Source organism: Actinomadura sp. NPDC048021 (genome assembly GCF_040653135.1).
GTDB classification, from domain to species: domain Bacteria; phylum Actinomycetota; class Actinomycetes; order Streptosporangiales; family Streptosporangiaceae; genus Spirillospora; species Spirillospora verrucosospora.
Map to the genome: position 1 here is coordinate 55,078 of NZ_JBEZJQ010000027.1, position 54,896 is coordinate 109,973.

A 54,896-nucleotide genomic window follows, 5' to 3' on the forward strand; every position below is an offset into this window, starting at 1 on the left:
CGGCGCAGGGGGACGGCGATGGAGTGCGCGCCCGCATCGACGTCGTTGGCCACGTAGCAGTAGCCGTCCTCGCGGATCCGGTCGAGCGTCTCCTCGTCCACCGAGCCACCCGCCGCCTCGATCGCCGCTCGTCCGCGCGCGCTTTCGTCCGGAGGCAGGAAGGCGAGAAGGACCTTGCCCAGCGAGGAGACTGCCGCAGGCGTCCGGTAGCCGATCCCGCTTCCCACCTGGATCAGGCGGTTGGGTACGGAACGGGCGACCATCACCGCGTCCGCCTCGTCGAGGACCGCGACCGAGCACGCCTCCTGCAGCCGAGCACAGATGCGGTCGCAGACGGGCTGCATGACGGCGCTGGTCATGTTGGACGTCAGGTAGCCGGACGCGAGCCGCAGGATTCGGGGTGTGAGCTCGTAGGCTCGGCCGTCGGCCGCCAGAAAGCCCAGGTGCTCGAGGGTGAGAACGGCCCGCCGCACCGTCGCACGGGAGAGGCCCAGCTCGCGGGCCAGGTCGGCCTGGGTCAGCCGCCGATTCTCGGCGGAGAAGGCCGACAGCACCGCCAGCCCGCGCGCCAACGCCTCGGAGAAGTCCGCCGCATTGGGTGCGTTGGCGATCCGCCGCTGCCGTCGTGCCTCACTGTCGCGTTCCGCCAAGCGTCCCATCGTGCCATTCCGTTCCGTAGTCAGATCCCCACCGTAGCGCGCGAACACTTGTGCGGCAATCGGACACCATGAGCACCGTTTCGTCACCCACACCGACAGCGAAGGGCACACGAGCATGCCTGACCTGACCTTCGTCGCGATCTCCGGGAGCCTCCGGCGCCGATCGCACAACACCGGCCTGCTCCGGGCTCTCCGGGAACTGGCCCCGCCTGGTGTCACCCTCGACATCGTCGAGTCTCTGGGATCCCTACCCCACTTCGACCAGGACCTGGAGGACGGCCCTGCACCAGCACCCATCGCGGACCTGCGCCAGCGCGTGCGGCAAGCGGACGGGGTCGTCATCGCCACCCCCGAATACAACTCCTCGATCCCGGGCGCCCTGATGAACGCCCTCGACTGGCTCTCCCGCCCAGCCAACGACCCGTCGCTGCGCGGCAAGCCCGTCGCTGTGCTCGGGGCCTCCCCGTCACAGTTCGGCACTGCCCGCGCTCAGCTCGTCCTGCGCCAGATCCTCCACCGCATCCAGGCTCCCGTCGTCGCCCACCCTGAGGTGACGCTCTTCCGATCCCATGAGCGTTTCGACGCCGGGGGCGCCATGACCGGAGACGAGATCACCGAGGGCCTTCTGCGGGAGTTGCTCGCCGGCCTCATCGACCTGGCCGAGCGCACGTCCAAGGCGTCAAAGGGCACCGCGCCGGTCTGAGGGGCGGGAACCATTCGTCCGAAAACCAGCCCGCCCAAGGGCCTGCTCCGTACCCGTCACCAAGCAAGAAGGACACGTCATGACATCGAGTCCCAGCACCCTGGTTGAGCGCAGCATCCCCTTTCTCTCCGAGGTCAGGAACCGCACTGCGGGCCCTGACCTGGAATCCTGGCTCAACACGACCTACGGTCCGGGTTCTCCCCTGTGGGACGACCTGGCCGGAATGGTGACCGACGGCGTAGTGGCCGGCTGGGCTGCGAACATCGAAGTTGACGGCCCCGATTACCGGCGCAGCCGGATCGCCGAGCCGAGTGAGGAACTCCACTACTTCAGCATCACCGCCGTCTACATGAACAGCGTCCCGCCCTATCGCGGCCAGTACCACCAGCACCCCTACGGAGAACTCAACCTCGTAGTACCCCTCGACGCCAGCGCCCGCCTGGCGGGTCCGCGCGGCTGGTCGGGCGCGGGGTGGACCGCACCGGCCCCGGGCAGTCACCACTATCCCGAGGTGAAGGGCGGCGCTCTGATCGCGCTCTTCTACCTGCCGGCAGGACGCATCTCCTACGACATCACCCCGCCCGCAGATGCATGAGAACGGTTCCGGACGGAACGACGATCCCGTGATGCCCAGGCCGCTCGCCCCCTCCCGAACGCGAGCCGCGGTAACCGTTGAAGAGGCGCTTCGCACGCGCCGGTCCGTGCGGGCTTTCCGCCAGGTTCCGGTGTCTCGGGAGGAGGTCGAACGGCTGCTCGCACTCGCATCGATGTCAGCGAGCAACTCCAACAGCCAGCCCTGGCGAGTCCACATTCTGATGGGGGCGGCCAAGCACAGGTTGACAAGCGCGCTGCTCGAAGCATTCGAAAATGGTCGGCGGCTTCTGGAAGCCGATCTGGAATACCCGTACCAGCCCGCCCCCGATGCCTGGCCGGAGCCCTTCCGCACGCGACGGCATAGCTTCGGAGAATGGCTGTACGGAGACCTTCTGGGGATCAGCCGGGCCGACAAGGTGCTGCGAGACGCCTACCACGCCCGCAACTACACCTTCTTCGGAGCCCCGGTGGGCCTGGTCGTCACGGTCAGCCGGCACCTACTCGCCGGTGCGCTCATTGACGCAGGGCTGTTCCTGCAAGCCCTGATGCTTGCCGCTCGCGGGGCCGGGCTGGACACATGCCCTCAGGCATCGCTGCTCCATTTCCATCCCGTTCTACGCGACCGGCTGTCGATCCCCGACGACCAGACCATCGTGTGTGGCCTCGCGCTCGGATATGCCGATCCCGAGCACGTGCTATGCACCCAGCGCACGACCCGCGAGCCGGTGGAGAACTTCGCGGTCTTCCACAGCGAAGACAAGTGGTCGCCTTTGGCCCGAGACACGGCACACTGACGGAAGGGAACCAAGTTGCCGAGCTCTGAAGCGCTCGTCTTCGACGTGTACGGAACCCTTGTCGATCCCATCGGGGTCGCGAGGGACTTGGAAGAATGGATGCCACCCGCCGACGCGGCCGAAGTCGCCAGGATCTGGCGCCAGAAGCAACTCGACATCAGTTTCCGTCTTACCGCCATGGGCCGGTACGAGGACTTCGGCTGGTGCACGCGCAAAGCGCTGGACCACGCGCTCGCCGTGCTGGACAAGAAGGTGGAGAACAGTGACAAGGAATCGCTGATCGCGCGCTATAACGACCTTGAACCGTTTCCTGACGCCGCCCCGGCACTGCAAGCGCTGCTCGACCGGGGACACGTCCTGGCCATCCTGTCGAACGGCGCGCCGTCGATGCTCGACGCGATCCTAGACGCCACCGGACTGCGACGGTACTTCGCCGAGGTCATCAGCGTTGACGAGGTCCGTGCGTTCAAACCGTCCCCGCGCCCGTACCATCATGCGGCCATACGTCTCAACCGGACACCATCGCGGGTGCGCCTGGTGTCGTGCAACTCTTTCGACATCATCGGCGCAGAGTCGGCCGGGCTCCGCGCGGCCTGGATTGACCGCTCAGGCGGCGCGTTCGAACCGGACGGCAGCCCACCGGAGATCGTGATCCGCTCCCTCACCGACCTCCTCACCGCGCTCACCCCAAAGAGCTGACGCCCAGCCCACGGACCCCGTAGCGGCCCGCCTATCGGTGCTGGACCGCTTCCTGCCGGTGTGAATCGGCGCGGCCATGGTGCTCGGCCTGCTCGCCGGCCGCGCCGTCCCGTCCTGGACGATGCGTTGGAGTCGGTGAAGGTCGACGGCCCTGCCGATCGCGCTCGGCCTGCTGGTGATGATGTACCCGGTTCTGGCAAGGTGCTCGACGTTCTAGAACTGTGTTTCTTGGTTGGGTGTGGTTGAGGCTGAGGGCATGGGAACGGCGGGGAGGCATTTGCCTCCCCGCCGCGGTTCATGTGGGGATCACCGTTTCGTGATCTGGATACGGTCCGCCACCGGTTGCAGCACCGAGGTGAGCAGGGTGGCGGCTTCGGTGTTGCCGCGCTGGACCAGCGGCCACAGTACGGCCGCCACCTCCAGCCAGTGGCTGTCGGCCGTGCCGGAGGCCGGTGCCTCCGGCTGCCGAGCCCCGGTGACCGCCAAGGACGATCGCCGGGCATCAGTCGGCGTTGGCACGCCACCGACCATGTTGGCGGGCACGGTGCCCACCGCCGCGGGGACGGCCGCACCTCCCGAAGGAATCGCGGCCTCGGCGGCGAGGTGATGTCCGTGCGGCAGCCCGCCGGACCGCATGGCGAACAGCCGCCGGACCAGCGGCCTGTCCAGTTCAGTGGTGTTGGCCGCGATGGCCACCGCGAGGATCACCACTCCGGTGGCCACGAACCAGCCGGGGACTTCCCCCAGCAGCAGCAGCCCGACCGGCAGGCCCATGATCGGCTCACCGGCGGCCAGCACACCGAACTTCTCCTTGCCGAGGTAGCCGATGGCCCGTGCCTCCAGTACCGGAGCAACGGCCACCGTGAGCATGCCGGTGAGTACGGCCAGCCCGATGATGCGGGGCTGGAACCATTCCAGGCCCCCCGAGATCACCAGCCAGCTGGCCGCGCCCGGGATGGTCAGCAGACCGGCCAGGGCCAGGCCGACCGTTTCGGTGCCCCGCTCCTCCAGCTTCTCCATCGCGCTGATGTTGACGGCGAAACACGCCGCGGCCGCGGCGGCGAAGGCGTAACCGAGCCAGTCGGTGTGCGCCTCCTCCTGCAGCGACATGATCCACAGGCCCGCGCCGGCGAGCACCGGCCAGAGCACCGCGGCGTAGCGGGACTCGCGCACCGAGCCCCACACCGCCACCAGCAGCGGGCCGCAGAACGCGATCGCGATCACCGTGGCGAAACTACCCACCCGCTGAGTCGCAGCGACCAGCAGCGGCAGATAGAACACGTTCGCCACCGCCACGCACCCGATCGGCCACCGGGCCGACCGTGCCGAGGCACGCTCCCGGCGGAACACTTCGGCGACCGCGCCGTTGGTGCGGAACGGCCGCACCTCCAGACCGAACCTGAGCGCGGCGTATCCCGCGAGGAACAGTCCACCGAAGATCGCGCCGAGCGCGCCCGGCGCGAAGGGGAACTGCTTCTCATCTTCGGCGCCAAGGGCGGAGAACGCGTCCCCCGCCACACAGAACAGCAACCCCAGCAGGCCGATGACGACCCCCCGCAGCGTGCCGTTCCCAGGCAATCGCACCTTGGACATGAGCAAGCCTCTCTTGTTTGTCTTGTCTCCCCGGCGCAGAGCCGGGCGGCGGGCAGCCTCTGCCCACAACGAGTACAGTCCAGGACGAGCCAATAATGACAACCGTTATCAATCTCACGGTTTGTCGGCCACCGCTACCAGGTCCGTACCGTCCCGATCCGGTGCCGGCCCGCGCCGCGCTGCTCAAGCGTCACCCCTGGCAACGGCACCTGATGTCGGCGGGGCTACGTGGCCTGAGTGTTGGTGGCGGGTGACAGCACTGCGGTCTCTGGCCGGACGGGAAACTGCCAGGTTGTCCTCCTGTGGCCCGAACTGGCTCGCTATCGCCGTTGGACGTTGCACGTCACACGTGCGCACAGCACGGTCAACTTCGGCATGGGGGGCGGTACGGGATGCCGGGGAAGTGGGAGCGCCATGTGGGTTCGGCGATGCGCGGTGGGCCGAGGGGACAGAGGGAGGCGGCCGCGGTGTCGGTGGTCCACAGGCGGGCGGTGTAGTCGGCGCCGCCGGTCGCCAGGTACGGCATGCCGGGTGAGAAGGCGACCGCGTAGACCGTCCCGCGATGTCCGGTGAGCAGCGCAGACCGGACGGGTTCCGTCCCGAGCGTCCACAGCGCGGTGGCCCCGTCGGAGCCGGCCGTTGCGAGGAGCCGGCCGTCAGGGCTGAAGGCCACCGAGTAGACGGCGTCGGAGCCCGTGCTCAGGCGGTGGACCTCGTGCGGCCGGCGGGCGTCGGTGACGTCCCAGAGGACCGTCGTGCGGTCGGCGGCGCCGCTGGCGAGGAGCCGGCCGTCCAGGGAAAAGGCAACGGCGTTCACGCCGTTGGCGTGGCCCTTCAGGGTCGCGGTCCTGGAGTTGCCCTGGGTGTCCCAGAGCTGGACGGTATGATCGGCGCCGGCCGTGGCGAGGAGTCGGCCGTTCGGTGAGTAGGCGAGCGCCTGGACGCCAGAGGTGTGGCCGCGCAGCACGGCGGGCGGGCTCTGTGGCGCGTCGGAGGCCCAGACGGTGACGTCGGGATCCTCTCCGGCTATGGCCAGATGCCGTCCATCGGGCGCGAACGCTACGGCGAACACGTTGCCGCGGTCCGGACGGAGTGTGATGGCGAGCCGGGGACGGGCCGGAGCGGCCACGTCGTAGACGCCGACCGTCCCGTCGAGGTCACCGGCCGCTAGCCGCCGGGAGTCGGGGCTGAAGGCGACCGACTGCACATGGTCGCCGAGGCCGCCGACCGACGCGACGGCGCGTGGGACGTGCGGATCGGTGACGTCCCAGAGGCGGAACGCCTGGTAGCTGCCGATGGCCAGCAGCCTCCGGTCGGGGCTGAAGGCGAGTGAGTCGACCTCGCCGTTGTTGCCGCCGAGGATCGGGCGGCGCAGGTCCCACAGGCGGATCGTGTCGTCGGCGCCTGCGCTCGCCAGGGTCAGGCCGTCCGGGGAGAAGTCCAGCGAGTAGACGGTGTCGGAAGGGCCCTCCAGAACGACCGGGGCGCTCGGCCGCCGGGGATCCGTCGTGTCCCAGAGGCGGATCGAGTGGTCGTAGGAGCCGGTGGCGAGCGTCCGGCCGGCGAAGGACGCGCCGCTGACGCCGCTCGTGTGGCCCTGCAGGCCGGCGACGTGGTCGAAGCGCGTTCCGGAGACCGCCCACAGGTGGACGAGACCGTCGAAACCGCTGGCCGACAGGACGTCGCCGTCCGGGCTGAACGCGACGCTCAGGATCCGGTCGGAGTTTCCCTTCAGATCGGGCAGGCGGCGCGGCCGGCCGGGCGCCGAGACGTCCCAGACGTGCGCGTTCTTCTCGTAGGCCCCCGCGACGAGGACGCGCGCGTCGGGGCTGAAGGCCAGGGCGCTCACCCCCGCGCCCGCACCGGTCAGCACCGCGAGCGGCTTCGCCCGTGCGGGGTCGGCGACGCTCCACAGCCGGACCGTCCGGTCGTATCCGCCGGACGCGAGGGTGCGGCCGTCAGCGGCGAAGGCGAGCGCCCGGACGCCGTCGGAGTGGCCCCGCAGCGTCACGAGCGGCGCTGGTCGGGCCGGGTCGGCGACGTTCCACAGCCGGACCGTCCGGTCGTCTCCGGTGGTCGCGAGGGTACGGCCGTCCGGGCTGAACACCGCGGCCGTCACCGCTGCGGAGTGGCCGGTCAACACGGTCAGCGGCGCGGGATTGCGCGGGTCCGCGAGGTTCCACAGCCGGACAGTGCCGTCCAGGCTCGCGCTGGCCAGCGTCCTGCCGTCGGGGCTGTACTGGATCTGGTAGACGGCGCCCGTATGGCCGGACATCTGGACCGCGTACGGCGCCGCGTATCCGCTGAGCAGGCTGCCGCGCGCCTCGGTCGTCGGGGCGAGCCGGAACGCCGCGAGAGACAGCTGCGCGGCCAGCGCCGGATCGGCCGCCCGCAGCGACGTCGCCTCATTGGCGACCTTTGCCGACAGCGCGTCGTCACGCTGACGGGACACGGTGCCCGTCGCCCGCAGCGCGACGAGGCTCGTCACGGCGGTCACCAGCACGAGGACGCTCAGGAACGCGACGAGGCGGTAGAGCCGGCGGATCCGGGCGCGTTCACGCCGCGCGCCCGCCACGACGAACTCCCGCACCCGTGACGGCACCGTGCCCGGTGCGGCCCCCTCCACCCACGCCCGCGCCTCCGCCAGGCGCAGGCCCTGGTAGAGGAGCGCGTCGTCGCCGGGCTCGCGTTCCCATTCCTGCGCGGCCTCCGCGAGGCGCTGGCCGAACAGCAGCCGGTCGCGGTCGAGCTCGATCCACTCCGACAGCCGCGGCCAGCAGCGGATCAGCGCCTCATGGGTGATCTGCAGGCCGTCGCGGTCCCGGGTCAGCAGCCGTGCGGCGACGAAGGGGGCCGCGACGTCGGCGAGCCCGTCGACGTCGGCGCTCGGGATCCGGTGCCGGGTCGCCGCCCTGGGACCGGAGATCCGCACGAGCTGGAGGAAGAGCGCCTTGACCAGCTCGCCCTCCGGTCCGTCGAACGTCTCGTACACCGCCTCCGCGGACTTGGCGATCGCGCCATGGATCCCGCCTCCTGCGGTGTAGTCGGCGACGGTGAGCCGCTTGCGGTTGCCGTGCTCCCACGCCGTGCGCAGCGCGTGGGACAGCAACGGGAGCGCACCGGGATCGTGCGCGGCCGCGGTGTCGAGCTCGGCCGGAGCCAAGTCCCGCAGCACCAGCTCGACCAGGCCGTCCTCGACGTCCAGCGCGGCCTCGCGGGCCGGGCCGAGGACCGCGCCTCGCACCTCCGTCTCGTTCATCGGAGTGATCAGGAGCTGCCCCGCGCGCAGCACCTCGGCCAGCGGAGGGCAGGCCAGCGCCTCGCCGTAGAAGTCGGCGCGGAGCGCCACGACGACGACTGACCCGGCGGGTACTCCACCGCCGGTGAGGCCGGCGACGAACGCGTGACGCCCGGCCTCGTCCTCACACTGGGTGAAGACCTCCTCGAACTGGTCGACGACCAGGCAGCACGGATCGTCGAGGCACAGCGCGCGCAGGGCGGCGGCCGGATCCCTGCCAGGTGTCATCCGGACGGGTGGGAGCCGCCGGTCCGAGCTCAGCGCCGCGACGAGTCCCGCGCCGAGCAGCGACGACTTCCCCGAACCCGACGGCCCGACGACGGCCAGCGTCCCGCCGCCCGCGGCGGCCAGGCCAAGGACCCGCTCCAGCAGGTCGCCGGTCAGCCGTTCCCTGCCGTGGAACCAGCGGACGTCGGCCGGCTGGAAGGCTGCCAGACCCGGATAGGGCGCTTCGGCGTTCGCCGCCCGCGGCCCGGGAGCTCGACGGAGCGCGGCAAGAGCGTCCGTCCACGGCTCGGGACCGGTGGCGCCGCAGACGGTCAGGATCGTGCGCAGGTTCTGCTGGGTGGGCAGGTGACGGCCGGAGAAGTAGCCGCCGAGCGTCGCCACCGGGATCGCGGTGGCGCGGGAGACGTCCCGGATGGTGAGCCCGGCGCGCTCGCGGAGCAGCGAGAGCGCCTCGGCGAATTCGGTTCGGTTCCGCGGGACTCGGTCGGGTGGTGGCTCCGTGGGCAAGAACACCGCCTCGGTGGGGGAGTGCGCCGAGATGAGCGTAATCGCGCGAGCACGCATCGATAAGCGGAGTTGCCGGTTGCGGCCGGGAAAGGGCACGTCCGGCCAGGGCGCGGGCCCTCGCCGGACGTGCCCGCCCCGATCACGGGATTCTGCGGAGCTTCACCTCGTCGACCTGGATCCACTCGGCGCCGTTGCCGACTCCCCAGAGCCCGGCGAAGACGGTGGCCTGGGTCTGGGTCGTCGTGCGGAAGACCGATGTGAGCTGGACGTAGTCCTTCTTGATCGGCCCGAAGTGCACCTCGCCGGGCGGCGGCCACGTCCCGGCGAGCCGGGCGCCGAAGAACCCGGTGTTGACCTTGTCGGAGGTGCGGAGCCAGCCGGTGAGCTCGTAGTGGGCGTTGGGGGACACCGGCACCGTCTGCAGGATCGCGTTCCAGTTGGAGGCGGTGGAAAACACGAACGCGTTGTTCCTGCCGGTGAGCATGTTGTTCAGGCCGACGTCGACGCCCTTCCAGTCGGGGCCCTCGGTGAACCAGGGGGAGGAGACCGGCGGACGCGGGTCGCCGTTGAGCGGCCGGTCGAACTCGAAGCCGCCGTTGAACAGGTCCTCGACCTGAAGGTCCCACGTCGGGTAGTTGCCGTCGAAGCGGTGCAGGGGTGCGCCCGACAGGTCGACGCTGGAGACCGTCTGGAATGCGCCGAGGGTGAACGAGCGGGTCACCGCCTGTACGCGGTCCATGTTCCAGTTGTCGAAGACGCCGAACGGGTCGTTGACAACCTCCAGGCGCAGGCCGCTGACTTCGTCGGCGACCACCCCGTGGCTGTCCAGGCAGATCCGGACGGGACTGACCTCGCCGCCGCCCCAGTTCTTGCCGCGGTTGACGTTCTCGATGCGGAACGCCGGTTTGTTCCGCAGCACGACGGTGATCGCCAGGTTGGAGTCGCCGAGCCAGTTGTCGCCGCGCAGGTCGTCGGCGCCGGTCTTGAACGTCAGGAGGATGTCCTGTCTGGCCCCCGGGTCGCAGAAGTGCTCCTCCAAGGCCTCGGCGGCCGCCGACCCGACGCCGAGCAACGACCCGGCCAGAGCCACCGCGCCCACCAAGGCCGCGAGGGCCCTCTTCCTCGTTCTCATGTCTCTCCCATTTCGCTGGTGCCGTCCGGCGCACGGGCGCCGGCCCCGCCATTGCAGCGGCCCATGACCAGCGCGGGAACCCTCACGGGGGATAACCGAACAAGTCCGAACACCCCGTCGGCACAAGCCAGATCGGAGGAGATCTCGGAGACCAGGGGAAACCGTGGGAAGCACCGAGTCGAACGCCTGCCTGGTGGACTGACGCGAGGCATCTCGACACCATCCCGCCCCCACAGGTGCAGCTGCCCTGGGCGGCGGCTGGCGGTTGGCACTGAGAACGATCATGGTTGGCCAGCGCACTGGCGAGCGCCGTCCTCTGGCCGCGCCGGAAGCGTTTCCGCAGGTAGATGCGGCGCGTAAGGAAAACTACCTGGTTTGCGAACTTATGCTAAATGGAACTTCTTCTTGTGGGGTGTCACGTTGAGGGGGTGAGAAAGCGATCCGCGCCCGAGTTCTTCGCCCTGGCGGGCACTGTCGTGCTGTGGGCCTGCGCCTTCCCTGCCATCCGGGTGGGCGTGGCGGGGCTTGGTCTGGCCGCGCTGTCCTTCCTGCGGCTCGCGGTCGCCGCCGTGGCGCTGCTGGCCATGTCCCCGTTCGCGGGTGTGCGCCTGCCGCGCAGGCGGGACCTGCCGCTGATCGCGTTGTGCGGCTTGACCGGCATGACCGCCTATCAGGTCCTTCTCAACTGGGGAGAGGTGCACGTCGCGGCCGGCACGGCCAGTCTTCTGATCGCGATCGCACCCGTGTTCAGCGTGCTTCTGGCCAGTGCGTTCCTGTCCGAGCCCCTTACCCGGAACGTCGTCTTCGGCAGCTTGATCGCCATCGCGGGCACCGCGGTCGTCACCTTGGCCAAGGGGTATGCCGGCTTCAGCGCGGCCTCGCTGGTGGTGCTGGCCGCAGCCGTCGTCCAGGGCGTGTACCACTTCGCCAGCAAGCCGCTGCTCAGGTACTACAGCGGACTGGAGGTGGCCACCTACGCAATGGTCGCGGGCACCGTCTTCGCGCTGCCCCTAGCACCCGAGGCGGCGAAAGCAACTGCCGGCGCCCCGCCAGACGCTCTGTGGTCGGCGGTCTTCCTTGGTCTACTGCCTTCCGCGCTCGGGTTCGTGATCTGGGGGTACGCGGTGGCGCGCCTACCTCTGGCCGCCTCCACCGCGGCCTTGTACCTGGTCCCGCCGGTGGCCCTGGTGGTCTCTTTCGTCTGGCTGGGCGAGAAACCTCTTCCTCTCGAACTGGCGGGAGGCGCGGTCACCGTGGCCGGGGTCGTCCTGATCAACCGCCGTAGGACCAGAAGGCACGGGCCGGCAGCGTATGCGACTGCACGCCCTCCGGCCGCCTCCGCCCACGTCGGCCCCGACCCTCGGACGACACCGCAACGCCACTGAAGAGGTCTCCATGCTTGATGTGCGACGGCTGCGCATGCTGCAGCACCTGGCCGCGTACGGGACGATCGCCGCCACGGCCGACGCGCTGCATCTGACCGGCCCGGCCGTGTCGCAGCAGCTGGCTGTGCTGGAGCGCGAGGCCGGCGTGCCGGTGGTCGAGAAGCGGGGGCGCACGCTGTGCCTGACCCCGGCGGGGGAACTCCTCGTGGCGCACGCCGAGGTGATCCTCGGCGACCTCGCCGCCGCGGAGTCCGACCTGGCCGCCCTGCGGGGCGGGCATCACGGGGTGCTGCGCGTGGCCGCCTTCGCCTCCGCCGCACGCACCCTGCTGCCCCGCGTGTACCGACTACTCGCCCAGCATGAGGACGAGTCGGCGCCCACGCTCACCCTCCGGCTCGACGAGCAGGAACCCGACCAGGCGCTGGAGGGTCTGCAGAAGCACCGCGCCGACGTGGTCCTGGCCCACAGCTACTCGGTGCTGCCCCGTAACTTCCCGCAGAACAGCCGGCAGGACGTTCTCATGGATGACCCTGTGCTGCTGTGCCTGCACCCGGATCGTGCCCGCAGTCTCGGGCTCTCTCCTGGTCAGCCGGCGGACCTCGGTCGGCTTGCCGACGCCCCGTGGCTCACCCCCGGTCCCGAGGCGTCCTGTTACGAGATGATCCAGCGGGCCTGCGGCGCGGCGGGATTCGTCCCGGACATCCGGGTCCGCAGCAGCGACTTCTCGGTGCTGGTGGCCCTCGTCGCCGTGGACGCCGGGGTCGCCCTGGCCCCCCGCCTGGCCATCCCCGAACCTCACGACGGGGTCAGCCTGCATCCCCTGCTCGCGCCGGTCACCCGCACCATCTTCAGCGTCGTCCGCTTCGGCACTGCCCGCAACCCGGCCGTACATCTGTTCCGCACGCTCCTTGAACAGGCGGCTGCCCAGCATGGCCCCGCTCATCAGCCGGATCAGACCTGACCGCGTGGCCGAGGGACAGGCGCCGTCGAACGGCTTGACGAGATGGTCCGGGCACTGTCCCGGCTCAGCGCTGGGCCCGCCGCGAGTACGAGAACCGGGTCGGCACGCTCACACCCTGAACGTGATCGTTCTCAGCTAAGAGCCGGTAGCCCGGGTGTGGTCGGTCATGTCAGTTCCTCTCACTCGTGACCCTGGTTGTCGCTCCGTCCGAGGCGTAGTGCGGAGACGAGGAAGAAGATGCCGCCGAGCAGGGCGTAGCCGGCCACGTTGGCCAGGGAGGCGTCTGCGCTCGACGCCATGAGGAAGAACGACGTGCCGGCCAGCACCGAGATCGCCCCGCTGGCGATCATCGCCCACTGTCCTCCCATGCGGCGCCGTCGGACGGCCACGACGAGCTGCACGATGTCGGCCACGACGGCCCATGCGCCCCAGACTCGCAGGACGGCCGGCACCCCGGAGGTGAGGGCGACGGCGAGCAGGACGGCGGTAAGGGTGCTGATCGCGACGTTGACGTAGAGACCTGGGACGGAGCCGTTCGCGGATCCGCCGCTCGCGTTGACTCGCGCGGAGCGGGCATCGACGACGGCGGCGGCCACGTCGAACGCCAGGTACAGCACGATCAGTACCGCGGTCAGCGGGTTGATGCTCGACGCGGTCGGGAACAGCAGGGCCGCCCAGACGAGGGCGAACCCGAAACGCACGAGGTAGAGCCGCCGGAGTGTCGCTGCGACACCGGTCACAGCCGGGGCGGTGATGGTCATGACGAATTCCCTTCATTCGGGTGGATCAGCGCGGGAAGAACCCGGTCGTCGGCCGACCGGGCTGCGGAGGCCGCGACGGTCGTCCTCGACGAACCCCAGCCCACGGCGTTCCTCCGCGCGGTGGGGCGGCCTGCCGCGAGCTGGACGCGTCGCGGTCCGGCGCGGCACCGTTAGGTAGAAAGACTGTTCTCTCTTGCATGGCCGAGCTTGGCAGACGTCGCCCACGAATGCAAGACCGATCGTTCTTTCTGCTACGGTCGAGACATGGCTACACCGATCCGTCCCGCGCACGACGGCCAGAACAGCGGCACGGGGAGGCAGGGGCGGTCTGAGGCCCGGGAACGGCTGCTGTCCACGGCCAGCGCCCTGTTCTATCGGGAGGGAATCCGAGCGGTCGGGGTCGAGCGGATCCTCGCCGAGGCCCCGGCCACGCGAGCGACGTTCTACCGGCACTTCCCGTCGAAGGAAGACCTCGTACTCGCCTACCTCCGCGGCGTCGACGCCCACATCCGCGCCAACACGCAGGCAGCCATCGAGGCCGCGCCGTCGCCGGCCGACGCGCTGCGCGCGATCGGCGCCGCCGTCGCCGCCGACCTGGCCAGACCAGAGTTCCGCGGATGCGCTTTCCTCAACGCCGCCAACGAGTACCCCGACCCCGACGACCCCGTGCGGCAGGTGGTCCTCGATCACCGGGCCTGGTACGTGACCACCCTTACGGAACTGTTCACGCAGGTCTTCGGGGGCTCACCGCGACGCGGCAAGCCAGAGCACGCCGCAAGGCACTTCGTCATGATGCGCGACGGCGCCATGACCGGCGCCCACCTCGACGGCGTCGAGAGCGTCGGTGGCGCGTTCAAACGCGGCGTTGAGGGTCTCCTCACCATGCTCCACTGAGCACTCGCCCGCCTCGCAGCAACCGAGTTTCGTCCGGTCGCGTGACGCAGGGGGCATCCTGCAGCCTCGGGCCGATACTTCCCGATGCCGCCAGGCGCGAGTCAAGCGCTGATGCTCCGGAGGTGATGGAGGGCGGTCGGCGTGCGCTCCGAGGTTCGCTTGCGGGCCGTGCCAGCGGCTTTCCGCTGGCCAGCCCCACCGCGTGAAATGAATGGTCGCCGCCCGGAACCGAAAGCGGCGATATTTCCCTGTCAGAGTGGTCCAGGGCTCGAGTCCGTGCCACCGGCCCCAAGGCAGCCCCAAGGCAGCTCTGTGTGATGAGCCCAGAAAGCTGACTCTCAGCTGGCGGGCTCTGTGGCCGGGGTCCCGACCACGGTGGCTGCCAGCTGAGAGTCGGTTCGTTCTCAGGCGGCCGGGGTGTAGATCTGGTTGATCACGCCGGTGGTGAAGGTTTCGGATGTGGTCAGGTTCAGCTTGATGGTGTCGAGGCCGTCGAACCAGCGGGCGCCCTTGCCGACGACGATGGGGTGGACGAACAGCTGCAGCTGGTCCAGAAGCCCCGTCTCCAGTAGGGACCTCACGAGGGTGAGGCTGCCGGTGACGGCGATGTCCTTGCCCTCGGAGCTCTTGAGCGCGTGGAGCCCGGCGGCCACGTCACCACTGATGATCTCGGTGTTGTTCCAGGTGGCTTCGGTGAGCGTGTTGGTGACCACGTACTTCTTCTGGTCGTTCATGAAGCCGGCGAACTCGTCCTGGCTGGTGGGCCAGTAGGCGGCGAACTCCTCGTACTGGACACGCCCCAGCAGCATCGCGTCACAGCCGGCCATGGCCCCGCCGACTGCGTTGCCCATCTCGTCGTTGAAGTACGGGAAGTGCCAGGTGTCGGGGGCCTCTGCCACGCCGTCCAGCGACACGAACAGGCTACTGATGATCTTGCGCATTGGATTCTCCTGGCCTAGGGGGTGAACCGTACCGTACGGTACTGCCCGGCGGTACGGTACCGTACGGTACTGTTCGGACAGAGTCAATGTTCGTTCTGGCAGAGCAGAACCAGGAGAAGCGACGATGCCGAAAGCCGAACCTCCGCGGGCGGGCGCCGGGGAGGATCTCGCCGCGCAGACGCGGCGCCGGATTATGGATGCGGCGATGGAGGTGTTCCTGCGCGACGGCTACGTCGGCGCGAAGACCGACGAGATCGCTTCGGTGGCTGGAGCGTCGAAGCAGACGATCTACAAGCACTTCGGGCGCAAGGAGAAGCTGTTCGAGCAGATCGTTCTCGATCGCCTGGGCGGCATCGATGAGCTCTTCCAGGCCGCCCTGGGGGAGCTGGCGATCACCGATGACGTCGAGACCACCCTGACGGCGGTCGCGCGCCAGTTCGTCCACGCCATCACGCAACCCTCACACCTGCGCGTGCGTCGCCTGGTCATCGCCGAAGCCGGTCGCTTCCCCGAACTCGGCCGTGCCTACTTCGAGGCAGGCCCCGAGCGAGTGCACGCCGCGCTGGCATCGTCCTTCGAGCAACTGACCCACCGCGGACTGCTGCGGATCGAAGACCCCGTCCTCGCGGCCAACCATTTCACCTGGCTGGTCGTCTCGATCCCGGTCAACAAGGTCATGTTCTGCGGTGAGGGCGTCCATTTCGCGCCAGCCGAACTCGACCACTACGCCGACACCGCCGTTCGCGCCTTCGCCGCCGCCTACCGCGCGTCCTGAGCGGCTGAAACGTCCTCGGGTGTCGGTCTAGCGACGCCCGAGGACTCAGGAAAGCGGCAGGGATTGGCGAGCCACCGGAATCCTCGGCGAAGGGAGCCGCGTGCAGATCGTCTCGGCGGCCGCCGTGAGCTCGCCGAGACGATCCGCCGCTGTCTGGGGGCCGGGGAGTTTCTTGAGGCGGTTACGCACGTATGCGCGCGTACGGCGCCGAGGTCGTAGGAGGGCGAGCGGTCCGGGGACTCTCGCGGGTGTGGGCGTGCGGCGGGTGGTGCGGGATCGGCATCAGGTGCCGAGGGAACGGTGCCGCGGATATCGTCGGCCCATGAGCGAGCCCCTTCTCGGTGAGTCGGTGACGTTGCGTCCGGCGACGATGGACGATGTGCCCGCGCTGGCGGCGATTCGCGCGAGGCCGGAGGTCCGCCGGTGGTGGCGAGGTGGAACCGACCTGGTAGCCGAGGTGGCCCGCGAGCTCGCCGATACCGACACGGGGAAACTGGTCATCGAACACGAAGGCCGGACCGTCGGCCTGATCCAGTGGCACGCCGAGCAGGACCCCGACTACCGCCACGCCGGCATCGACATCTACCTCGACCCGTCAGTGCACGGTCGCGGCCTGGGGCCCGACGCGATCCGCACTCTCGCCAGGCACTTGTTCGAGGACCACGGCCACCACCGGATCACCATCGACCCGGCCGCCTCCAACGCCGCCGCCATCCGCTGCTACGAGAAGGTCGGCTTCCGTCCGGTCGGCGTCATGCGCCAGTACGAACGCGACATCGACGGCACGTGGCACGACGGCCTCCTCATGGACCTCCTGGCCGACGAGTTGGCCGACCGCGTCCAGGCGACGGGTGGCGGGATGAAAGCTCTGCCAGGCGAGTAGCCGCCCCGTGATGGGCCTGCCAAATCCACTGTCCGTTCCGGCGCCCGTCAGACCGGGACGCCGACGACCTCCAGTAGCCGCAGCCGCTCGGCGGTCTCGCTGCCCTCCGCCACGGTGAAGGCCATGATCCGCAGATCGCTGCCGAGCGCCGCGAGGATGTCGCAGTCGAGGGTGAGTTCGCCGACGCTCGCGTGCCGGATCGTCTTGGTCAGGGGCTCGTGCACACCTACCACGCCGGAGTCCCACAGCGCCGCGAAGTCACCGCTCCGGGCACGGAGCTCATCGATCAGTGCGGCCAGTCCGGCATCCTTCGGATAGCGAGCCGCCGCCGCTCTCAGGTCGGAGATGAAGGCGGCGCGGTTACCCGTCTCCCTGCTCATGGCCTGGGGGTATCCGGCCGGCGGTTCCACGAAGGACCACCACACCGCATTTCTCCGGAAGCCGCGCGCCGCGGGCGGGTTGCCGAACAGCGCGGCCCACAACCGGTTCCACGTGATGAGGTTCCATGCGGCGTCGTACACGCTCAGCGGTGTGCCGGTCAGCCGATCCAGCAGGCGCTGCACGCCGGCTGGCACATGGTCGGAAATCTGCCCGGGGCCCGGCACCGCCTGACCGGCGAGCACGAAGAGGTGCTCACGCTCCGCCGTCGTCAGCCGCAACGCCGAGCCAGCGCGGACAGTACTTGGGGGGACGGATTCGTCGACCTGCTCTGTTCGAGCCGCACGATGTAGTCGACGGACAAGCCGGTGAGCAGGGCGAGCTCCTCACGCCGCAGGCCCGGCGCGCGCCGGCGTCCGTCGTCCGGCAGGCCGGCCTCGGCCGGTTTCGTGCGATCCCGCCAGGCGTGCAGGGCCTTGCCAAGATCCGTGGATCCGGTCATCTCCCCAGTATGGGCAGTCGGCCGCGTCCCGTCGTGGTACTCCCGGTCCACTGGCTGCGGCGGGTACTGGTTGATGCCCGCGGGTCCGCGGAAGGTGGATGTACCGGCCGACGGGCGGTGGCCGGCCGGGATCCACTCGCCGGTCGGGACCGAAGGAGCACGTTCATGAAGTATCGCAACCTCGGGCGAACCGGGATCAAGGTCAGCCCCTACGCACTCGGCACGTTGATGTTCGCCAGCCAGATGGGCAACGACCCGGACGAGTCGGTCAGGATCATCCACAAGGCGATGGACGCCGGGATCAACCTCATCGATACCGCCGACCGCTACGCCGACTCCGAGGACATCGTCGGAAAGGCCCTCAAGGGCCGCCGCGACGGGGTGATCCTGGCCACCAAGGTCGGCATGCCCATGGGGGAGGGCGTCAACCAGCAGGGTGCCTCACGCCGCTGGATCACCACCGCCGTCGAGAACTCCCTGCGGCGGCTCGGCACCGACTACATCGACATTTATCAGCTCCAGCGGCCTGACCCGGACACCGACCTGGAGGAGACCCTTGCCGTTCTGACCGACCTCGTCGGGGCCGGCAAGGTGCGCGTGATCGGTTCCTCGACGACGCCCGCCTCGGTGATCGTCCAGGCTCAGTGGGCCGCCGAACGCGCCGGCCTGCAGCGGTTCCGCACCGAGCAGCCGCCGTACTCCATCCTGAACCGCGGCATCGAACGGGAGGTCCTGCCGCTGGCGCAGGAGTACGGCATGGGCGTCATGGCGTGGGGTCCATTCGGCCAGGGCCTGCTGACCGGCAGAGTGCGCAAGGGCGGTGAGAACGACCTCAAACGCGTCCAGTTCTCCCGCCACCTCACCGACGAGCGCCGCATCGACGTCGTCGAACATCTCATCCCGCTCGCCGAGGAGGCCGGCCTGCCCATGACCCACCTGGCCATGGCGTTCGCCATCGCCCACCCGGGCGTCACCGCCGCGCTCCTCGGCCCGCGCACCATGGAACACCTCGACGACCTTCTGGCCGGCGCCGACGTCGAGCTGCCCGACGACATCCTCGACCAGATCGACAAGATCGTCCCGCCGGGTACCGAGGTCAGCGCGCTCGACCAGGAGTACAAGCCCCCGGCATTGCTCGACCCCGCTCTCCGCCGTCGTCCCGCCGGGCTCCGGTCGGCGGCCTGAGCCCGGAGGGCCAGGCGGCGGTCTGCCCCGGGAGGTGGTCCAACACGGTGTACGCGGTGGCGTTCAGCCCGGACGGCCAACGCTTGGCCAGCGCCCCACGCCACCACCTTTCAGTAGGTCTTCAGTGACAGGTCGGCGTCGGGCTCGTCGGACGGCTCGGTGAGCTGGGCGGCCATGGCGTCGAACATCTCTTGCGTGGGCTGGGCGAAGACGTACTGGCTGCCGTGGACGCCGATCTCCTGGTTGCGCGCGACATGCTCGCGCAGGGCCGATTCGTAGGCGGTGAAGGCCGCTTCGTGGTCGCCGTCCGCGGTGGCGAGCTCGCCGGCCAGGACGTACGCACCGATCAGTGCCTGGGAGGTGCCGCGTCCGGAGGTGGGGGCGGCGCAGTGGGCGGCGTCGCCGACGAGCACGATGCGGCCCTTGGACCAGGTCTCCATGCGGATCTGGGTCATGGCGTCGAAGTAGAGGTCACGGGTGGTGTCCAGTTTCTCCAGCAGGGCGGGCGTCTGCCAGCCGAGGTGGGCGGCCCGCTGCCGGAGGATCCTCTTGTGCGCTTCGATGTCGCGCCGGCCGTAGGCCAGGAGCTCGTCGGACTTGAACAGCAGGCCCACCCGAGCGGCCGCGTTGTTCTTGACGCTGAAGATGCTCAGCGCTGCTGTCTCACCATCGCCGGTGGCCATCCCTTCGTGGTCGAGGCCGAGGTGGTTGCCGGTCTCCCAGTAGCCGTAATAGCAGCCCAGGTAGTGGGCGAAGTCCTCCTCGGGACCGAACGCCAGCCGGCGCACCGCCGAGTGAGCGCCGTCCGCGCCGATCACCAGGTCGAAGCGCTCCGGGGGCGCGTGCTCGAAGGTGACGCTCACCCCGTCCTCGTCCGGTTCCAGTGCGGTGATCGAGTCGCCGAAGCGGTACTCGACCCCGGCCTGTACGGCCCTGCCGTACAGGATCTCGATGAGTTCGTCGATGAGGACCTCCAGCTCACCGGCGTACAGGATCGACGGTATGACGGCGTACGGCGTTCCCTCGGCGTCCACGATGGTGCAGTCGCCGATGCCGGTGTCATGTTCCTTCACCTGCTCCAGCAGGCCCATCCGCTCCAGCACGGTCAGCGCGGGGCCGCGGAAGTCGACGGCCTGGCCGCCCTGCCGCAGGGCGGGGGCCTGTTCGACGACGGTCGGGGCGAATCCGTGATGCCGGAGCCAGTAGGCGACCGTCGAGCCCGCGACCCCGCCGCCGGAGATCAGCACCTTGCGGGGACGCAGGCCGGAGAACAGGTCGTCCTCGGGGAGGGAGGTCTCTACGTGGGAGCGGGCCAGGTGGTAGTCCTCGGTGGGCCAGACCTCCCGCTCGACGTCGCGGTCGTGCAGCATGAGGCCGGCGTTCGGGTCGATCTGGGTGGCGTGTGCGAGCAGCGCCCGGTCCCTGACGCCGAAGTACTCCGCGCAAGGCACCTGGGTTGTGAACTGCGGCGCGGGGACGTCAGCGGGGAATTCGGCCAGGACGGCCTGCATGCCCGAATCGATGCCGCGGGCGGTCATCGCGTCGTGCATGGTCTGGAACCAGGCCTTGGACAGGGCGCCGTGGTAGTAGAGCTTGAGCGGCTGCCAGGGCTGCCCGGTGCCGGGAAACCGGTCGGCTTCGCCTGCCGCCTCGAACGCCGCGACGGTCACTTCATGGGTTCTGATGTGGTCGGGGTGCGGATAGCCTCCGGTTTCGTCATAGGTGACGATGACGTGCGGGCGGAACTCGCGGATCAGCGCCACCAGCCGCCCGGCGGCCTCCTGCAGCGGGGCGAGGGCGAAGCAGCCCTCCGGCAGCGGCTCGCCCGCCGCCGGGAGCCCGGAGTCGACGAAGCCGAGGAATCGCTGCCGGACGCCGAGGACCTCCCGGGCGGCCTCCATCTCGGCCCGCCGGATCGCGGCGAGGTTCTCGCGCACCCCGGGCCAGTCCATGGCGGGGTTGAGCACGGTGCCGCGCTCGCCGCCGGTGCAGGTGACCACCAGGACGTCCGCGCCCTCGGCGGCGTATTTGGCGAGGGTCGCGGCGCCCTTGCTCGACTCGTCGTCGGGGTGGGCGTGCACGCTCATCAGGCGCAACGGTTCTCTTCGAGTGACTCGCATGCAGATCTTCCGTTGGTGAAGTCCGCCAGGCGGCGGAGGAATGTGGTCGTGGTCGTGAGGGGGGTTCCGGTCAGCATCGCCAGGTGGAAGACGTGGGGCATGCCTTCGTAGACGTCGAGGGCGGCGTGAGTACCGGCGCTCTCGGCCGCCGCGGCGAAGCGGCGCACGTCGTCGGCCAGCACCTCTCGAGAGCCTGCTACCAGCAGCAGGTCCGGCAGTCCGGCGAGGTCGCCGTGCAGGGGTGACTGCGGCGCCTGATCGGGCCGTGCGCCCGCCAGGTACTGGGCGCAGACCCGTTCCAGGACGGCACGGTTGATCAGGTCCTGCCCGTCATCGGCCCTCGGGGAGAGGCTGGACAGGGTCAGGTCGGTCACCGGCGACACCGCGACGGCCCTGGGCAGCGGCTTCTCCGCGGCCTTGAGCGCCAGCAGGGCCGACAGCACCAGGGTGCCGCCCGCCGACTCGCCGAACAGGACGACCTCCGCCGCTCCGCGGGTGAGCAGGTCGTCGTGCGCGGCCAGCACGTCGTGCAGCGCCGCCGGGTAGGGGTGGGCGGGGGCCAATCGGTAGTCGATCGCGAAGACGGGGCGGCCGGTGGCCTTGGACAGGTGGTAGGCCAGGAGCCGTTCCGCTCGCGGTTCGGTGTGCGCGAAGCCGCCGCCGTGGACGTACAGCACTACTCCCGCGTCGGTGCCGGACCGCCCGGAGACGTTCACCCACTGGCCGGGCAGGCCGCCCGCGCCGGGGAGCGCAGGCGCCTGGTCGGAGTCGGCGGGCAGGTCGGGAACGCCGGCTGTCAGCAGGTCGAAACGGGCCCTGACGGCGGCGATCTCTTCGGTGGTGGCGCGGATGTGCATGGGTGCTTCTCCTCAGCGGCCCTTCCTGCCGCGAGGCGGCAGCGGTTTGCGGAGCAGGGGCCTGGGGTTGGGACGGATGTGCTTGCCGTACGCGAACGGGGCCTTCCTGGACGCCGGCGGTGGGGTGATGCGCAGGTTCATGCGCGCTCCTCTCGTTGAGACGTGAACAAACTTAGGCTGAGCATAAATATGTGTCAAGAATATTTTTGTTGGCGACCCATGGAACACTGGATCGCATGACCGCTGGACTTCGTGAGCTGAAGAAGCAGCAGACCCGGCAGGCGATCTCCGACGCCGCGAGCCTGGCCCGAGCCGTCGCCGACGGTCGCCGGCCGGGAGGGTGTTTGGCCTGCTGGCCGGGTTCAGAAGACCTCGCCGTCTGGGCTTAGGGTGGGGCGCCATGGCGCTGCAACTTGTTCAGGTGAACTTCAAGGCTCGGGATGACTCGGCGCTTGGCCGGTTCTGGGCGGAGGCGCTCGGCTGGGGCACTTCCAGCGAGGGACCCGGCGTGACCAACCTTGAGCCCGTGGGCTTCGACTGGCCCGACCCCACCGCCGTCTGCGTCGACCTCGTCACCGTTCCGGACCCCGAAACGGTGAAGAACCGTGTCCACCTCGATCTCGCCACCACCTCCGAGGCCCATCAGGCGGAGCTGGTCGCGCGCCTGACCGATCTCGGTGCGACGCCCGCGGACGTGGGCCAGGGCGACGTCCCGTGGACGGTCATGGCCGATCCGGAGGGCAACGTGTTCTGCGTCCTGGAGCCTCGGGACGTCTACCGGGACACCGGGCCGATCGCCGCGGTGGTGGTCGACTGCGCGGATCCGCGGGCCATGCTGCGGTTCTGGGGCGAGGCGATCGGCTGGACCGTGCACGAGGAGACCGATGATCGTGTGGTGCTGCGCTCCGCCGAGGGCGTCGGCCCGTATCTGGAGTTCCTCCGCGCGCCCAGTGTGAGGACGTGGTGGAGCCGCGTGCATATCGATCTGCTGCCCGACCCCGCGGAGGCCAAGGACGCGGAGGTCGCCCGCCTGCGGGGTCTCGGCGCCACGGACCTTGACCTCGGCCAGGGCGACGTGCCGTGGACGGTCCTCGCGGACCCGGAGGGCAACGAGTTCTGCGTCCTCGGCCGGGGCTGACGCGGGCCGCGAGGAAAACCGCTTGAGCCCTCCTTCGGGGTGCCGTAGGTTGCGTGCGGCCCTGTCGCAGTGAAGACAAAGGACAGAACCGCGTGACCCCGCCTGCTCTTCAGACCTGACACCTTTTCTCGCTCACCTGTAGCCGACGCTCTCGTCGGCTCCGCCGGGCTGCCGTTGCGCGCCCGGTCGTTCAGCGTTCGAGGCCGCGCGTAATCGGCCTCGTGTCAGGTCTAGAGGGCTCATGTCTTCACAACCTCATATCGTGCTGCCCTGGGTCGTGCACCGCACCAGGCTGCCTCTGCTCTCGCTGCGGTGCGTGGACTGCCTCTCGGAGTCGGCCACCACCGGTGAGGGCAGGTTCCGCGTCAACGCCAACGGCAAGCTGCTGGACGTGTGGCTGCTGGTTCGCTGCGTGTCCTGCGATCGGACGCGCAAGGTCCCCGTGCACGAGCGGGTGCCGGTCAGGTCCATCGATCCGGTCGAGCTCCACGGCTACCGCGTCAACGATCCGGAGCTGGTGGCGTCCAGGCTGCTGGATCCGCTGCTGGCCCGGCGCAACCGCTTCACCCTGGACTGGACGGGAGCCTGGCGGCTGGACGTCCCGTCGCCATGGCAGGACGGGGCGTGGCCGGTCCGGGTGGAGGTCGTCTTCGAGGATCCAGTGCCGGTGCGGCCGGACCGGCTTATCGCGCAGGGGCTCGGCCTCAGCAGGAACGAGGTGCTGCGCCGGATCAAGTGCGACGTTCCGCTACGCCGTCCGAGAACCACCGGGTTCACCTTCACGGTGATGGCCAGGGACTAGCGAGGAAGGACCGGGCGGGCCACCCGGCCCGCCCGGTCCTTGCCCCCGATACCGGCGGCCCTGCGCGAGTCGTCCTGCGCGCTGCGGAGTTCGGTCGGTGGCCGAATCCGCGCTGGTAGCGTCTGCAGGCGTGCGAGACCGGTTCGAGGCGTCGTTGCCGACGCGGTGGAAGGCGCCGCTGGTGGCGGGCGCGCTGGCGGCGCTGTCACCGGTGCTGCTCCTGGCGCCCCGCGGCGTGCCGGCGGAGGCCGGGCGCCCGCTGGTGACGGCGCTCGTCATCGTCCAGGCCGCGGCGCTGTGGTGGCTGGGTTCGCGGCCCGCCGTGGTCACCGCGGTCGCGGTGGTCTCCGGGGCGGCCCTGCAGTGGCTGGTTCCGGCGGCCGGGACGGGGATCGCGCTGGTGGTGCTGAGCACGTTCGCCTGGCTGCGGCCGGCGCGGACGTCGCTGTGGGCGGCGGTGGGAACGGCGGCCGTCCTCGGCGCGGCGGCCGGCGCCGGCGGCCGCGGCGTCGCGGCGATCCTGTGGCCGGTCGCGGCGGTCCTGGCGTGGAGCTGGGGCGCGCTCGGACGGGCGTGGGCGGCGCGGCGGCAGGCCGAGGCGCGCCGGGCGGTGCTGGAGGAGCGGGCTCGCATCGCGCGTGAACTGCACGACGTCCTGGCGCACACGGTGTCGGTGATGGTGGTGCAGGCCGCCGCCGCGGACGACGTGTTCGACACCAGCCCCGAGAAGGCGCGGGAGGCGGTGCGGAGCCTTGAGGCGTCGGGGCGGGAGGCGCTGGTCGAGCTCCGCCGCTTCGTGCGCACGGTGCGGCTGCTGGACGGGGAGACCGCGGCGGTTCCCGACGGCGACGCCCTGGTGCCGCAGCCGACGCTCGCGGATCTGGAGCGGCTCGCCGGGACGGTGGAGGCCGCAGGGCTCCCCGTCCGCGTGGTGCGGGAAGGGCTGGAGGACGCCGACGTCCCGCCGGGCGTGGCCCTGTCGGCGTACCGGATCGTGCAGGAGTCGCTGACCAACGCCCTGCGGCACGCCCGCGCGTCCACCGCGGTCGTCACGGTCCGCGCGCGGGACGGCCGGCTGACCGTGGAGGTCCGCGACGACGGGACGGGCGGCGGCCGGTCGGCGTGGACGGGCGCCGGGCAGGGGGTCGCCGGGATGCGCGAGCGCGCGGCGCTGCTGGGCGGGACGCTGGAGGCCGCGCCGGATCCCGCGGGCGGGTTCCGGGTCCGCGCCCACCTGCCGCTGGAGGAGACCGCCTGACGGCCCGGGGCTCACACTGCCTCGGAGCCCGAGATCGCGCGTCGTCTGACGGTCACCGAGGCGACGGGGAGGACGCGCGTGTCGTCGACTCTGCGCCAACTCGGGGGTTCGCCTACGACCGCGGAGTGGTTCGGGCCCTTCTCTCCGTCTGAAGACGGAGAGAAGGACCAGTCCGCCGCCGGAGGCGCGGAGGCGGGGCCCGTCCCTACCGTCGAGGGATGGTCCCTCCTTCGAACCGGCGGCGGCAGCGGCGCGCCGCTGCGGCGCTGGTGCTCGTCGCGCCCGCCGTCGCCGAGCTCACGCTCGGCTCGGTCCCCGTGAAGATGCTGTGGCTCGTCGTCCTCTATGTGCCGATCTACGGGGCCGGGGTGCTGCTGATCCGCGAGGCGGTCCGCCGGACGGGCGGCGGGGCGGGCGCCCTGCTGCTGATGGGCCTCGCCTACGGCCTGGTCGAGGAGGGGCTGGCGCTGCAGAGCCTCACCAGCCCCCACCTGTACGGCGCCGCCGGGTGGGGGCCCAGGCCGTGGGGGGTCAACGCCCCCTACGCCGAGCTGAACCTTCCCTATCACGCGGTGTTCAGCGTCCTGCTGCCGGTCACGCTCGTCGAGCTGGCGTTCCGCGACCTCGGCCGGACGCCCTACCTGCGCCGCGCGGGGCTGGCCGGCACCGCCGCCGCGGCGCTGCTGGGGGCGGCGCTGCTGCGGGTGTCGGTGCCTCCGGTGGAGGACCCCGGCTACCTGCTGTCGGGCCGCGCCGCCCTGGTGGTCCTCGGGCTGGCGGCCGCGGCGGTGACGGCGGCGCTCGCCGTGCGGTCGGGGCGCGGGGTCCGCGCCCCGGCCCGCGCCGCGGTGCCGGTTCCCGGGCTGTTCCGGCTCGGGGCCGTGTGCGCCGTGGCGGCGTTCGCCTTCTTGGCGCTGCTGTTCCCTTTCGCCGGGGCGCACCATCCGGCGTTCCTGCCCCGCGCGTGGGCGCCGCTGCCGATGGCCGCCGCGGCGGCGGTCGCCGCGGCGACCGGCTTGGCGCTGCGCCGGTGGAGCGGGGCGGACGGGTGGACGGCCCGTCACCGGCTGGCCGCCGCGACCGGAGCGCTCGTCGCCCACACCGTCTTCGGCCTCGTCTCCCACACCCGCGATCCGCTCGACACGGCCGGCCTCGCCGTCATCGGAGCGGCGATGGTCCTGCTGCTTCACCGTCTCGACCTTCGCCTCGCCGCCGGTCCCGCAGCGTCCGAAGGCGCTTGGCCGCGGGCCGGTCGGTGAGCAGGCGCGGGCGTGTGACCGCTCAGGCGGTGGCGGCGCCGAACCATTCGGCCATGGGGCCGCGCAGGCCGTCCTGGTCATCGCCGACCCATGCCACGTGGCCGTCGGGCCGCAGCAGGGCCGCGGGGACGTCCAGTTCCTCGCTGGTGTCGGCGACGTGGTCGACGCGGTCCTCCCAGCCCGCGACCGACAGGCGGCCGGTCTGGTCGAGCAGCAGTCCGCGGCCGTCGTGCATCAGCTCGTAGAGGCGGCCCCGCTTCAGGACGACGTCCCGGAGCCTGCGGCCGACGAGGGGGTGCTCGCCGCCGAGGTCGTAGCGGATCCCGGTCGCGATGATCTTCTCGGTCAGGTGCCGGTTCACCTCGTCGAAGTCCATCAGCTCCGACAGCAGCCGCCGCACGGCCACGGGGCCCGGCTCGGTGGACAGCAGCTCCATCTGCACGCGGGTGTTGTCCAGGACGTCGGCCGCCACGGGGTGCCGTTCGGCGTGGTAGGTGTCCAGCAGTCCCTCCGGCGCCCGGCCGCCGACCTCGGCGGCCAGTTTCCAGCCGAGGTTGAAGGCGTCCTGGATGCCGAGGTTGAGTCCCTGGCCGCCGACGGGCGGGTGGATGTGCGCCGCGTCGCCGGCCAGCAGCACCCGCCCGACCCGGTAGCGCTCGACGAGCCGGGTGGCGTCGCCGAAGCGCGACAGCCAGCGGGGGGAGTGGACGCCGAAGTCGGTGCCGGCGACCGCCCGGAGGCGGCGCTTGAACTCCTCGAGCGTCGGCGGGGCCGAGCGGTCCTCGGCCACTCCCTCGGCGGGCACGATGACGCGGGTGACGCCGTCCCCGAGCGGTCCGATGCCGAACCGCTTCTCGGTCTCGCGGACCTCGGCCGTCACGGCGGCCATCTCCTCGGGCGGCGCGGTGGCCTGCATCTCGCCCAGGAGCGTGTCGACCCGGGTGGGCTCGCCGGGGAAGGCGACGCCGAGCAGCCTGCGGACGGTGCTGCGGCCGCCGTCGCAGCCGACGAGGTAACGCGCTCGCAGCCGCGTGCCGTCGGCCAGTTCGGCGGTCGCCCCGTCCTCGTCCTGGCTCACCCCGACGACCTCGCTGCCGCGCCGGATCTCGGCGCCGAGCTCGGCGGCGCGCTCGGCCAGCAGCCGGTCGGTGACGGGCTGCGGGATGCCGAGGACGTAGGGGTGGGCGGTGTCCAGCCCTTCGGGCGCGGGCTTGCGGATGGCGGCGAAGAAGCCGCCGACCGGGTACGTCTTGCCGTGCGCGAGGAAGCGCTCCAGCAGGCCGCGCTGGTCCATCACCTCGATGCTGCGCGCGTGCAGCCCGAGCGAGCGCACGAACGGCGCCGGCTCCTCGTCCTTCTCCAGGACGAGGACGCCCACCCCGTGCAGCCGCAGCTCGCCGGCCAGCATCATGCCGGTCGGCCCGCCGCCGACCACGATCACGTCGATCATGAAACCCCATTCACGAGAGTGGTTCTCGGCCGTCCCCCGGCGCGGGTCGCGCGCGCCGGTTCCCCGCGGATGCGCCGCACTGGTCGCGTCCCCGTTCACGCAGGTACTGGCCTCGGCCGACGATTCTGCGGCACGACGGGGGCCTTGCCGCAAGCCCCCCGGTCCGCTATAAGTTGAAAATGGAGGGGGCGCGTCGACGTCTTCTCCCTCTCAGTTGCCCCGGCCCGTGCATGTTGAGCACCGCCGCCGCACACCTCTCACCGCGGTGCGCCGCGTCTCCAGTCCGGTTCCGCGCCCACGCTCCGCCAGGTGCCACTTGCTTCATGGTCGACCTCAGCGCCGGCGCCTGTCCTGATTGATAATCTCAACGTTGAGATTGTCGCGGGAGGGCGGGACATGGCGGACGCGGTGGACGCGATCCTGGCGCAGTGGGGCCGCGAGCGTCCCGACCTGGACGTGTCGGCGATGGGCGTCGTCGGGCGGATCTCGCGGGCGCAGTCGCTGCTCGGGCGGGAGCTGAAGGAGTTCTTCGCCGCGCGGGGGCTGGAGAGCTGGGAGTTCGACGTCCTGGCGACGCTGCGGCGGCACGGCGCCCCCTACGAGCTGACCGCGGGTGCGCTGCTGCGGTCGGCGATGGTCACCTCGGGGGCGATCACCAACCGGATCGACCGGATGGAGGCCAAGGGCCTGGTGGAGCGGGTGCGCGACACCGGTGACCGCAGGTCGGTGCGGATCCGGCTGTCGCCGCGCGGCCTGGAGATCGTGGACGAGCTGGTCGGCCTGCACGTCGCCAACGAGGAGCGCCTGCTGGCGGCGCTGTCGCCGGACGAGCGGGGGCGCCTGGCGGCCGCCCTGCGGACGCTGCTGGAGTCGCTCGGCGACACGACCCTCGGCTCTGCGCCCGGCGAGCGCTGAGGTCCCCGGCCGCGCGCACGCGGGCGGTTCACGGCTCGGCGGCGGTCAGGTCGCGGATGGCGCGGGTGGCGCGGTCGGCGATGGCGGCCAGGTGGCCGGCGAGTTCGGGCGGGTCCAGCAGCGTGTAGTCGATGGGCAGCAGGGTGACGCGGTAGGCCAGGAAGCGCATCGAGTCCGACCGGGTGTGCAGGAGGCAGGTGCGGTCGTCGGCGGGTTCCAGGACGCCCTGCCAGGCGGTGACGTGCTCGGCGGCCTCCTCGATGGGGGCGTGCAGAAGCAGCCGCGCGCGGATCGTGCCCGAGCCGCCGGCCAGGGTGTCCATGGCCCAGGAGGCGGCGTCGGCGCCGCCGGGCAGGTGGAGTTCGGGGCCGCGCATGCCGGTGCGGTGCGGGTCGGTGACGCGGTCGGCGCGGAAGGTGCGCCAGGCGGCGCGGTCCTCGTCGTGGGCCACCACGTACCAGCGGCGGCCGGCGGTGACGAGGCGGTGGGGCTGGGCCAGCCGGCGGGTGCCGCGCCCGTCGGCGGCGGTGTAGGTGAAGCGGATCTTCTCGCGGGCGAGGCAGGCGGCGGCGAGCAGCGCCAGGACGGCGGGGTCGGCGGGGGGCGGCGCGCCGTCCTGCGGGGGGAGGGGCACGGCGGCCTCGGTGAGGGCGGCGACGCGGTGCCGGAGCCGGTGGGGAAGGACCTGGTCGAGTTTGGCCAGGGCGCGCAGGGAGGCGTCCTCGATGCCGGTGACGGCCCCGGCGGCGGCGGTGCGCAGGCCTATCGCGATCGCGGTGGCCTCGTCGTCGTCCAGCAGCAGCGGCGGCATCGCGGCGCCGGCGGTGAGCCGGTAGCCGCCGGTGTTGCCGTGGGTGGCGTGGACGGGGTAGCCGAGGTCGCGCAGGCGGTCGATGTCGCGGCGGATGGTGCGGGCGGTGACGCCGAGCCGCGCGGCCAGTTCGGTGCCCGACCATTCGCGGGGCGTCTGCAGGAGGGACAGCAGCTGGAGCAGCCGTCCGGACGGATCACGCATGCCGTCCATCCTGCCGCGCCAATAGGACCTTGGGTGACCTATTGGCCGTCTAGCGTTGCCTGCATCGGGTCGGAACGTCCGGTTCCGATGGATCGGAGGCACGACATGCTGCGGGGATTCGCCACCATCAACTTCTGGGCGGACGACGTGGAGGCGGCCAAGGACTGGTACGCCGAGCTGCTGGGGACGCAGCCGTACTACCGCGTCGCGGGCCCGGACGGCCGTGCCGCCTACTACGAGTTCCGGGTGGGCGACTACGAGCACGAGCTGGGGTTGGTCGACGCCCGGTTCCGTCCCGGGGCGCCGCCGGCGGGTCCGGGCGGGGCGGTCATGTTCTGGCACGTGGACGATCTGGAGGCGGCGGTGGAGCGGCTGCTGGCGATGGGCGCGGCGCTGCACGAGAAGATCACCGAGCGGGGCGAGGGCACGGGGTTCGTGACCGCGTCGGTGGTCGACCCGTTCGGCAACGTGCTGGGCGTGATGACCAACCCGCACTACCTGGAGGTGCTGGCCAAGGCCGCGCCCCGCTGACGGCGCCGCCCGCGCCCGCCGGGCGGCCCGCCGGGGCCCGCCCGGCGGGCCGGGGCCGGGTCAGGCGTCCTGGACGTACTCGCGCAGGTGGCGGGCGGTGAGGGTGTCGGCGCCGGCGACCAGCTCGGCGGGCGTTCCGGTGAACACGACGCGGCCGCCGTCGCTGCCGGCGCCGGGGCCAAGGTCGATGATCCAGTCGGCGTGGGCCATGACGGCCTGGTGGTGCTCGATGACGATGACGGTGTTGCCGCCGTCGACGAGCCGGTCCAGCAGCGCCAGGAGCTGGTCGACGTCGGCCAGGTGCAGGCCGGTGGTGGGCTCGTCCAGGACGTAGGTGGCGGCCTTCTCGGCCATGTGGATGGCGAGTTTGAGGCGCTGGCGCTCCCCGCCGGACAGGGTGGTGAGGGGCTGGCCCAGCCCGAGGTAGCCCAGGCCGACGTCGGCGAGGCGGTCCAGGACGGCGCGGGCCTGGCCGGTGGTGAAGAACTCGCGGGCCTCGGCGACGCGCATGGCCAGGACCTGGCTGATGTCCTTGCCGCGCAGGGTGTAGGTGAGGACCTCGGCGGTGTAGCGGCGGCCCTGGCACTGCTCGCACACCGAGGCGACGCCGGCCATCATCGCCAGGTCGGTGTAGACCAGCCCGATGCCCTTGCAGGCCGGGCAGGCGCCTTCGGAGTTGGCGCTGAACAGGGCGGGTTTGACGCCGTTGGCCTTGGCGAAGGCGGTGCGGACGTGGTCCAGCAGGCCGGTGTAGGTGGCGGGGTTGCTGCGGCGGGATCCGCGGATGGGGGACTGGTCGACCACGACGACGCCGTCGCGTCCGGGCAGGGACCCGTGGATGAGGGAGCTCTTGCCCGATCCGGCGACGCCGGTGACGACGGTGAGGACGCCGAGGGGGATCTCGGTGTCGACGTCCTTGAGGTTGTGCAGGTTCGCGCCCTTGATGGCGAGGTGCCCCGACGGCTCGCGGACCTTGTCGCGCAGCCGGGCGCGGTGGTCGAGGTGGCGTCCGGTGAGGGTGCCGGAGGCGCGGAGCCCGGGCAGGTCGCCGGTGTAGCAGATCCGTCCGCCCTCGGTGCCGGCGCCGGGGCCGAGGTCGACGACGTGGTCGGCGATCGCGATGGTCTCGGGCTTGTGCTCGACGACCAGGACGGTGTTGCCCTTGTCGCGCAGGCGCAGCAGCAGGTCGTTCATGCGGGCGATGTCGTGGGGGTGCAGGCCGGCGGTGGGCTCGTCGAAGACGTAGGTGATGTCGCTGAGGCTGGAGCCGAGGTGGCGGACCATCTTGACGCGCTGGGCCTCGCCGCCCGACAGGGTGGGGGACTCGCGGTCGAGGCTGAGGTAGCCCAGGCCGATCTCGACCAGGGAGTCCAGGGTCTCCTGGAGGGCGGCGAGCACCGGCGCGACGGACGGCTCGGTGATCTCGCGGACGACGGCGGCCAGGTCGCTGATCTGCATGGCGGCGCAGTCGGCGATGTTGAGCCCGCCGATGCGGCTGGCGAGGGCGGCCTGGTTGAGGCGGGCGCCGCCGCAGGCCCCGCACGCGCTGAAGGCGACGGCGCGCTCGACGAACGCGCGGATGTGGGGCTGCAGCGACTCGGTGTCCTTGTCCAGGTAGAGGCGCTTGACCTTGACCAGCAGGCCCTCGTAGGTGGTGTTGATGCCACTGCTCTTGATCTTGGTGGCGGGCTTGTGGAGCAGGTCGTCCCACTGGGCGGGGGTGTAGTCGCGCAGCTTGGCGTCGGGGTCGAACAGCCCCGAGTCGGCGATCACCTTCCAGTACCAGGATCCGACGGCGAAGTTCGGGACGGTGACGGCGCCCTCGTTGAGGGACAGGTCCCGGTCGACCAGCTGGTCCAGGTCGATGCGGGAGGCGCGGCCGAGCCCCTCGCAGTCGGGGCACATGCCCTCGGCGTTGTTGAAGCTGAACGCCGAGGAGGTGCCGGCGTGCGGCCGCCCGAGCCGGCTGAAGATGATGCGCAGCATGGTGTGGGCGTCGGTGGCGGTCCCCACGGTGGAGCGGGAGTTGGCGCCCATCCGCTCCTGGTCGACCACGATCGCGGCGCTGAGGTTGCGCAGCGCGTCGACGTCGGGGCGGCCGACGCTCGGCATGAAGCCCTGCACGAACGCGGTGTAGGTCTCGTTGATCAGGCGCCGCGACTCGGCCGCGATGGTGCCGAACACCAGGGACGACTTGCCCGATCCCGACACCCCGGTGAACACGGTCAGGCGGCGCTTGGGGACGTCCAGGCTGACGTCGGCGAGGTTGTTCTCCCGCGCGCCGCGGACCTCGATCACGTCGTGGGCGTCGGCGGCGCGGAGCCCGCCGGCGGGCGGCTCGGGCTGCGCGGTCGTCGGCTGGAGCGGCATGGGGGCTTCCTCACTCGCTTGATATCTTAGGGCGTAAAGAGATCCTCGATTTCGATAGTTTATGGCATAAGGAGATGCAGGTTGGTCGTCTTCGCCGGGCAGGGCGATCCACGCCGCTCGATGGACCTGCTGTGGCGCGGCGCGCAGGCGCCCCGCACGGGGCCGGGGCCGCGGCCGGGGCTGAGCGTGGAGATCATCGTGGACGCGGCGATCGCCGTCGCGGACGCCGAGGGCATGGCGGCGCTGTCGATGCGCGCGGTCGGGGAGCGGCTCGGCCGCACGGCGATGGCCCTGTACACCTACGTGCCGGGCAAGGCCGAGCTGGTGGACCTGATGTACGACCGCGCGCTGGCGGAGCTGCCCGGCGGCTACGACGCCGCGGACGGCTGGCGGGCGGCGCTGACCCGGTGGGCGCGGGACTCCTGGGAGTTCTACCTGCGGCATCCGTGGATGCTGCAGGTGTCGCAGGCGCGGCCCGTGCTCGGCCCGAACGAGTACCGGGCGCTGGAGGCGCTGCTGGGCGTGCTGGCCGCCACCGGGCTGTCGGCGCGGCGGGTGCGGCGTGCGGTGTCGGCGCTGTCGAGCGTGGTGCGCGGCGCGGCGCAGACCCTCGCCGAGTCGCGGCAGGCGGTGCGGGCGACGGGACTGTCGGAGGAGCAGTGGTGGCACGGCCGGGCGGGGGCCCTGGAGGCGCTGGCGCCGGGGTTCGCCGAGTGCTTCCCGCTGGTGGCCTGGCTGAACTCCGAGGACTCCCTCGGCGACGCCGAGGACGTCCCCTACCTGGAGCAGGCGGCGCGGGAGGCGTTCGAGGGCGGCCTGGCGCTCGTCCTGGACGGCATCGCCGCCGCCATGGCAGCCGGATCGGACGGCGGAGGGGACGGCGGAGGGGACGGCGGCTGACCGGGTGGCGCGGGGCGTGTGACGTGGGTCTCTCGGGCGCGCCGGACGTCACATCGGGGCCGCCGGAGCCCTCCTATGGGTATGGAGACCTTCGCAGGTTCGGAGACTTCCGCGACGCGGCCGCGGGACATGACGTGCCGCACCCTCCTGTACGCCGCCCACCAGGCGTTCCGCCGGGATCTGGACCGGCTCGCGGCGGCCGCGGCTGCGGGCAAGGGCCGGGCGGGGCACGTGCGCGCGGGCTGGGAGAACCTCAAGGAGCAGATCCGGCTGCACCAGGAGCTGGAGGACGGGTGGCTGTGGCCGCGGGTGGAGCGCGCGGTGGCGGGGCGCCGGGCCGAGCGGGCGGTGCTGGAGGAGATGCGCGCCGACCACGCCCGCCTGGGCCCGCTGGTCGCCCGCGTCGACGCGGCGATGAACGGCGCGGCGGGGGAGGGCGGTGATCTGCCGGCGGCGGTGCGCGAGCTGCGCGAGGCGCTGGAGCGGCATCTGCGGCACGAGGAGATGAGCGCGCTGCCGCTGGCGGAGTCGGTGCTGTCCGGCGCGGAGTGGCGGGCGCTGGCCGGGGAGGCGCGGGACCGCTGCGCGGCGGGGACGCCGCTGTTCGTCCCGTGGGTGGTGGACGGGATCGGCCCGGTCGAGCGGAGCCGGTTCCTCACGGCGTTGCCCAAGCCCCTGCGGGAGCTGAACCGGGTGATGTGGGAGCCCCGCTACCGCAAGCGCCGGCTCTGGAGCATCTGACCCGCCGGAGGCTCCGGGAAGCTCCGGGGCGGTCAGAAGCGGGTGGTGAGCAGAGCCAGGACGGCGACGCCCGCGGTGAGCCAGGCGGCGTAGTCGCCGACGTGCCCGGAGTGCAGTTCGTGCAGGCGGCGGGTGGCGGCGCCGACGGCGCGCCCCAGCGGGGCGCGTGCGGAGGGGGCCGCTGAGGGGGTGTGAGCGGCGCGGCGGACGCCGGCGGCGGCCACGGCCAGTGCCAGCAGCACGGTGACGGCCGAGCCGGCGAGGCCCGCGGCCGTCCAGGGCTCGGCGGGCGGCGCGTGGGGGTGGGTGAGGCGGCCGTCCAGGACGAGGGCGGCGTAGGCGTCGCGGTCGGCGAACAGCGTGGCGGCGTCGGCGACGGGCCCGCCGGGCAGCAGCCCGATCGCCAGGCCGGCGGCCAGCAGCGCGACGGCGGGCGTGACCATGACCCAGGGGATGGACGTGAGGGTGACGGGCGTCTCGGGGCCTTCGTGCTCGTCCTCCTCCGCTGGTCCGTTCTGGCCTGGGTCGCGGCGCGGGTGCATGCCGCGCCACACCACGAGCCACACGCGCAGGACGGCTCCGGCGGTGACGGCTGAGGCGGCGATGGACAGGGGCGTGAACCACCACCAGCCCTGCTCCTGGACGGCGTGCTCGGTGACGGAGTGCCCGGCGAACAGCCCGGAGGGCGGGAGCCCGGCCAGGCACAGCCCTCCGATGAGGACGACGGCGCCGGTGACGGGCATGACGCGGCCGCGGCCGCGCAGGTCGCGGGCGTCGACGGTCTGGTACCGGTTCAGCAGGGCCCCGGCGGCGAGGAACAGCGCGCCCTTCACGCCGGCGTGCCCGGCCAGGTAGTAGGCGGTGCCCGACAGCGCCGCGGGGGTGCCGGCGGCGACGCCGAGCAGGAGCAGCCCGGCGTGGCTGATGGTGGAGTAGGCCAGCAGCCGCTTGATGTGGTGCTGCAGGACGCACATGACCGCGCCGAGCAGCGCCGCGGCGGCGCCGAGGACGGCGACGGCGCGCAGCGGCACCAGTCCGGGGAACACGGCCCAGTAGGTCCGCGCGACCCCGTACACGCCGAGTTCGACCATGACGCCGGAGAACAGGACGCAGACGGGGGTGGGGGCGACGGCGTGGGCGTCGGCGAGCCAGAAGTGGAAGGGGACGGCGGCGGCCTTGACGAGGTAGCCGGTGCAGATGAGCACGAACGCGGCGGTGATCAGGGCGCCCGGGCGGCCGTGGTGGCCGGCGACGGCGAGGTGGCGGCCGATGGCGGCCAGTCCGAGCTGCCCGGTGCGGCCGTAGACCAGGGCGATGCCGGCGAGGGTGAGGTAGGCGCCCAGGGACTGGACGATGCCGAAGTTGAGGGCGCCGTGGACGGTGGCGGGCTCCTCGGAGCGGTAGCCGGTGAGCGCGAACGCCACGACGCTCATCAGCTCGAAGAACACGAAGGCGTCGAACAGGTCGCCGGTGTAGACGAACGCGCACATGGAGGCCAGGAACAGCAGGATGAGCGCGTGGAAGACGGCCTGGATCTCGGTGAAGTAGCGCCAGGAGAACGCCAGGGCGGCCAGGGTGAGGGCGGCGGCGACGCAGGCGAGCGCGGCGGCGAGGGGGTCGGCGGCCAGGGGGATGCCGACGCCGGTGGCCGGGCCCCAGCCGCCGAGCCAGGTGACCTGGGGGCGGTGGGGGGCGCGGGCGAGGGTGAGGCCGGTCAGGGCGGTGACGGCGGCGGCGGTGGCCAGGGCGGTGATGTCGACGGCGGGGCGCGGCAGCCACCGTCCGGTGGCGGCGAGCAGGGCGGCGACCAGGACGGGCAGCGCGACGGTGGCCTGCAGGATCACGGTTCGAGGGGGCGCAGGGCGCCGGGGTCCAGGGTGCCGCGCCGTTTGGCGACCTGGACGGCCAGGGCGAGCAGCAGCGCGGTGACGGTGGCGCCGACGACGATGTCGGTGAGGGTCATGGCCTGGACGACGGGGTCGGTGACGGGCCCGCCGGCGGGGGGCGGCGGGCGGTCGGAGAACACGGGGGCGGTGGCGCCGGAGCGGTACCCGATGGCCAGCAGCAGCACGTAGGTGCCGGACTGGGTGACCGACAGGCACACCACGGCGTGCACGAGGTCGCGGGTGGTGACGATGCCGTAGAGGCCGGCGAGCATGATCCAGCCGGCGGCGAGGTAGGGGACGGTGCTCATGCGGGCTCCCGCGGGTCGCCGGTCCCGGGGTGCTCGCGGACCAGGAGTGCCTGTTCGAAGAACTTGCCGAGCAGCAGGACCGAGGCGCAGCCGACCTCGATCCCGACGGCGGTGTTGAGGGCGGGGACGCGCACGGCGGGGGAGGCTCCGGCGGCGGCCAGGGCCAGCAGGACGAACGCGGCGGCGGCGACGGCCTCGGCGGACTCGAACACCGGGATGGGCCGCAGCCGCTGCAGGGCGGGGTAGTCGCCGGCCAGGTAGAGCAGGTGGATCGCGGTGCCGAGGACGACGCCGCCCTGGAAGCCGCCGCCGGGTGACTGGGCGCCGTGGGCGACGATGTAGACGCCGGTGAGCAGGGTGAAGGGGAGCAGGAGGTGGCCGACGACGCGCAGCGCGTCGGAGACCTCGGCGGGCCCGTGCCGGTGGGTGGCGCCGTCGCTCTCGTCCTCGCTGCGCACGACGCGCAGCAGCGCCACGGCGGCGAGCGCGGCCGACAGCAGGATGAGCTCCTCGCCGAGGGTGTCGAAGGCGCGCTGGTCGAAGTTGACGGAGGAGACGGCGTTGGAGGTGCCGCGCCGCAGGGCCTGGTGGACGGCGCGGTCGGAGTAGGGGTGCAGGGGGCCGCCGAAGGCGGGCAGGCCGAGCGTCCCGGCGGTGAACAGGGCGGCGGTCCCGGCGGCGCCGGCGGCGAACAGCGAGACGCGGGTGCGGGGCCTCACCGGCGCGTCCGCCCGCCGCCGCGGCCGTGGCTCTCCCCGGCTTCTGTTCCGCGCTCGCCGTTCCCGCCGTTCCCGCCGTTTCCGTTGTCGCGGTAGCGGCGGGTGGCGTGCAGTGCCAGCACGACCAGCAGCGGCACGAGGACGGTCCCGACGCCGATCTGGGACATCGCGACGTCGGGGGCCTGCAGGACGAGGAACAGCAGGCCGAGGACCATCCCGTAGCCCGACAGCACGATCGCCTGGCGGACGGGGTCGCGGGTCAGGACGACGGCGGTGGCCATCAGCGCGGCCAGGGCGAGGGAGACGGCGATGAGGGCGTCGGACAGCGGCCCGGGCAGCGCGTCCGGCGCGGCGGCCACCAGCGCGGGCGCTGGGGCGGTGAGGACGGTGGTCACGGCGGGTCACTCCGTCCGGCCGGCGCGTTGGACGGCCTGCCCGGCGGTGCTGATCGTGGCGGGGCCGGTCGCGGCGAGCAGGACGGCGATGACGGCGAGTTTGGCGACGTCGTGCCAGGACGACCAGGGCCGCAGCGCCAGCCCGGCGATGAGCAGCGGCGCGGCCAGGACGGTGACGGGCGCGACGGCGTGCAGGCGGGCGGCGGCGCCGTGGGTGAAGGGCAGCCGCAGTCCGGTGGCGACGGCGAGGGCGGTTCCGGCCCAGGTCAGCGTGTCGGCGAGCAGGTTCAGGCTCATCGGGGCTCCCCTTTCACAGGGTCCGGCTCAGGAACCGGGCGAACACCAGGGACCCGGCGAACGACAGCAGCGCCAGGACCAGGGCGACGTCGAGGTAGGCGGGCCGGCCGTAGGCGGCGGACAGCAGCAGCAGCGCGAGGGTGACCAGCGGGCCGGTGACGATCAGCCCGGCCAGCCGCCCGGCGGGCCGGCCGCGCAGCGTGGCCAGCAGCACCGGCGGCAGCGCGCCGATCATGAGGACGAGGGCGGGGATCGCGGTGCCCGCGACGTCGGTCGTCACCGGTCGCCTCCCCGGTCGCCTCCGGCGGGCGGGGAGCCGTGGGCGGCGCGGTGCCGGGGGTCGTCGACGAGCCCGGCGCGCCGCAGGCTCCGCTCGAACGGCGACGGACCGGTCAGGCGGTGCACGCGCAGCAGCGCGCGTTCGGGGTCGACGCCGCCGACGTAGGCGCCGGGGGAGGCCGACATCAGCAGGGTCGCGGCGGCGCGGCCGGCGGGGCCGGGCGGGCAGGCCAGCGTCGTCCAGTCCCCGCCGGACGCGCCGCGCGCGGTGATGCGGGCGGTGTCGGCGACGACCTGGGCGGGCAGCCGGGCCAGGGGCGGGAGGAGGCGGGCGGGCGGGACGGCGGGGGAGGGGCCGCGGTCCTCGGGCGGGCGGGCGGCGCCGGTGGCGAGCAGGACCCGGCGCGCGGCGACGGCGGCGGCGGCGCCCGCGGCGGCAGCGAGGGCCCCGACGGTGATCTCGGTGAGGGAGATGGCCGACACCAGGGCCAGGTACACCGCCAGCAGCGCCGTCCACCAGGCCAGCGGCTCGGCGGCACGCCGGGCGGGGCCGGGTCGCGGCCGTGGTCCCGGCGCGCCCGGCGGCTCATCGGGTGGCATGGGGTGCGGCATACCCGGAGCGAGGGTTCCAACCGTCGGCGGCGGCCGCCCGCCGTATGCGGGGCCTGCCGCGCCGGGCGGCGCGGGGGCGGCTCGCATGTTTGCGGTGGCCGGGTGGGGTACGCCGCGGTACGGCCGACGAACGCGATTCTTCGCCGGCGGGGCGCCGCGCCCGGTGCGGCGCCCCGCCGGTTCGGCAGGCAGATCCCCCCGACGGAAGGACGGATGATGGAGACCCCCTCGGTCCCGGGCAACGGGTCCGGACAAGCGAGCAAGAACGTCAGCAGGGCGGCGGGCAAGGCGGCGGGCACGGCCGAGGCCGCCGGCACGGGCGCGAAGAGCACCGCCAAGGGCACCAAGGACAGCGCCAAGAGCACCAAGGACACAGCGAAGGGCACGGCCAACAGCGGTGCGAAGAGCACCGCGGGTACCGCCAAGGGCGCGGCGCAGAGCGCCCAGGGCACCGCGCAGGGCGCGGCGAAGACGGCGGGGACCGGGGTGGCGCGGGCCGGCGGCCAGGTGGCGGCGCTGCCCGGCCGCGTGGCGGGCGTGGCCAAGCTGCTCACGCTGGGACGGTTCCTGAGGGCGGTGCCGGTGGCGGGCGCGGCCGTCGCCGGGATCGTCGTCGGGCGCCTCTCCGCCCGCAAGCGCTGACCCCGGCGTTTCGCGAGTCTTTCGACGAGGGCGACGCCCCCGCAGAACCCGGTTCTGCGGGGGCGTCGCGCATGTCTGGACGGACATTTCGCCTTGACCAGCACATAACCGGAAACGGTTCTCCTGTTTAGGCAGACCGAGACGGGTACACCGGGGTTCATGCTTCACCCCCAAACGGGTCAACCCCGAGAAGGAGCGATCACATGACTGGGCCGGTCGCCCAGCAGACTTCGGGCAGCAATGTCGTGCAGCGCGGCGGTTCCGGCAGCGGTCTCGCCGACGTCGTCGACCTGATCCTGGAGAAGGGTCTGGTCATCGACCTGTACGCGCGGGTCTCGCTGGTGGGAATCGAGATCCTCACGATCGACGTGCGGATCGTGGTCGCCAGCGTCGACACCTACCTGCGGTTCGCCGAGGCGGTGAACCGTCTGGACATCGCTCACGACGGCACCTCGCAGGGCCTGCCGGAGTTCGTTGGCGGAATGCAGGAGTCGGGCGCGAAGAAGAAGACGCGCGGTGCCCTGGAGGGGGCCCAGGAGCGGCTGAAGGAGACCTTCGGCGGCGACTCCGACGAGGAAGAGGACAAGGAACCCGCGCGGCGCCGCTCGTCGCGCAAGAAGGAGGACGAGGAAGAATGAGCACGCCTCAGACCCCCGGCGGCTCTGAGGCCGGGGACCGGATCCCGCAGTACGTGTACGGGGTGACCCAGTCGGGCGTGGCGCTGCCACCGGACCTGGCCGGGCTGGACGACCGGCCGGTGTCGCTGGTGGAGGACGGCGGCACGGCCGCCGCCGTCGTCAGCGACCTGCCGGCCGACCGCGCCCTGGGCGAGCGCGCCGACCTGGTCGCGCACCAGCGGGTCCTCAACGCGCTGGTCGATGCCGGCACCGTGGTCCTGCCGTTCCGGTTCGGGGCCGCGCTGGCCGACCGCGGCGCGGTGGAGAAGGAACTGCTGGCCGACAACTCCGAGCGCTTCGCGCAGGTCCTGGACCAGCTGGACGGCCGGGTCGAACTGCGCGTCAAGGGCACCTACGTCGAGGACGCGGTGCTGCGGGAGATCATGCAGAACGACCCGGAGGTCGCCGAGCTGGCGCAGCGGCTGCGGGAGGTCCCGGCCGACGCCGCCGACGCCGTCTACTACGACCGCGTCCGGCTCGGCGAGCTGATCGCGCAGTCGATGCAGCGGCTCCGGGAGAGCGACGAGCAGGTCCTGCTGGACGGGGCGGCCTCGGCGGCCGAGGCGTTCACGCGCAAGACCCCGGCCCGCGAGGAGGACGTCCTGGACGCCTCCTTCCTGGTCCGCGCCGACCGCCGCGCCGCGTTCGAGGAGGCCGTGGAGAAGCTGGGGCAGCAGCACGGCGACCGGATCCGCATCCGGCTCATCGGGCCGCTGCCGCCCTACGACTTCGTTCCGGAGGCGTGACAGGCGATGGGATTCTTCACCGGTCTGGTCACGGCCCCCCTCGCGCCCGTCAAGGGCGTGATGTGGCTGGCCGAGACCCTGACCGAGCAGGCCGAGGCGCAGCTGTACGACCCGGGGCGCATCGCCGCGGAGATGCAGCAGGTGGCCGACGAGGCCGCCGCCGGCGAGATCACCGAGGAGGAGGCCGCCGAGCGCGAGGAGGAGCTGATCCGCCGCTTGAACGAGGGCCGCGCCCGCGGCTACCAGCCGGGCGGCTAGGAGGCCGGTGATGTTGTCCGCGTCCAAGGCCGCCGCGATGGCGGTGGAGCACGTGACGGCGATGACCGGCCGCAGGGCCGAGAGCGTCGTGGGAATGGAGCGCACGGAGGAGGGCTGGCGCGTCAAGGTGGAGGTCGTGGAGACCCACCGCATCCCCGACTCGGCGGACATCCTCGCGGTCTACGACACCGAGGTGGACGCCGACGGGGAGCTGGTGAGCTACCGGCGCGCCGGCCGCTACTCCCGCGGACGAGTGGAGAGGAACTGAGCGGCTGTGAGTGAGATCTCCTGGACCGGCCAGCGCTCGCCGGCGCGGTCGGTGGCCGGGGAGCGGCAGGGCGCCAACCTGGCCGACCTGCTGGAACGCATCCTCGACAAGGGGATCGTGATCGTCGGGGACGTCCGGGTGAACCTGCTGGACATCGAACTGCTGACGATCAAGCTTCGGCTGCTGGTGGCGTCGGTGGACCGGGCCAAGGAAATGGGCATCGACTGGTGGGAGCACGACCCGTCGCTGTCGTCCAAGGCCCGGCAGAAGGAGGTGGACGGCCAGGGCGACCGCGAGCTGCTGGAGGAGAACCGGCGGCTGCGCGAGCGCCTGGCCGCCCTCGAGGCCGGCGCCGACGGCGCCGCCGAACGGACCGGAGACGGAAAGGAGCCCTCATCATGACCGCCCCCGGGTTCGCCGGCCGGACCGCCGGCGACCACGCCGCCGACCCGGCCGGCACCGGCGTCTACCTGTACGGAGTCGCGCGCGGCCTGGACCCGGCCGCGCTGCGCGACGCTTCCGGGGTGGCCGGCGCGCCCGTGCGCGGCGTGGTCGCGGCAGGACTGACCGCCCTGGTCAGCACCGTCCGGCTCGACGAGTACGGCGAGGCGGCGCTGCGCGCCAACCTGGAGGACCTGCAGTGGCTGGAGGCCACCGCCCGCGCCCACCACGACGTGGTGGACCGGGCCGCGCACGCCGCCCCGACCGCGCCGGTGCGCATCGCGACCATCTACCGCGACGACGCCCGCGTCGCCGAGGTCCTCACCGACGAGGGCGGCCGGTTCACCGAGGTCCTCGACCTCATCGACGGCCGCTCGGAGTGGGGCGTGAAGGCCTACGCCGACCCTGAACTGCTGCGCGGCGACACCGGCCGCGACGGCCCCGACCCCGGTGGGGGGCTCGCGCCGGGCGCCGAGCCCCTCACCGGCCCCCGCCAGGACGCGGGGGACGCGGAAGGCGCGGAAGGCGCGGAGGGCGCGGCCCCCGCCGGGCCGGGAGCGGCGTACCTGCGGCGCCGGCAGCAGGAGCGCCGCCGCCGCGCCGACGCCGGCCGCCGGGTCGGCGAGCAGGCCGACGCGGTGCACGCCGAACTCGCCGACCACGCCGTGGCGTCCCGGCACCACCCGCCGCAGGACCCGCGCCTGTCGGGCCGGGCGGGCACCCAGATCCTCAACGTCGCCTACCTGCTGGACGAGGAGCAGGTGGAGGGGTTCCTGGCGGTGGCGCGGGCCGCCGACCAGAGGCTGGCGGGCATCGAGGTGGAGGTGACGGGGCCCTGGCCGCCCTACTCCTTCATCGAGCCGGGGGCGGCGTGACGGCCCTCCTGGACCAGGGCCGCGACGCCCCGATGGAGCGGATCGCGCTGGTCGACCTGCTGGACCGCCTGCTGGCGGGCGGCGTCGTCATCACCGGCGACCTGGTCATCTCGATCGCGGGCGTGGACCTGGTGGAGGTGTCCCTGCGGGCGCTGATCACCTCCGTCCGCGACGAGCTGCTGCCCGAGGAGGAGCGACCGTGACCCGACCCGACCATCGGCCCCCCGGCCCGACCGGCGCCGGGCCCTCCGCGCGCGGCGACCGCGAGCGGGGGAGCCGCGACCCGGTCAGCGGGGAGGTGTCGGTGCACGACCCCGCCGTCGGCGACCCCTTCACCGACGACATCCTGGCCGGCCGCACCGAATCGTCCTCCCCGGGGACCTCCGCCGGAGCCACCCACGGGGACGCCCCGGTGCGCGCCGCGCCGGTGCGGGAGGCGGACCTGCGGGAGCGGTCCTCGCGCACGATGCAGCGGCTGCGCTCCGACCCCGAGACGGTCGAGCGGGACCTGGTGAAGCTGGTGCTGACCCTGGTCGAACTGATCCGGCAGCTCATGGAGCGGCAGGCGCTGCGCCGCGCCGAGGGCGGCGACCTCACCGACCAGCAGATCGAGGACCTCGGGCTGGCGCTGATGCGCCTGGACGAGGCGATGACCCGCCTCAAGGACCACTTCGACCTGGACGACCACGACCTCAACCTCGACCTCGGCCCCCTCGGCCCGCTCCTGCCCGACAACTGACCGGCCCGCCCTCTGGCCCCGTCTCCAGGGGCGGCTCTCACCCCGGGTTCACGGCGGTGGCCTTGAAGAACGTGTAGTGGAACGTTCCGTCGGCGTCCGCGGCGCGGTGCAGGTCGGCGACCCCCCGGTCGAAGTCGGCCGGGGTGGCCAGCCCCGCCGCGACGGCCTCCCCGCGCACCGACTCGATCATCGCGGTGAAGGTGTCGCGGGTGAAGGCCCGCCGCAGGCCGGGCCGCGCCCGGTCGGCGTACACGGTCCGCGGGACCACGCCGACCCGCGCGTACCCGGCCTCGGCCAGCAGCGGCCCCAGCCGCCGCCCGAGCAGCGCGTCGCCGCCCGCCGCGGCCTGCAACGCGACCTGATGGGCGATCGCGGCGCGCGCGTGGGCGCTGTCAGGGTGGAAGAACGCCGACCCGTGGTCGCCCTCGACGGCCGTGAGGGTCCCCCCGGGCCGCAGCACCCGCCGCAGACCCGCCAGCACGGCGCGCGGATCGGGCAGATGCTCCAGCACGAAGCACACGAACACGTGGTCGAACTCCGCGTCGCCGAACGGCAGGTCCCGCAGGTCCGCGCACCGCCACCGCACCCCCGCGGCGGGGAAGGACGCCTCGACGCGGGCACGGGCCTGCTCCAGCGACTCCCGCGAAAGGTCCACCGCGGTCAGGCGCGCACCGGGGGAGCGCGCCACCAGATGCACCGTCTGCGCCCCCACCCCGCAGCCGGCCTCCAGCACCCGGCTGCCCGCCGGATAGGCCGTCCCGTCGTGCACCAACGCGGCCAGAGCGTCGGCCTGGTCGCCGAGCCGCCGCGCCTCCCGTCCCGAGTACCCGTGCACGTAGCCGCCGGGACCGTCCGTCATCGTGGTTTCCATGCGACCACCGTGGCCGCACAATGGCCCAGTGAACAGGTCCAAAGACGACGAACCGAACAGGTCCGTAACGCCAGGGTCGGACTTCCTGCACCTCGACCCCGCCGACGCCCCGCCCGGCGGGCTCGCCGACTGGCTCGCCGGACGCCTCCGCGACGCCGTCGCCGACGGCCGCCTGCCCGTCGGAACCCGCCTGCCCGCCACCCGCGTCCTGGCCGCCGAACTGCGCGTCTCCCGCGGCGCGGTCACCGAGGCCTACCAGCGCCTGGCCGACGAAGGCCACCTGGCCGGACGCGGCCGAGCCGGCACCATCGTCGTCGCGGCCCCCCTCACCCCAGCACCTCCACCCGAACACCCCACTCGGGTGACCACCGTTCCAGCCCCGGCGCTGCCCGCCCCGTTCCCCACGCACCCAGGCCCCGACATCTTCGACACCCTGCGCGACCTGCCCGCCGGCATCGACCTGTCACCCGGCCTGCCCGACCTCGCCGCCTTCCCCCGCGCGGCCTGGCAGCGCGCCGAACGCACCGTCCTGCGCGACCTGCCCGCCGCCGGACTCGGCTACGGCGACCCGCGCGGCACCCCCGCCCTGCGCACCGCCGTCGCCGCCTGGCTCGCCCGCTACCGCGGCATCACCGCCGACCCCGGCAGCATCGTCGTCGTCGCCGGCACCGCCCAGGCCCTCGGCCTCGTCGCCCGCGTCCTCACCCGCGAAGGCATCGACCGGATCGCCGTGGAGGACCCCGGCTCCCTCGGCGTCCGCCAGCACCTGGCGCACTGGGGGATGGCCACCCCGCCCGTCCCCGTCGACACCGCCGGCATCCGCGTCGACCGCCTCCACGCCACCGGCGCCCCCGCCGTCCTGCTCACCCCCGCCCACCAGTTCCCCACCGGCACCGTCCTCAGCGGCGACCGCCGCCGCGACCTCACACGCTGGGCCGCCGAAGGCGGCCTGATCATCGAAGACGACTACGACGCCGAACACCGCTACGACCGGCCCCCCGTCCCCGCCCTGCGCTCCATGCTCACCGACCGCGCCTTCTACCTCGGCAGCGTCTCCAAACTCCTCGCCCCCGCACTGCGCACCGGCTGGATCCTGCCCCCGCCCCCGCACCTGGACGCCGTCATCGCCGAGAAACGCTTCGCCGACCTCGGCAACGCCGCCCTCCCGCAACTCGTCCTCGCCGAACTCATGAACTCCGGCGAGATGGAACGCATCCTGCGGCTCCTGCGCCGCCGCCACCGCCGACGCCGCGACACGATGATCCAGGCCATCGCCGCCCACCTGCCCACCGCCGCCGTCCACGGCGCCGCCGCCGGACTGCACCTGACCATCACCTTCCCCGACCACCCCCCAGGCGCCCTCCACGACACCGCCCTCGCCGCCGCCGCACTGGAACACGGCGTCAAAACCCACCCGCTGTCATGGCACGCACAACGCCCCCACCCGCCCGGGCTCGTCCTCGGCTACGCCGCCGTCCCCACCTCAGCCATCACCGACGCCATCGCCGCCCTCGCCCAAGCCCTCCACCACACCCGCCATCACACCGCCGCCCGAGCGGCCAGAACCTCCGCCTCCCACAGATCGCGGTAAGCCCCCGGCACCGCCAGCAACTCCTCATGCCGACCCCGCTGCACCACCCGCCCCCGATCCAGCACCACCACCTCGTCGGCCGCACCCAGCGCCGCCAACCGATGCGTCACCAGCAGCAACGTCCCGCCCCCCGGCGCCTCCAGCAGCTCGCGCGTCACCGCGTCCGCCGCCGCGGGATCCAACCCCTCCGTCGGCTCGTCCAGCACCAGCACCGGCGGATCGGCCAGCAGCGCCCGCGCCAGCAGCAGCCGCTGCCGCTGCCCGCCCGACAACCCGCGCCCACCCGCCCCCACCACCGTGTCCCACCCGTCCGGCAACGCCCGCACCACCTCGGCGAACCGCGCCCGCTCCGCCGCCGCCCACAACCGCTCCTCATCCGCGTCCGGACGCGCCAGCAGCACATTCGCCCGCACCGACGCCGCGAACACGTGCGCGTCCTGCGCCAACCCCCGCACCGCCTCCCGCACATCCCCAGGCGCATACACCCCCACGTCCCGCCCACCGAGCAGCACCGCACCCGCCGCCACCGGCACATCCCCCGACACCGCCGCCAGCAGCGTGCTCTTGCCCGCACCGCTCGCCCCCACCACCGCGACCCGCCGACCCCGCTCCACCCGAAGATCCACCCCGTCCAAAGCCACCCCCTCCCCAAAGGCGACCCGCACCCCCAGCAACTCCACCCCGAGCGGACCCCGCGGCACCACCACCGGACGCACCGGACACGACGCCGGGGGAGAGGCCAGCACCGCCCCGACCCGGCCCACCGCAGGCGCCACCTCCCGCAACCGCTGCGCCGCACCCGCCAACGGCAGCACCGACTCCACCGCCACCAGCGCCGTCAACGCCACCACCGCCGCACCCACCTCGTCCACACCCGCACGCAACCCCGCCCACGCCACCCCCGCGACCGTCACGCCCTGCACCACGAAACCCGCCGCCGCCACCACCGCCGACACCCGCGCCGCCGACCGCTCCGCCCGCTCCAGCCCCCGCACCGCCTCCCGCGCCCGCTCCGCGAACCGCCCCGACGCCCCGAACATCGCCAGATCCCGCGCACCCTCCAGCACATCCAGCGCCCGCACCGCCAACACCTCACGCCCGTCCGCCATCCGCGCCGCCGCACGCCCACCGGCCACCGCCGCCACCCCCGGCAGCACCACCCCCGCCACCAGCAGACCCACCGCCAGCACCACCGCCGCCGACGCCTCCACCAGCGCACACACCGCCACCCCCGCGGCCCCGCACACCACCGACCCCGCCACCGGCAGCACACACCGCAGCAGCAGATCCTGCACGGCGTCCACATCCGACACCATCCGCGTCAGCGCATCACCGTCACGCACCCGCCGCGCCCCCGGACGCGCCGCAGCCAACGCGTCGAACACCCGGCCCCGCAACTCCGCCAGCGCCCGCAACGCCGCGTCATGCCCCGCCAGCCGCTCCACATACCGCAGCGACCCCTTCGCCAGCGCGAACCCCCGCACCGCCACCACCGCCACCGACAACGCCGCCAGCTCCGGACGCTGCGACGCCCGCGCGATCAGCCACGCCGCCGCCGCGATCAACCCCAGCCCGCACAGCTCCGCCGCCGCACCCGCCACGCCCGCCGCCACCAGCCGCACCGCGTGCGGACGCACCGCGCCCCACACCCCCGACACGCCCCTCACGCCGCCACCCCACCGACACGCCCACCGGCCCCCGCGCACACCCGGCCGCCCTCCAACCGCACCACCCGGTCCACCGCCCGCAGCAACGCCGGACGATGCGCCACCAGCACCGCCGTCCGCCCCGCCAGCAACCGCACCGCCGCATCCACCAGCACCCGCTCACTGTGCAGATCCAGCCGTGCCGTCGGCTCGTCCAGCAGCATCACCGGCCCACCCGACAGGAACGCCCGCGCGATCGCCACCCGCTGCCGCTGCCCCGCCGACAACCCCGCACCGCCCTCACCCAGCACCGTCGCCAACCCCTCCGGCAGATCCTCGACGAAATCCGCTGCGGCCGCCCGCACCGCCTCCCGCACCCGCTCCACCCCCGCGCCCGGATCACCCAGCCGGACGTTGTCGGCCACCGACGCCGCGAACAGATGCGGCCGCTGCGGCACCCACCCCACCCGCGCCCGCCACGCCCCCGCCTCCAGCTCCGCGAGATCCACCCCGTCGACCAGCACCCGCCCCGAATCGGGGGACACCAGCCCCGCCAGCACCAGCAGCAGCGTCGACTTGCCCGCCCCCGACGGCCCCGTCACCGCCACCCGCTCACCCGGCCCCACCCGCAGCGACACCCGGTCCAACGCCGCCTCCGCCGCACCCGGATACCGCACCGTCACCTCCTCCAGCACGATCTCCGGAGCCCGCTCACCCGCCACGACCCGGCCCCCGCCCCCCGAAACCGCCGGCGCGTCCAGCACCGCGAACACCTCCCGCGCCGCCGCCACCCCCTCCGCACTCGCGTGGAAACGCTGCCCCAGCGCCCGCAACGGCAGATACACCTCCGGCGTCAGCACCAGCACCAGCAGACCCGTCGCCAGCACCATCTCCCCGCCCAGCAACCGCAACCCCACCGGAACCGCCACCAAAGCCACCGACAGCGCGCACACCAGCTCCAGCACCAGCGACGACAGGAACGCCACCCGCAGCGCCCGCACACTCGCCCGCCGATGCTCACCCGCCAGCTCCCGCACCACCACCGACTGATGACCGGTCCGCCCGAACGCCCGCAACGTCCCCAGCCCCGCCACCACGTCCCGGAAATGCCCGCCCAACCGGTGCAGCAGCCCCCACTGCCGCCCCGTCAACGCCGCCGTCCGCATCCCCACCAGAGCACCGAACACCGGCACCAGCGGAACCGTCACCACCACCACCAGCGCCGACGCCCAATCCGCCGCCACCAGCCGCACCAGCACCACCACCGGCACCGCACACGCCGCCACCACCTGCGGCACATAACCGGTGAAGAACGGATCGACCGCGTCCAACCCCCGGGTCAGCAACGTCACCCGCCCGCCCGCGTCACCCGCCGCCCGCCCCAGCAGCTCACCCCGCAGCCCCCGCTTCACCCGCGCCGCCGCCCGGCCCGCCACCAGCGCAACCGCCCACGCCAGCAACGCACGCCCCGCAACCGCCACCGCGACCCACGGCAACGGGCCCGTATCCAGACCCGCCACCGCCCGCACCAGCAACTCCGCCTGCACCACCAGCAGCACACCCTGACCCGCCGCCAGCACCCCCAGCAGCACCATCACCCGGCCAGGAACCAACCGCAGCAGACGCCGCTCGACACCCCTCACCCCGACCGCCTACAGGTACGAGGGCGACTCCACACGCCCCCGGAACGTCCACCACACCAGCGCCTGCGACGCCAGCAGCAGCGGCAGCACCACCACCGTCACCACCGCCGTCACCGTCAGCCCCGCACCCTCGGCCACCACCCGCGACCACTCCACCTGCACCCCGGCCACCACCGGCGCCCCCGCCATCACCAGCGCCGACAACCCGTACCGGGCCGGAACCCGCCCCGCACGCCCCGCCAACCCCACCGGCAGCCGCCACCGCGCGAACCCCGCACCATGCCAGGCGAACAGCACCGCCAACGGCAACCCCGCGACACTCCCCACACCCATCCCGCCACCGGCCAGCACCGAACCCAGCACCGACCCCCACGCCAGCGCCAGCGCCCAACTCCCCGCCACCACCGCCGCGTCACACCCGCCACGCCACCCCGCCGCGTCCACCCGGCCCCGCAGCCACAACCCCATGTCCCGCACGACCCACCCGAACAGCAGCACCGCGAACAGCGGATACAACTCCTCCAGCAACCCGTGCTCCAGCCCCGGGAACGCACCCGCCACCAGCCCCGCCGCCGCCACCAGCCACACCTCGTTGCCCAGGAAGAACGGCGCGAACGACGCGATCACCAGCCGCCGCTCCCGCTGATCCCGCCCCAGCCACGGCAGCAGCATCCCCACCCCGACATCGGCACCGGCCAGCACCAGATACCCGGCCGAGAACACCGCCAGCAACACCACCGCGAGAGAATCCATCACCAGGCTCCTGTCAGAACGTCGGGCTCATCACCGGCGCGGCCGGCTCCGCCGGGGGAGGGGCACCCAGCCCCGCCCCCTCCGGACCCCGCCGCGCGAACCGCACCAGCAGCCACGCGTTCACCCCGAACAGCACCCCGAACAGCACCGAGAACGCCACGAACGACACCGTGATCGCCCCCGACCCCACCCCCGGCGACAGCGCGTCCCGCGTCTTCAGCACCCCGTACACCATCCACGGCTGCCGCCCCACCTCACGGAACACCCACCCCGACACCATCGCCACATACGGCAGCGGCACCGCCACGATCATCAGCACGTGGAACACCCGCCCCCGCACCAGCCACCCACCGAACGGGAACTTCACCAGCGCCACCAGCGCCACCAGAAGCATCAGCAACCACATCGTCACCATCAGCCCCTCACCGACCCCCGCCAGCACCGGCGGCCGATAGTCGTCCGGCCCGAACCGCGCCGTGAAATCCGCCACCGCGGCCGCCGCCTTGTGCCCGCCCGTCTTCGTCGGCTGCGCGTACTGGAACTGCGTCCCACCGAAAACCACCACCGGCATCACCGACACCATCACCGTCAGCAACCCGATCCGCATCGACCGCCGGAAGAACTCCACCTCCGCCGTCCGCCGCAGCAGGTGAAAACCACTCACCCCCGCCATGAAGAACCCCGCCGTCAGCAACCCCCCGAACAGCACATGGAAGAACGCCAGCAACGCCGTCGGATTCGTCAGCAGCGCCCCCGCATCGTCCAGCCGCGCCACACCGTCCACCATCACGAACCCCACCGGACGCTGCAGCCACCCGTTCGCCACCAGCACGAAGTACGCCGACAGATACGCCGTCAACGTCACCACCCAGATCAGCGCCAGATGCACCCACCGGTTCAGCCGATCCCACCCGAAAATCCACAACCCCAGGAACGTCGACTCCACGAAGAACGCCACGATCGTCTCCAGCGCCAGCGGCACCCCGAACACGTTCCCCGTCACCCGCGACAACCCCGACCAGTTCAACCCGAACTGGAACTCCATCACCAACCCGGTGACGATCCCCACCGCATAGTTGATGACATACAACTGCCCCCAGAACCGCACCATCCGCGCATGCACCGGACTGCCCGACACCGTCGCCCGCGTCTGCGTCAACGCCACCAGCGTCGCCAACCCCAGCGTCAGCGCCACGAACAGAAAATGCGTGCCGGCCGTCAACGCGAACTGCACCCGCGCCAGAACCAGCGCGTCCCCACCCATCAGCGCACGCTCCAAGAATCGATCCGCAACGACCCCACGATCCTCGGCCCGCACCCACCGCCCACGAATCCGGCGAGAGCGTTCAACCGCCCTGCGCCTTTCGCGTACCGGCCACCCGCCGCCTACGACTCCGGATGTACGCCGCCCCGCCGCGCCCCCAACCCCAGCACGACCGCCACCACCACATACGGCACCGCCGCCACCCCCATCAACACCCCCGCACCCGCCCACCGCGACCCCAGCGCATACCCCGCGAACACCAGAACCGCCACCGCCTCCGCCCCGAACCCCGCCACCGACGTCACCGTCGCCCGCGCCCCATCACCCACCTGCTCCTGCAACCCCGCGTCCGCCGCCGCCATCGCCCACCGGAACACCCCGAACGCCACCGCCACCAGCACCAGCCCACCCGGCCGACCACCCCACGACCCCACCGCCAGGCACACCGCACCCACCCCGAGCACCGGCGCCAGCCACCGCACACCCCGCCCCGCCGCCCAACCCCCAACCGCATCACCCACCGTCACCACCATCACCAGCAACGGCACCACCGACGCCGCCACACCCGTCGACCGCACCAGCAACGGCACATACTCATCCAGCGCCGTCACACCCTCCAGCACCACCACCAGGACCAGCGCCCGCCGCACCGCCGGCTCACCCCGCACCTGCGCCCACCCCTGACGCACCACCGACCCGAACGACGGCTCCTCCGCACCCTCACCGCCACCCCGCGACTCCGGCAGAAACCACCCCACCACCGCACAGCCAACGCAAGCCGCCACACTCGCCGCACCCAGCCCCCGGTACCCCCACACCGCCAGCACCGGCGACGCCACCGCCGACGCGGCCACCACCGCCAGCAGCGACACCGCCTCAGACCGCCCGACCAACCGCGCATAGGCGCCCGACGCCCCGACCCGCTGCAACTCCTCGTACACCAGCGCCTGCATCGTCCCCGAACGCAGCGCCGACCCCGCGCCCCACAGCACGAAACCAGCCGCGAACGCCGGATACGAAGGAAAGAAAGCCCACAGCCCGAAACCCGCGCCCGGCAGCAGGGGAGCGGCCACCAGCAGCCACCGCCGCGAGAACACATCCGCCCACAAACCGGACGGCAGCTCCAGAGCGAACGCCGTGACCGACCAGATCACGAACAACGACGAAACGGCGGCGGGGGAGAGCCCGGTCTCGGCGAACAGCACCGCGTACACCGGGTACAGAAGAACGAAATCCTCAAGGAACGCGTAGCCGTACAGCCTCCGCGCGAGCCCCGCCTCAGGTGAAGATCAATGTCGTCGACGCATGCCCGCACCCTAACCGGCACAAGCCCAACCGCGCACCAAAATATCCGGGGGAGCGCCGAGCCGCTGGACGAGCACGGCCCCGGCATCGCTTCCCCCCGGGGAGGTCGGTGAAGCGGGGGAGAGGCCCAACCAAGCCCACCGACAGTCACTCTCCGTAACGAATACTGCTCGTTTCACGCACCTGCGGGGGAGCGACCGAAGAGGGCCAGCAGGCGCACCTGATCGTCGGCGTCCTCGGAGACAGAAGCCTCGGGACCCAACATGCCCGCCTCACGACCAGCAGGCGCCATCTGCCGCGCGGTCGCCAGCGCGGGCCCCACCAGATCGGCGTCGAAGACGACCGACTGCCCGGTGGCCTCGGCCAGATCCCACGCGTGGACGAGCAACTCCAGCGGATAACCCTCCAGCCACTCACACAACGTCATCTCCAGCCCGAGAGCCAACTGCACCGGCCGCGCCAGCGCCTCGGGCGTCAGCTCGGCCATCATCCGCGCGCGCACCTGCCGCCAGGACCCCAACGGATCAGCACCGGCGACCTCGCGCCAATCCGGATCGTCCTCGGGCAGCGGACGCCCGGCGGCCCGCATCTCGACCACCAGCAGCCCGGCCGTCACATGCCCGGCCACGTCGACCGCCGCCCAGCCCTCACACGGCGAGGGGGACAGCCACCGGTCCGCCGGCACCGCAGTCAGTACCGCCTCGAAGACGTCCAACGCACGAACGAACCCTTCCGGCACCAACCACATCACCTCTACTGAAGACCTCTGCAATTCGACCTGCCACTATTCTCAGCGCTCGAGACGCGACCGCCCTCTGATATGCCGTGGGCGTAACCTTGCGCCCGCTCGCACACCCGAATGGCGGGTGGAAAGCGACCGCGCGGTGGATGTTCACCATCCCCATGCTTTGCAGCGGACGACTCAACCCGCATCCCGCTCTCGTCAAGGAGATCGCCATGGCGTTGGACCTGACCGAAGCGGACATCAGAGCGATCGCCGGCGTCGACGACTGGCGTGGCGGCATCATCGCGCCCAGCGATCGGCCGTCTCAAGCCGCCGTTCGAATACCCGACAGCTCGCGGCCTCCGACGGAGCATCCGGTAATCCGTCTGCCTGTATTCCTAGGACCTGTCGGAGGGTTCGGCGAACCGCATCGCCTCCGAGGACGCCGTGCGGCGATGATGCAGGGGTGTTCTTCGAAGATCTCACCGTGTACGACTACCTGGCCGAGGACTCGTTCACGGATGGGGAGTCCGGTTTCTATGGCCTCTGGTACCGGCCGACGTACGTACGCCTGAACGTTGGGTGGCTGGAGGTCGGCAGGCCGTACTCGACAGGTCCCGTCCCCGGGGTGTTCCCAGAGAAGCTGAAGGCCATCCAGAAGCTGCAACGGATGAACGTCTGTCTCGGGGTGCATGAGTGCGATCTCTGTCCTCCGGGAGAGGGCCCGGAAGGAAACGGGGAAGTCCGGATCCCAGGTGCGCCCGGGCTCGCGTACGCAGCTCCGTCGCTGATCATCCACTACATCACCGAGCACGGCTATCAGCCGCCCGAGGCCTTCGTCGACGCCACTCTTGCCGTGGACCTCGATGAGTGGTCCGCCGCCCACTGGCCTGACGTCCCGTTCCCTTGGATCCCCGACGACGCGGAACGCCTCCTGGAGTAGGCCACGGTCGTCGCGAGACGGCTACTTAACATAATGTTCATTATCGACCAACCGACAGACCCGCCGAGAGCGGGGCAATCTTCCGTGGTGTCGCTCGCGCTCGGACGAGTCGGGATTGGGACACCCGCGCCGACGCCGTGCAGCCGGTCAGCCGGTCAGCCGGTCATCCGGTCATCCCGAGGGTGCGGTCGGGGTCGTGCCTTCCCGACAGGCTGTGTCGCCGCTGATGGACGAGTAGGCCCTGGTGGATGTCCAAGGTGTTGGACGCGCAGGCGTTGCGTTCCGCAATCGCTGGAGTGCGGCTCGTATTTGTTCGGGTGGGTGGAAGTCCTTGGGATGGAACCACGTACAGAAGGTGCGCCCCTAGGCGATAAACTGCATCGCCTAGGGGCCAGATGACTTACCCGTGGCTCAGACGACGCTCTTCACGAACGGCGCCCAGGCCTGGTGAGAGAACTGCAGGATTCCGCGAGCCCGGTCCTTGGAGTCGCGGACCTGTACGGGACCGATCCAGCGTCGACGCTCGAGGCAGTTGCCCCCGTTACCGCCGCTGTACGATGACTTGTACCACTCTTGATTGCTCATTTCGCTCCTAGAGTAGCCCGATTGGGTTGCGTCTATTGTATCGCCCATGACGTGCTGGTGCGGGGTTTACTGTCGTTTCGTCGTGGCCGTGAAAGCCGTCCAGGGTAGCGCCTGGTCACGGTTAGCGACGACGCAAAGGTCAGGCATCGGCGCGACCGTTTCCACTGCGGCGAATGTGGACGTAGATGTTCCCGTACCCCT

The 54,896-nt window shown here is 72.1% G+C and carries 58 protein-coding genes and 1 pseudogene (1 of these 59 running past the window's edge); 29 read left to right on the top strand and 30 right to left on the bottom strand.

Going from position 1 to position 54,896, the window contains the following annotated elements:
- Positions 1 to 659, bottom strand: the 5' portion of a protein-coding gene (locus AB0C87_RS34020; RefSeq protein WP_353833197.1) for an IclR family transcriptional regulator C-terminal domain-containing protein. Its footprint begins 133 nt before the window's first position; the window shows 659 of its 792 coding nt (coding positions 1–659); its start codon is at positions 657 to 659; its stop codon lies beyond the left edge, outside the window.
- A gap of 115 nt (positions 660 to 774) precedes the next feature.
- On the opposite strand from AB0C87_RS34020, the gene AB0C87_RS34025 reads away from it, so the two are divergent.
- From AB0C87_RS34025 to AB0C87_RS34040, 4 genes are all read left to right on the top strand, one after another.
- Complete coding sequence (locus AB0C87_RS34025; protein WP_360581272.1) at positions 775 to 1,362, top strand: NADPH-dependent FMN reductase; 588 nt, start codon at positions 775 to 777, stop codon at positions 1,360 to 1,362.
- A gap of 79 nt (positions 1,363 to 1,441) precedes the next feature.
- A complete protein-coding gene (locus AB0C87_RS34030; RefSeq protein ID WP_360581273.1) occupies positions 1,442 to 1,957 on the top strand; it encodes a DUF4863 family protein in 516 nt (171 codons plus the stop codon).
- Positions 1,958 to 1,988: 31 nt separating this feature from the next.
- Positions 1,989 to 2,750: a nitroreductase gene (locus tag AB0C87_RS34035; RefSeq protein ID WP_360581274.1), complete on the top strand. Its 762-nt coding sequence runs from the start codon at positions 1,989 to 1,991 to the stop codon at positions 2,748 to 2,750.
- Between the two features lie 15 nt (positions 2,751 to 2,765).
- Entirely contained in the window at positions 2,766 to 3,449 is a 684-nt protein-coding gene (locus tag AB0C87_RS34040; RefSeq protein WP_360581275.1) for a haloacid dehalogenase type II, read from the top strand.
- Between the two features lie 306 nt (positions 3,450 to 3,755).
- Here the strand turns inward: AB0C87_RS34040 and AB0C87_RS34045 are convergent, their stop codons facing one another.
- From AB0C87_RS34045 to AB0C87_RS34055, 3 genes are all read right to left on the bottom strand, one after another.
- On the bottom strand, positions 3,756 to 5,042 hold the full coding sequence (locus tag AB0C87_RS34045) for a hypothetical protein (RefSeq protein ID WP_360581276.1): 1,287 nt from the start codon (positions 5,040 to 5,042) through the stop codon (positions 3,756 to 3,758).
- A 364-nt stretch (positions 5,043 to 5,406) separates the two neighbouring features.
- Complete coding sequence (locus AB0C87_RS34050) at positions 5,407 to 9,075, bottom strand: helix-turn-helix domain-containing protein (protein WP_360581277.1); 3,669 nt, start codon at positions 9,073 to 9,075, stop codon at positions 5,407 to 5,409.
- A 139-nt stretch (positions 9,076 to 9,214) separates the two neighbouring features.
- Entirely contained in the window at positions 9,215 to 10,207 is a 993-nt protein-coding gene (locus tag AB0C87_RS34055) for a hypothetical protein (RefSeq protein ID WP_360581278.1), read from the bottom strand.
- Between the two features lie 428 nt (positions 10,208 to 10,635).
- Here AB0C87_RS34055 and AB0C87_RS34060 point away from each other — a divergent pair, with 428 nt between their 5' ends.
- Positions 10,636 to 11,592 carry a DMT family transporter gene (locus tag AB0C87_RS34060; RefSeq protein WP_360581279.1) on the top strand — a complete coding sequence of 319 codons (957 nt, stop codon included), beginning with the start codon at positions 10,636 to 10,638 and terminating at the stop codon, positions 11,590 to 11,592.
- A 10-nt stretch (positions 11,593 to 11,602) separates the two neighbouring features.
- The gene (locus tag AB0C87_RS34065) at positions 11,603 to 12,553 is read left to right on the top strand and encodes a LysR substrate-binding domain-containing protein (protein ID WP_353833188.1); all 951 of its coding nucleotides are present in this window, start codon (positions 11,603 to 11,605) and stop codon (positions 12,551 to 12,553) included.
- 179 nt (positions 12,554 to 12,732) lie between these two features.
- Here AB0C87_RS34065 and AB0C87_RS34070 read toward each other — a convergent pair whose 3' ends face one another.
- Positions 12,733 to 13,314, bottom strand: a complete 582-nt coding sequence (locus tag AB0C87_RS34070; RefSeq protein ID WP_360581280.1) for a hypothetical protein — start codon at positions 13,312 to 13,314, stop codon at positions 12,733 to 12,735.
- Positions 13,315 to 13,578: 264 nt separating this feature from the next.
- Here AB0C87_RS34070 and AB0C87_RS34075 point away from each other — a divergent pair, with 264 nt between their 5' ends.
- On the top strand, positions 13,579 to 14,208 hold the full coding sequence (locus tag AB0C87_RS34075) for a helix-turn-helix domain-containing protein (protein WP_360581281.1): 630 nt from the start codon (positions 13,579 to 13,581) through the stop codon (positions 14,206 to 14,208).
- 404 nt (positions 14,209 to 14,612) lie between these two features.
- Here the strand turns inward: AB0C87_RS34075 and AB0C87_RS34080 are convergent, their stop codons facing one another.
- Positions 14,613 to 15,149: a dihydrofolate reductase family protein gene (locus AB0C87_RS34080; RefSeq protein WP_360581282.1), complete on the bottom strand. Its 537-nt coding sequence runs from the start codon at positions 15,147 to 15,149 to the stop codon at positions 14,613 to 14,615.
- Positions 15,150 to 15,273: 124 nt separating this feature from the next.
- Between AB0C87_RS34080 and AB0C87_RS34085 the strand changes: the two genes are divergently transcribed.
- Complete coding sequence (locus AB0C87_RS34085) at positions 15,274 to 15,924, top strand: TetR/AcrR family transcriptional regulator (RefSeq protein ID WP_360581283.1); 651 nt, start codon at positions 15,274 to 15,276, stop codon at positions 15,922 to 15,924.
- 322 nt (positions 15,925 to 16,246) lie between these two features.
- Positions 16,247 to 16,807: a GNAT family N-acetyltransferase gene (locus AB0C87_RS34090; protein ID WP_353833185.1), complete on the top strand. Its 561-nt coding sequence runs from the start codon at positions 16,247 to 16,249 to the stop codon at positions 16,805 to 16,807.
- A gap of 47 nt (positions 16,808 to 16,854) precedes the next feature.
- Here AB0C87_RS34090 and AB0C87_RS34095 read toward each other — a convergent pair whose 3' ends face one another.
- Both AB0C87_RS34095 and AB0C87_RS34100 read right to left on the bottom strand, forming a co-directional pair.
- The gene (locus tag AB0C87_RS34095; RefSeq protein WP_360581284.1) at positions 16,855 to 17,466 is read right to left on the bottom strand and encodes a DNA-binding protein; all 612 of its coding nucleotides are present in this window, start codon (positions 17,464 to 17,466) and stop codon (positions 16,855 to 16,857) included.
- Positions 17,457 to 17,687 (bottom strand): helix-turn-helix transcriptional regulator, encoded by a 231-nt coding sequence (locus AB0C87_RS34100; RefSeq protein ID WP_360581285.1) that lies wholly within the window; start codon positions 17,685 to 17,687, stop codon positions 17,457 to 17,459. Before AB0C87_RS34100 ends, AB0C87_RS34095 begins: the two co-directional genes overlap by 10 nt.
- Positions 17,688 to 17,852: 165 nt before the next feature.
- Here AB0C87_RS34100 and AB0C87_RS34105 point away from each other — a divergent pair, with 165 nt between their 5' ends.
- The gene (locus AB0C87_RS34105; protein WP_360581286.1) at positions 17,853 to 18,872 is read left to right on the top strand and encodes an aldo/keto reductase; all 1,020 of its coding nucleotides are present in this window, start codon (positions 17,853 to 17,855) and stop codon (positions 18,870 to 18,872) included.
- Positions 18,873 to 18,982: 110 nt separating this feature from the next.
- On the opposite strand, the gene AB0C87_RS34110 is transcribed toward AB0C87_RS34105, so the two are convergent.
- The 4 genes and pseudogenes from AB0C87_RS34110 to AB0C87_RS34125 form a co-directional block, all read right to left on the bottom strand.
- On the bottom strand, positions 18,983 to 20,119 hold the full coding sequence (locus tag AB0C87_RS34110) for an FAD-dependent monooxygenase (protein ID WP_360581316.1): 1,137 nt from the start codon (positions 20,117 to 20,119) through the stop codon (positions 18,983 to 18,985).
- Positions 20,120 to 20,128: 9 nt separating this feature from the next.
- Positions 20,129 to 20,992, bottom strand: a pseudogene (gene mca / locus AB0C87_RS34115) (mycothiol conjugate amidase Mca); the annotation flags it as partial.
- Positions 20,959 to 21,849: an alpha/beta hydrolase fold domain-containing protein gene (locus AB0C87_RS34120; RefSeq protein ID WP_360581287.1), complete on the bottom strand. Its 891-nt coding sequence runs from the start codon at positions 21,847 to 21,849 to the stop codon at positions 20,959 to 20,961. The gene AB0C87_RS34120 and the pseudogene mca, both read right to left, overlap by 34 nt.
- A gap of 12 nt (positions 21,850 to 21,861) precedes the next feature.
- Entirely contained in the window at positions 21,862 to 21,990 is a 129-nt protein-coding gene (locus AB0C87_RS34125; protein ID WP_360581288.1) for a hypothetical protein, read from the bottom strand.
- A 259-nt stretch (positions 21,991 to 22,249) separates the two neighbouring features.
- Between AB0C87_RS34125 and AB0C87_RS34130 the strand changes: the two genes are divergently transcribed.
- The 4 genes from AB0C87_RS34130 to AB0C87_RS34145 all read left to right on the top strand — a co-directional run bounded on the left by AB0C87_RS34130 (position 22,250) and on the right by AB0C87_RS34145 (position 26,306).
- On the top strand, positions 22,250 to 22,987 hold the full coding sequence (locus AB0C87_RS34130; protein ID WP_360581289.1) for a VOC family protein: 738 nt from the start codon (positions 22,250 to 22,252) through the stop codon (positions 22,985 to 22,987).
- A gap of 262 nt (positions 22,988 to 23,249) precedes the next feature.
- Positions 23,250 to 23,789, top strand: a complete 540-nt coding sequence (locus AB0C87_RS34135; protein WP_360358327.1) for a DUF1062 domain-containing protein — start codon at positions 23,250 to 23,252, stop codon at positions 23,787 to 23,789.
- A 130-nt stretch (positions 23,790 to 23,919) separates the two neighbouring features.
- A complete protein-coding gene (locus AB0C87_RS34140) occupies positions 23,920 to 25,047 on the top strand; it encodes a sensor histidine kinase (RefSeq protein WP_360581290.1) in 1,128 nt (375 codons plus the stop codon).
- A gap of 218 nt (positions 25,048 to 25,265) precedes the next feature.
- Positions 25,266 to 26,306, top strand: coding sequence for a hypothetical protein (locus tag AB0C87_RS34145; RefSeq protein ID WP_360581291.1), 1,041 nt, complete (start codon positions 25,266 to 25,268; stop codon positions 26,304 to 26,306).
- Between the two features lie 22 nt (positions 26,307 to 26,328).
- On the opposite strand, the gene rox is transcribed toward AB0C87_RS34145, so the two are convergent.
- Positions 26,329 to 27,756, bottom strand: a complete 1,428-nt coding sequence (rox, locus tag AB0C87_RS34150; protein ID WP_360581292.1) for a rifampin monooxygenase — start codon at positions 27,754 to 27,756, stop codon at positions 26,329 to 26,331.
- A 396-nt stretch (positions 27,757 to 28,152) separates the two neighbouring features.
- On the opposite strand from rox, the gene AB0C87_RS34155 reads away from it, so the two are divergent.
- Positions 28,153 to 28,671 (top strand): MarR family transcriptional regulator, encoded by a 519-nt coding sequence (locus AB0C87_RS34155; RefSeq protein ID WP_345181851.1) that lies wholly within the window; start codon positions 28,153 to 28,155, stop codon positions 28,669 to 28,671.
- 28 nt (positions 28,672 to 28,699) lie between these two features.
- On the opposite strand, the gene AB0C87_RS34160 is transcribed toward AB0C87_RS34155, so the two are convergent.
- A complete protein-coding gene (locus AB0C87_RS34160; protein WP_345181849.1) occupies positions 28,700 to 29,686 on the bottom strand; it encodes a WYL domain-containing protein in 987 nt (328 codons plus the stop codon).
- 105 nt (positions 29,687 to 29,791) lie between these two features.
- Here AB0C87_RS34160 and AB0C87_RS34165 point away from each other — a divergent pair, with 105 nt between their 5' ends.
- Positions 29,792 to 30,217, top strand: a complete 426-nt coding sequence (locus tag AB0C87_RS34165; RefSeq protein ID WP_360581293.1) for a VOC family protein — start codon at positions 29,792 to 29,794, stop codon at positions 30,215 to 30,217.
- A 60-nt stretch (positions 30,218 to 30,277) separates the two neighbouring features.
- Here AB0C87_RS34165 and AB0C87_RS34170 read toward each other — a convergent pair whose 3' ends face one another.
- Positions 30,278 to 32,587 carry an excinuclease ABC subunit UvrA gene (locus AB0C87_RS34170; RefSeq protein WP_360581294.1) on the bottom strand — a complete coding sequence of 770 codons (2,310 nt, stop codon included), beginning with the start codon at positions 32,585 to 32,587 and terminating at the stop codon, positions 30,278 to 30,280.
- Between the two features lie 81 nt (positions 32,588 to 32,668).
- Between AB0C87_RS34170 and AB0C87_RS34175 the strand changes: the two genes are divergently transcribed.
- Positions 32,669 to 33,487, top strand: coding sequence for a TetR/AcrR family transcriptional regulator C-terminal domain-containing protein (locus AB0C87_RS34175; protein ID WP_345181843.1), 819 nt, complete (start codon positions 32,669 to 32,671; stop codon positions 33,485 to 33,487).
- Positions 33,488 to 33,616: 129 nt separating this feature from the next.
- A complete protein-coding gene (locus AB0C87_RS34180; RefSeq protein ID WP_360581295.1) occupies positions 33,617 to 34,228 on the top strand; it encodes a hemerythrin domain-containing protein in 612 nt (203 codons plus the stop codon).
- 32 nt (positions 34,229 to 34,260) lie between these two features.
- On the opposite strand, the gene AB0C87_RS34185 is transcribed toward AB0C87_RS34180, so the two are convergent.
- From AB0C87_RS34185 to AB0C87_RS34215, 7 genes are read right to left on the bottom strand one after another with little or no spacing between them, the layout of a single operon-like run.
- Positions 34,261 to 36,072, bottom strand: coding sequence for a complex I subunit 5 family protein (locus AB0C87_RS34185; protein ID WP_360581296.1), 1,812 nt, complete (start codon positions 36,070 to 36,072; stop codon positions 34,261 to 34,263).
- Entirely contained in the window at positions 36,069 to 36,422 is a 354-nt protein-coding gene (locus AB0C87_RS34190) for a cation:proton antiporter subunit C (RefSeq protein WP_345181837.1), read from the bottom strand. Before AB0C87_RS34190 ends, AB0C87_RS34185 begins: the two co-directional genes overlap by 4 nt.
- Entirely contained in the window at positions 36,419 to 37,141 is a 723-nt protein-coding gene (locus AB0C87_RS34195; protein WP_345181835.1) for an MnhB domain-containing protein, read from the bottom strand. Before AB0C87_RS34195 ends, AB0C87_RS34190 begins: the two co-directional genes overlap by 4 nt.
- On the bottom strand, positions 37,138 to 37,536 hold the full coding sequence (locus AB0C87_RS34200) for a DUF4040 domain-containing protein (protein WP_360581297.1): 399 nt from the start codon (positions 37,534 to 37,536) through the stop codon (positions 37,138 to 37,140). Before AB0C87_RS34200 ends, AB0C87_RS34195 begins: the two co-directional genes overlap by 4 nt.
- A 6-nt stretch (positions 37,537 to 37,542) precedes the next feature.
- Positions 37,543 to 37,833: a monovalent cation/H(+) antiporter subunit G gene (locus AB0C87_RS34205; protein ID WP_360581298.1), complete on the bottom strand. Its 291-nt coding sequence runs from the start codon at positions 37,831 to 37,833 to the stop codon at positions 37,543 to 37,545.
- A 13-nt stretch (positions 37,834 to 37,846) separates the two neighbouring features.
- Positions 37,847 to 38,113: a monovalent cation/H+ antiporter complex subunit F gene (locus AB0C87_RS34210; protein WP_345181828.1), complete on the bottom strand. Its 267-nt coding sequence runs from the start codon at positions 38,111 to 38,113 to the stop codon at positions 37,847 to 37,849.
- Positions 38,110 to 38,712, bottom strand: coding sequence for a hypothetical protein (locus AB0C87_RS34215; protein WP_360581299.1), 603 nt, complete (start codon positions 38,710 to 38,712; stop codon positions 38,110 to 38,112). The genes AB0C87_RS34210 and AB0C87_RS34215 overlap by 4 nt, the downstream gene beginning before the upstream one ends.
- Before the next feature lie 225 nt (positions 38,713 to 38,937).
- Here AB0C87_RS34215 and AB0C87_RS34220 point away from each other — a divergent pair, with 225 nt between their 5' ends.
- The 9 genes from AB0C87_RS34220 to AB0C87_RS34260 all read left to right on the top strand — a co-directional run bounded on the left by AB0C87_RS34220 (position 38,938) and on the right by AB0C87_RS34260 (position 43,370).
- Positions 38,938 to 39,366 (top strand): hypothetical protein, encoded by a 429-nt coding sequence (locus tag AB0C87_RS34220; protein WP_345181824.1) that lies wholly within the window; start codon positions 38,938 to 38,940, stop codon positions 39,364 to 39,366.
- 203 nt (positions 39,367 to 39,569) lie between these two features.
- Positions 39,570 to 40,004, top strand: a complete 435-nt coding sequence (gvpJ, locus tag AB0C87_RS34225) for a gas vesicle protein GvpJ (RefSeq protein ID WP_345181821.1) — start codon at positions 39,570 to 39,572, stop codon at positions 40,002 to 40,004.
- On the top strand, positions 40,001 to 40,789 hold the full coding sequence (locus tag AB0C87_RS34230; protein WP_360581300.1) for a GvpL/GvpF family gas vesicle protein: 789 nt from the start codon (positions 40,001 to 40,003) through the stop codon (positions 40,787 to 40,789). The genes gvpJ and AB0C87_RS34230 overlap by 4 nt, the downstream gene beginning before the upstream one ends.
- 6 nt (positions 40,790 to 40,795) lie before the next feature.
- Positions 40,796 to 41,047 carry a gas vesicle protein GvpG gene (locus tag AB0C87_RS34235; protein WP_345181817.1) on the top strand — a complete coding sequence of 84 codons (252 nt, stop codon included), beginning with the start codon at positions 40,796 to 40,798 and terminating at the stop codon, positions 41,045 to 41,047.
- Positions 41,048 to 41,057: 10 nt separating this feature from the next.
- Entirely contained in the window at positions 41,058 to 41,315 is a 258-nt protein-coding gene (gvpO, locus tag AB0C87_RS34240; protein ID WP_345181815.1) for a gas vesicle protein GvpO, read from the top strand.
- Positions 41,316 to 41,330: 15 nt separating this feature from the next.
- Complete coding sequence (locus tag AB0C87_RS34245) at positions 41,331 to 41,717, top strand: gas vesicle protein (protein WP_345181978.1); 387 nt, start codon at positions 41,331 to 41,333, stop codon at positions 41,715 to 41,717.
- Entirely contained in the window at positions 41,714 to 42,631 is a 918-nt protein-coding gene (locus tag AB0C87_RS34250) for a GvpL/GvpF family gas vesicle protein (protein WP_360581301.1), read from the top strand. Before AB0C87_RS34245 ends, AB0C87_RS34250 begins: the two co-directional genes overlap by 4 nt.
- Complete coding sequence (locus AB0C87_RS34255) at positions 42,628 to 42,834, top strand: gas vesicle protein (RefSeq protein WP_229810634.1); 207 nt, start codon at positions 42,628 to 42,630, stop codon at positions 42,832 to 42,834. Before AB0C87_RS34250 ends, AB0C87_RS34255 begins: the two co-directional genes overlap by 4 nt.
- Positions 42,831 to 43,370 (top strand): gas vesicle protein K, encoded by a 540-nt coding sequence (locus AB0C87_RS34260; RefSeq protein ID WP_360581302.1) that lies wholly within the window; start codon positions 42,831 to 42,833, stop codon positions 43,368 to 43,370. The genes AB0C87_RS34255 and AB0C87_RS34260 overlap by 4 nt, the downstream gene beginning before the upstream one ends.
- A gap of 37 nt (positions 43,371 to 43,407) precedes the next feature.
- Here the strand turns inward: AB0C87_RS34260 and AB0C87_RS34265 are convergent, their stop codons facing one another.
- On the bottom strand, positions 43,408 to 44,241 hold the full coding sequence (locus tag AB0C87_RS34265) for a methyltransferase domain-containing protein (RefSeq protein ID WP_353834263.1): 834 nt from the start codon (positions 44,239 to 44,241) through the stop codon (positions 43,408 to 43,410).
- Between the two features lie 28 nt (positions 44,242 to 44,269).
- Here AB0C87_RS34265 and AB0C87_RS34270 point away from each other — a divergent pair, with 28 nt between their 5' ends.
- The gene (locus tag AB0C87_RS34270) at positions 44,270 to 45,832 is read left to right on the top strand and encodes a PLP-dependent aminotransferase family protein (RefSeq protein ID WP_360581303.1); all 1,563 of its coding nucleotides are present in this window, start codon (positions 44,270 to 44,272) and stop codon (positions 45,830 to 45,832) included.
- Here AB0C87_RS34270 and cydC read toward each other — a convergent pair.
- The 6 genes from cydC to AB0C87_RS34300 form a co-directional block, all read right to left on the bottom strand.
- Complete coding sequence (gene cydC, locus AB0C87_RS34275; protein WP_360581304.1) at positions 45,781 to 47,499, bottom strand: thiol reductant ABC exporter subunit CydC; 1,719 nt, start codon at positions 47,497 to 47,499, stop codon at positions 45,781 to 45,783. The genes AB0C87_RS34270 and cydC overlap by 52 nt on opposite strands.
- Positions 47,496 to 49,073, bottom strand: coding sequence for a thiol reductant ABC exporter subunit CydD (gene cydD / locus AB0C87_RS34280; protein WP_360581317.1), 1,578 nt, complete (start codon positions 49,071 to 49,073; stop codon positions 47,496 to 47,498). The genes cydC and cydD overlap by 4 nt, the downstream gene beginning before the upstream one ends.
- Positions 49,074 to 49,130: 57 nt before the next feature.
- A complete protein-coding gene (locus AB0C87_RS34285; RefSeq protein WP_345181800.1) occupies positions 49,131 to 49,874 on the bottom strand; it encodes a cytochrome d ubiquinol oxidase subunit II in 744 nt (247 codons plus the stop codon).
- A gap of 13 nt (positions 49,875 to 49,887) precedes the next feature.
- Entirely contained in the window at positions 49,888 to 51,153 is a 1,266-nt protein-coding gene (locus AB0C87_RS34290; protein ID WP_360581305.1) for a cytochrome ubiquinol oxidase subunit I, read from the bottom strand.
- Between the two features lie 107 nt (positions 51,154 to 51,260).
- Complete coding sequence (locus AB0C87_RS34295) at positions 51,261 to 52,397, bottom strand: MFS transporter (protein WP_360581318.1); 1,137 nt, start codon at positions 52,395 to 52,397, stop codon at positions 51,261 to 51,263.
- A gap of 221 nt (positions 52,398 to 52,618) precedes the next feature.
- Positions 52,619 to 53,191, bottom strand: coding sequence for a TIGR03086 family metal-binding protein (locus tag AB0C87_RS34300; RefSeq protein ID WP_345181795.1), 573 nt, complete (start codon positions 53,189 to 53,191; stop codon positions 52,619 to 52,621).
- Positions 53,192 to 53,633: 442 nt separating this feature from the next.
- Between AB0C87_RS34300 and AB0C87_RS34305 the strand changes: the two genes are divergently transcribed.
- On the top strand, positions 53,634 to 54,110 hold the full coding sequence (locus tag AB0C87_RS34305; protein WP_360581306.1) for a hypothetical protein: 477 nt from the start codon (positions 53,634 to 53,636) through the stop codon (positions 54,108 to 54,110).
- 411 nt (positions 54,111 to 54,521) lie between these two features.
- Here AB0C87_RS34305 and AB0C87_RS34310 read toward each other — a convergent pair whose 3' ends face one another.
- Entirely contained in the window at positions 54,522 to 54,743 is a 222-nt protein-coding gene (locus AB0C87_RS34310) for a DUF397 domain-containing protein (RefSeq protein ID WP_353834270.1), read from the bottom strand.
- Positions 54,744 to 54,896: the final 153 nt, after the last annotated feature.

Bases quoted from the DNA above. Each gene is read 5' to 3' on its own strand.
- AB0C87_RS34025 (WP_360581272.1), top strand. From the start codon at position 775: ATGCCTGACCTGACCTTCGTCGCGATCTCCGGGAGCCTCCGGCGCCGA.
- AB0C87_RS34030 (WP_360581273.1), top strand. From the start codon at position 1,442: ATGACATCGAGTCCCAGCACCCTGGTTGAGCGCAGCATCCCCTTTCTC.
- AB0C87_RS34035 (WP_360581274.1), top strand. From the start codon at position 1,989: ATGCCCAGGCCGCTCGCCCCCTCCCGAACGCGAGCCGCGGTAACCGTT.
- AB0C87_RS34045 (WP_360581276.1), bottom strand. From the start codon at position 5,042: ATGTCCAAGGTGCGATTGCCTGGGAACGGCACGCTGCGGGGGGTCGTC.
- AB0C87_RS34055 (WP_360581278.1), bottom strand. From the start codon at position 10,207: ATGAGAACGAGGAAGAGGGCCCTCGCGGCCTTGGTGGGCGCGGTGGCT.
- AB0C87_RS34065 (WP_353833188.1), top strand. From the start codon at position 11,603: ATGCTTGATGTGCGACGGCTGCGCATGCTGCAGCACCTGGCCGCGTAC.
- AB0C87_RS34070 (WP_360581280.1), bottom strand. From the start codon at position 13,314: ATGACCATCACCGCCCCGGCTGTGACCGGTGTCGCAGCGACACTCCGG.
- AB0C87_RS34075 (WP_360581281.1), top strand. From the start codon at position 13,579: ATGGCTACACCGATCCGTCCCGCGCACGACGGCCAGAACAGCGGCACG.
- AB0C87_RS34080 (WP_360581282.1), bottom strand. From the start codon at position 15,149: ATGCGCAAGATCATCAGTAGCCTGTTCGTGTCGCTGGACGGCGTGGCA.
- AB0C87_RS34085 (WP_360581283.1), top strand. From the start codon at position 15,274: ATGCCGAAAGCCGAACCTCCGCGGGCGGGCGCCGGGGAGGATCTCGCC.
- AB0C87_RS34090 (WP_353833185.1), top strand. From the start codon at position 16,247: ATGAGCGAGCCCCTTCTCGGTGAGTCGGTGACGTTGCGTCCGGCGACG.
- AB0C87_RS34100 (WP_360581285.1), bottom strand. From the start codon at position 17,687: ATGACCGGATCCACGGATCTTGGCAAGGCCCTGCACGCCTGGCGGGAT.
- AB0C87_RS34105 (WP_360581286.1), top strand. From the start codon at position 17,853: ATGAAGTATCGCAACCTCGGGCGAACCGGGATCAAGGTCAGCCCCTAC.
- AB0C87_RS34120 (WP_360581287.1), bottom strand. From the start codon at position 21,849: ATGCACATCCGCGCCACCACCGAAGAGATCGCCGCCGTCAGGGCCCGT.
- AB0C87_RS34125 (WP_360581288.1), bottom strand. From the start codon at position 21,990: ATGAACCTGCGCATCACCCCACCGCCGGCGTCCAGGAAGGCCCCGTTC.
- AB0C87_RS34130 (WP_360581289.1), top strand. From the start codon at position 22,250: ATGGCGCTGCAACTTGTTCAGGTGAACTTCAAGGCTCGGGATGACTCG.
- AB0C87_RS34145 (WP_360581291.1), top strand. From the start codon at position 25,266: ATGGTCCCTCCTTCGAACCGGCGGCGGCAGCGGCGCGCCGCTGCGGCG.
- rox (WP_360581292.1), bottom strand. From the start codon at position 27,756: ATGATCGACGTGATCGTGGTCGGCGGCGGGCCGACCGGCATGATGCTG.
- AB0C87_RS34155 (WP_345181851.1), top strand. From the start codon at position 28,153: ATGGCGGACGCGGTGGACGCGATCCTGGCGCAGTGGGGCCGCGAGCGT.
- AB0C87_RS34160 (WP_345181849.1), bottom strand. From the start codon at position 29,686: ATGCGTGATCCGTCCGGACGGCTGCTCCAGCTGCTGTCCCTCCTGCAG.
- AB0C87_RS34165 (WP_360581293.1), top strand. From the start codon at position 29,792: ATGCTGCGGGGATTCGCCACCATCAACTTCTGGGCGGACGACGTGGAG.
- AB0C87_RS34170 (WP_360581294.1), bottom strand. From the start codon at position 32,587: ATGCCGCTCCAGCCGACGACCGCGCAGCCCGAGCCGCCCGCCGGCGGG.
- AB0C87_RS34180 (WP_360581295.1), top strand. From the start codon at position 33,617: ATGACGTGCCGCACCCTCCTGTACGCCGCCCACCAGGCGTTCCGCCGG.
- AB0C87_RS34190 (WP_345181837.1), bottom strand. From the start codon at position 36,422: ATGAGCACCGTCCCCTACCTCGCCGCCGGCTGGATCATGCTCGCCGGC.
- AB0C87_RS34205 (WP_360581298.1), bottom strand. From the start codon at position 37,833: ATGAGCCTGAACCTGCTCGCCGACACGCTGACCTGGGCCGGAACCGCC.
- AB0C87_RS34215 (WP_360581299.1), bottom strand. From the start codon at position 38,712: ATGCCACCCGATGAGCCGCCGGGCGCGCCGGGACCACGGCCGCGACCC.
- AB0C87_RS34220 (WP_345181824.1), top strand. From the start codon at position 38,938: ATGATGGAGACCCCCTCGGTCCCGGGCAACGGGTCCGGACAAGCGAGC.
- gvpJ (WP_345181821.1), top strand. From the start codon at position 39,570: ATGACTGGGCCGGTCGCCCAGCAGACTTCGGGCAGCAATGTCGTGCAG.
- AB0C87_RS34230 (WP_360581300.1), top strand. From the start codon at position 40,001: ATGAGCACGCCTCAGACCCCCGGCGGCTCTGAGGCCGGGGACCGGATC.
- AB0C87_RS34235 (WP_345181817.1), top strand. From the start codon at position 40,796: ATGGGATTCTTCACCGGTCTGGTCACGGCCCCCCTCGCGCCCGTCAAG.
- gvpO (WP_345181815.1), top strand. From the start codon at position 41,058: ATGTTGTCCGCGTCCAAGGCCGCCGCGATGGCGGTGGAGCACGTGACG.
- AB0C87_RS34250 (WP_360581301.1), top strand. From the start codon at position 41,714: ATGACCGCCCCCGGGTTCGCCGGCCGGACCGCCGGCGACCACGCCGCC.
- AB0C87_RS34265 (WP_353834263.1), bottom strand. From the start codon at position 44,241: ATGGAAACCACGATGACGGACGGTCCCGGCGGCTACGTGCACGGGTAC.
- cydD (WP_360581317.1), bottom strand. From the start codon at position 49,073: ATGGTGCTGCTGGGGGTGCTGGCGGCGGGTCAGGGTGTGCTGCTGGTG.
- AB0C87_RS34285 (WP_345181800.1), bottom strand. From the start codon at position 49,874: ATGGATTCTCTCGCGGTGGTGTTGCTGGCGGTGTTCTCGGCCGGGTAT.
- AB0C87_RS34300 (WP_345181795.1), bottom strand. From the start codon at position 53,191: ATGTGGTTGGTGCCGGAAGGGTTCGTTCGTGCGTTGGACGTCTTCGAG.
- AB0C87_RS34310 (WP_353834270.1), bottom strand. From the start codon at position 54,743: ATGGGCGATACAATAGACGCAACCCAATCGGGCTACTCTAGGAGCGAA.